The sequence below is a fragment of the Lactobacillus sp. JM1 genome (assembly GCF_009834385.1).
GTDB lineage: Bacteria > Bacillota > Bacilli > Lactobacillales > Lactobacillaceae > Lactobacillus > Lactobacillus paragasseri.
The window spans coordinates 920,787-977,745 of sequence record NZ_CP044412.1; the positions used below are offsets into that span (position 1 = coordinate 920,787).

57 protein-coding genes and 6 pseudogenes (2 of these 63 only partly in view) are annotated in these 56,959 nt (G+C 33.8%); 45 read left to right on the forward strand and 18 right to left on the reverse strand.

The features are described 5' to 3' along the window. Positions 1-287, forward strand: partial view of a sugar-phosphatase gene (gene yidA / locus F3I00_RS04735; RefSeq protein ID WP_020807301.1) — the 3' end only. It extends 535 nt beyond the left edge of the window; the window shows 287 of its 822 coding nt (coding positions 536-822); the start codon falls outside the window, past its left edge; its stop codon occupies positions 285-287. A 41-nt stretch (positions 288-328) separates the two neighbouring features. Here the strand turns inward: yidA and F3I00_RS04740 are convergent, their stop codons facing one another. From F3I00_RS04740 to pyrF, 3 genes are all read right to left on the reverse strand, one after another. Then, positions 329-1,924 (reverse strand): Mbeg1-like protein, encoded by a 1,596-nt coding sequence (locus tag F3I00_RS04740; RefSeq protein WP_020807300.1) that lies wholly within the window; start codon positions 1,922-1,924, stop codon positions 329-331. Positions 1,925-2,173: 249 nt separating this feature from the next. Continuing rightward, positions 2,174-2,812 carry an orotate phosphoribosyltransferase gene (gene pyrE, locus F3I00_RS04745; RefSeq protein WP_003647205.1) on the reverse strand — a complete coding sequence of 213 codons (639 nt, stop codon included), beginning with the start codon at positions 2,810-2,812 and terminating at the stop codon, positions 2,174-2,176. A 1-nt stretch (position 2,813) separates the two neighbouring features. Continuing rightward, positions 2,814-3,521, reverse strand: a complete 708-nt coding sequence (gene pyrF / locus F3I00_RS04750) for an orotidine-5'-phosphate decarboxylase (protein WP_020807299.1) — start codon at positions 3,519-3,521, stop codon at positions 2,814-2,816. A gap of 251 nt (positions 3,522-3,772) precedes the next feature. Between pyrF and F3I00_RS04755 the strand changes: the two genes are divergently transcribed. From F3I00_RS04755 to pyrR (F3I00_RS04785), 7 genes are all read left to right on the forward strand, one after another. Continuing rightward, complete coding sequence (locus F3I00_RS04755; RefSeq protein WP_003648953.1) at positions 3,773-4,696, forward strand: dihydroorotate dehydrogenase; 924 nt, start codon at positions 3,773-3,775, stop codon at positions 4,694-4,696. Between the two features lie 169 nt (positions 4,697-4,865). Further along, entirely contained in the window at positions 4,866-5,408 is a 543-nt protein-coding gene (gene pyrR, locus F3I00_RS04760; RefSeq protein ID WP_003648952.1) for a bifunctional pyr operon transcriptional regulator/uracil phosphoribosyltransferase PyrR, read from the forward strand. 146 nt (positions 5,409-5,554) lie between these two features. Further along, entirely contained in the window at positions 5,555-6,511 is a 957-nt protein-coding gene (locus F3I00_RS04765) for an aspartate carbamoyltransferase catalytic subunit (protein WP_020807298.1), read from the forward strand. Further along, positions 6,511-7,788 (forward strand): dihydroorotase, encoded by a 1,278-nt coding sequence (locus F3I00_RS04770; RefSeq protein ID WP_020807297.1) that lies wholly within the window; start codon positions 6,511-6,513, stop codon positions 7,786-7,788. Before F3I00_RS04765 ends, F3I00_RS04770 begins: the two co-directional genes overlap by 1 nt. Continuing rightward, entirely contained in the window at positions 7,785-8,873 is a 1,089-nt protein-coding gene (locus F3I00_RS04775) for a carbamoyl phosphate synthase small subunit (protein WP_020807296.1), read from the forward strand. Before F3I00_RS04770 ends, F3I00_RS04775 begins: the two co-directional genes overlap by 4 nt. Further along, entirely contained in the window at positions 8,866-12,054 is a 3,189-nt protein-coding gene (gene carB / locus F3I00_RS04780) for a carbamoyl-phosphate synthase large subunit (RefSeq protein WP_020807295.1), read from the forward strand. Before F3I00_RS04775 ends, carB begins: the two co-directional genes overlap by 8 nt. 27 nt (positions 12,055-12,081) lie before the next feature. After that, entirely contained in the window at positions 12,082-12,618 is a 537-nt protein-coding gene (pyrR, locus tag F3I00_RS04785; RefSeq protein ID WP_003648947.1) for a bifunctional pyr operon transcriptional regulator/uracil phosphoribosyltransferase PyrR, read from the forward strand. Positions 12,619-12,731: 113 nt separating this feature from the next. Here the strand turns inward: pyrR (F3I00_RS04785) and F3I00_RS04790 are convergent, their stop codons facing one another. From F3I00_RS04790 to F3I00_RS04800, 3 genes are all read right to left on the reverse strand, one after another. Then, on the reverse strand, positions 12,732-13,277 hold the full coding sequence (locus tag F3I00_RS04790; protein ID WP_020807294.1) for an isochorismatase family cysteine hydrolase: 546 nt from the start codon (positions 13,275-13,277) through the stop codon (positions 12,732-12,734). 30 nt (positions 13,278-13,307) lie between these two features. Beyond that, complete coding sequence (ppc, locus tag F3I00_RS04795; RefSeq protein WP_113779165.1) at positions 13,308-16,046, reverse strand: phosphoenolpyruvate carboxylase; 2,739 nt, start codon at positions 16,044-16,046, stop codon at positions 13,308-13,310. Between the two features lie 66 nt (positions 16,047-16,112). Continuing rightward, positions 16,113-17,237: a glycosyltransferase gene (locus F3I00_RS04800; RefSeq protein WP_020807292.1), complete on the reverse strand. Its 1,125-nt coding sequence runs from the start codon at positions 17,235-17,237 to the stop codon at positions 16,113-16,115. A 61-nt stretch (positions 17,238-17,298) separates the two neighbouring features. Here F3I00_RS04800 and F3I00_RS04805 point away from each other — a divergent pair, with 61 nt between their 5' ends. From F3I00_RS04805 to F3I00_RS04830, 7 genes and pseudogenes are all read left to right on the forward strand, one after another. Beyond that, a complete protein-coding gene (locus F3I00_RS04805; RefSeq protein ID WP_035425606.1) occupies positions 17,299-17,931 on the forward strand; it encodes a DNA alkylation repair protein in 633 nt (210 codons plus the stop codon). A gap of 291 nt (positions 17,932-18,222) precedes the next feature. After that, complete coding sequence (locus F3I00_RS04810; RefSeq protein WP_020807289.1) at positions 18,223-18,924, forward strand: ABC transporter ATP-binding protein; 702 nt, start codon at positions 18,223-18,225, stop codon at positions 18,922-18,924. 9 nt (positions 18,925-18,933) lie between these two features. After that, the gene (locus F3I00_RS04815) at positions 18,934-21,504 is read left to right on the forward strand and encodes an ABC transporter permease (RefSeq protein WP_020807288.1); all 2,571 of its coding nucleotides are present in this window, start codon (positions 18,934-18,936) and stop codon (positions 21,502-21,504) included. A 233-nt stretch (positions 21,505-21,737) separates the two neighbouring features. After that, entirely contained in the window at positions 21,738-21,869 is a 132-nt protein-coding gene (locus tag F3I00_RS10905) for a hypothetical protein (protein WP_020807287.1), read from the forward strand. Positions 21,870-21,926: 57 nt separating this feature from the next. After that, positions 21,927-23,045: pseudogene (locus F3I00_RS04820) on the forward strand (M13 family metallopeptidase N-terminal domain-containing protein); the annotation flags it as partial. Positions 23,046-23,151: 106 nt separating this feature from the next. After that, the gene (locus tag F3I00_RS04825; protein ID WP_087261310.1) at positions 23,152-24,201 is read left to right on the forward strand and encodes an IS30-like element ISLga1 family transposase; all 1,050 of its coding nucleotides are present in this window, start codon (positions 23,152-23,154) and stop codon (positions 24,199-24,201) included. 18 nt (positions 24,202-24,219) lie between these two features. Continuing rightward, positions 24,220-25,071, forward strand: a pseudogene (locus F3I00_RS04830) (M13-type metalloendopeptidase); the annotation flags it as partial. A 57-nt stretch (positions 25,072-25,128) separates the two neighbouring features. On the opposite strand, the gene F3I00_RS04835 reads toward F3I00_RS04830, so the two are convergent. Further along, on the reverse strand, positions 25,129-26,484 hold the full coding sequence (locus tag F3I00_RS04835; RefSeq protein WP_020807894.1) for an aspartate kinase: 1,356 nt from the start codon (positions 26,482-26,484) through the stop codon (positions 25,129-25,131). 88 nt (positions 26,485-26,572) lie between these two features. Between F3I00_RS04835 and F3I00_RS04840 the strand changes: the two genes are divergently transcribed. Then, positions 26,573-27,631: an aspartate-semialdehyde dehydrogenase gene (locus tag F3I00_RS04840; RefSeq protein ID WP_020807893.1), complete on the forward strand. Its 1,059-nt coding sequence runs from the start codon at positions 26,573-26,575 to the stop codon at positions 27,629-27,631. 31 nt (positions 27,632-27,662) lie between these two features. On the opposite strand, the gene thrC is transcribed toward F3I00_RS04840, so the two are convergent. Then, positions 27,663-29,150: a threonine synthase gene (thrC, locus tag F3I00_RS04845; protein ID WP_020807892.1), complete on the reverse strand. Its 1,488-nt coding sequence runs from the start codon at positions 29,148-29,150 to the stop codon at positions 27,663-27,665. Positions 29,151-29,250: 100 nt separating this feature from the next. Here thrC and F3I00_RS04850 point away from each other — a divergent pair, with 100 nt between their 5' ends. The 5 genes from F3I00_RS04850 (at position 29,251) to F3I00_RS04870 (ending at position 33,702) form a co-directional block, all read left to right on the forward strand. Then, entirely contained in the window at positions 29,251-30,477 is a 1,227-nt protein-coding gene (locus F3I00_RS04850; RefSeq protein WP_020807891.1) for a homoserine dehydrogenase, read from the forward strand. A gap of 9 nt (positions 30,478-30,486) precedes the next feature. After that, complete coding sequence (gene thrB, locus F3I00_RS04855) at positions 30,487-31,350, forward strand: homoserine kinase (RefSeq protein ID WP_020807890.1); 864 nt, start codon at positions 30,487-30,489, stop codon at positions 31,348-31,350. Positions 31,351-31,509: 159 nt separating this feature from the next. Next, positions 31,510-32,154: a nitroreductase family protein gene (locus F3I00_RS04860; protein ID WP_020807889.1), complete on the forward strand. Its 645-nt coding sequence runs from the start codon at positions 31,510-31,512 to the stop codon at positions 32,152-32,154. Between the two features lie 124 nt (positions 32,155-32,278). Continuing rightward, positions 32,279-33,430, forward strand: coding sequence for a hypothetical protein (locus F3I00_RS04865; protein ID WP_020807888.1), 1,152 nt, complete (start codon positions 32,279-32,281; stop codon positions 33,428-33,430). A 71-nt stretch (positions 33,431-33,501) separates the two neighbouring features. Then, positions 33,502-33,702 (forward strand): SPJ_0845 family protein, encoded by a 201-nt coding sequence (locus tag F3I00_RS04870; RefSeq protein ID WP_020807887.1) that lies wholly within the window; start codon positions 33,502-33,504, stop codon positions 33,700-33,702. A 54-nt stretch (positions 33,703-33,756) separates the two neighbouring features. Here F3I00_RS04870 and F3I00_RS04875 read toward each other — a convergent pair whose 3' ends face one another. The 3 genes from F3I00_RS04875 to F3I00_RS04885 all read right to left on the reverse strand — a co-directional run bounded on the left by F3I00_RS04875 (position 33,757) and on the right by F3I00_RS04885 (position 35,717). Then, complete coding sequence (locus F3I00_RS04875) at positions 33,757-34,401, reverse strand: RpiB/LacA/LacB family sugar-phosphate isomerase (protein ID WP_020807886.1); 645 nt, start codon at positions 34,399-34,401, stop codon at positions 33,757-33,759. 70 nt (positions 34,402-34,471) lie between these two features. Beyond that, positions 34,472-35,188 (reverse strand): GNAT family acetyltransferase, encoded by a 717-nt coding sequence (locus tag F3I00_RS04880; RefSeq protein ID WP_231110803.1) that lies wholly within the window; start codon positions 35,186-35,188, stop codon positions 34,472-34,474. After that, positions 35,172-35,717: a GNAT family N-acetyltransferase gene (locus F3I00_RS04885; RefSeq protein WP_020807884.1), complete on the reverse strand. Its 546-nt coding sequence runs from the start codon at positions 35,715-35,717 to the stop codon at positions 35,172-35,174. Before F3I00_RS04885 ends, F3I00_RS04880 begins: the two co-directional genes overlap by 17 nt. Positions 35,718-35,800: 83 nt before the next feature. Here F3I00_RS04885 and F3I00_RS04890 point away from each other — a divergent pair, with 83 nt between their 5' ends. Next, a complete protein-coding gene (locus F3I00_RS04890) occupies positions 35,801-36,376 on the forward strand; it encodes a hypothetical protein (RefSeq protein ID WP_020807883.1) in 576 nt (191 codons plus the stop codon). Positions 36,377-36,434: 58 nt separating this feature from the next. Here the strand turns inward: F3I00_RS04890 and F3I00_RS04895 are convergent, their stop codons facing one another. Both F3I00_RS04895 and F3I00_RS04900 read right to left on the reverse strand, forming a co-directional pair. Next, on the reverse strand, positions 36,435-37,247 hold the full coding sequence (locus tag F3I00_RS04895; RefSeq protein ID WP_020807882.1) for a DUF975 family protein: 813 nt from the start codon (positions 37,245-37,247) through the stop codon (positions 36,435-36,437). A gap of 66 nt (positions 37,248-37,313) precedes the next feature. Continuing rightward, positions 37,314-38,183: an SPFH domain-containing protein gene (locus F3I00_RS04900; RefSeq protein WP_370519041.1), complete on the reverse strand. Its 870-nt coding sequence runs from the start codon at positions 38,181-38,183 to the stop codon at positions 37,314-37,316. Between the two features lie 159 nt (positions 38,184-38,342). On the opposite strand from F3I00_RS04900, the gene F3I00_RS04905 reads away from it, so the two are divergent. The 3 genes and pseudogenes from F3I00_RS04905 (at position 38,343) to F3I00_RS04915 (ending at position 41,381) form a co-directional block, all read left to right on the forward strand. Then, positions 38,343-39,161, forward strand: coding sequence for a helix-turn-helix domain-containing protein (locus tag F3I00_RS04905; protein WP_020807880.1), 819 nt, complete (start codon positions 38,343-38,345; stop codon positions 39,159-39,161). 71 nt (positions 39,162-39,232) lie between these two features. Next, positions 39,233-40,831 carry an ABC transporter ATP-binding protein gene (locus F3I00_RS04910; RefSeq protein ID WP_159311018.1) on the forward strand — a complete coding sequence of 533 codons (1,599 nt, stop codon included), beginning with the start codon at positions 39,233-39,235 and terminating at the stop codon, positions 40,829-40,831. An 81-nt stretch (positions 40,832-40,912) separates the two neighbouring features. Continuing rightward, positions 40,913-41,381, forward strand: a pseudogene (locus F3I00_RS04915) (nitroreductase family protein). A 46-nt stretch (positions 41,382-41,427) separates the two neighbouring features. Here the strand turns inward: F3I00_RS04915 and F3I00_RS04920 are convergent. Further along, a pseudogene (locus tag F3I00_RS04920) lies at positions 41,428-41,664 on the reverse strand (ATP-binding cassette domain-containing protein); the annotation flags it as partial. A gap of 126 nt (positions 41,665-41,790) precedes the next feature. Here F3I00_RS04920 and F3I00_RS04925 point away from each other — a divergent pair. After that, entirely contained in the window at positions 41,791-42,126 is a 336-nt protein-coding gene (locus F3I00_RS04925; protein WP_020807877.1) for a hypothetical protein, read from the forward strand. Continuing rightward, positions 42,126-42,572, forward strand: a complete 447-nt coding sequence (locus tag F3I00_RS04930; RefSeq protein WP_020807876.1) for an N-acetyltransferase — start codon at positions 42,126-42,128, stop codon at positions 42,570-42,572. The genes F3I00_RS04925 and F3I00_RS04930 overlap by 1 nt, the downstream gene beginning before the upstream one ends. A 95-nt stretch (positions 42,573-42,667) precedes the next feature. On the opposite strand, the gene F3I00_RS04935 is transcribed toward F3I00_RS04930, so the two are convergent. Then, a complete protein-coding gene (locus F3I00_RS04935; protein WP_159311019.1) occupies positions 42,668-43,717 on the reverse strand; it encodes an IS30-like element ISLga1 family transposase in 1,050 nt (349 codons plus the stop codon). Between the two features lie 142 nt (positions 43,718-43,859). Here F3I00_RS04935 and F3I00_RS04940 point away from each other — a divergent pair, with 142 nt between their 5' ends. From F3I00_RS04940 to F3I00_RS04995, 10 genes and pseudogenes are all read left to right on the forward strand, one after another. Continuing rightward, a complete protein-coding gene (locus F3I00_RS04940; RefSeq protein ID WP_024273056.1) occupies positions 43,860-44,249 on the forward strand; it encodes an HIT family protein in 390 nt (129 codons plus the stop codon). 4 nt (positions 44,250-44,253) lie between these two features. Next, positions 44,254-44,556 (forward strand): MazG-like family protein, encoded by a 303-nt coding sequence (locus F3I00_RS04945; RefSeq protein WP_020807400.1) that lies wholly within the window; start codon positions 44,254-44,256, stop codon positions 44,554-44,556. Then, entirely contained in the window at positions 44,549-44,908 is a 360-nt protein-coding gene (locus tag F3I00_RS04950; protein WP_020807399.1) for a DUF6176 family protein, read from the forward strand. Before F3I00_RS04945 ends, F3I00_RS04950 begins: the two co-directional genes overlap by 8 nt. A gap of 6 nt (positions 44,909-44,914) precedes the next feature. Then, positions 44,915-45,634, forward strand: coding sequence for a hypothetical protein (locus F3I00_RS04955; protein ID WP_020807398.1), 720 nt, complete (start codon positions 44,915-44,917; stop codon positions 45,632-45,634). 115 nt (positions 45,635-45,749) lie between these two features. Continuing rightward, positions 45,750-46,022 (forward strand): hypothetical protein, encoded by a 273-nt coding sequence (locus F3I00_RS04965; protein ID WP_020807397.1) that lies wholly within the window; start codon positions 45,750-45,752, stop codon positions 46,020-46,022. A gap of 74 nt (positions 46,023-46,096) precedes the next feature. Continuing rightward, entirely contained in the window at positions 46,097-46,261 is a 165-nt protein-coding gene (locus F3I00_RS04970) for a hypothetical protein (protein WP_003648893.1), read from the forward strand. A gap of 198 nt (positions 46,262-46,459) precedes the next feature. After that, the gene (locus F3I00_RS04975; protein ID WP_020807396.1) at positions 46,460-46,993 is read left to right on the forward strand and encodes a GNAT family N-acetyltransferase; all 534 of its coding nucleotides are present in this window, start codon (positions 46,460-46,462) and stop codon (positions 46,991-46,993) included. A gap of 2 nt (positions 46,994-46,995) precedes the next feature. Further along, entirely contained in the window at positions 46,996-47,478 is a 483-nt protein-coding gene (locus F3I00_RS04980) for a GNAT family N-acetyltransferase (RefSeq protein ID WP_020807395.1), read from the forward strand. 267 nt (positions 47,479-47,745) lie between these two features. Beyond that, a pseudogene (locus F3I00_RS04990) lies at positions 47,746-48,351 on the forward strand (NUDIX hydrolase N-terminal domain-containing protein). A 12-nt stretch (positions 48,352-48,363) separates the two neighbouring features. Next, positions 48,364-49,146 (forward strand): alpha/beta fold hydrolase, encoded by a 783-nt coding sequence (locus F3I00_RS04995; protein ID WP_020807393.1) that lies wholly within the window; start codon positions 48,364-48,366, stop codon positions 49,144-49,146. Here the strand turns inward: F3I00_RS04995 and F3I00_RS05000 are convergent. Further along, positions 49,133-49,318, reverse strand: a complete 186-nt coding sequence (locus F3I00_RS05000) for a hypothetical protein (RefSeq protein WP_003648888.1) — start codon at positions 49,316-49,318, stop codon at positions 49,133-49,135. The genes F3I00_RS04995 and F3I00_RS05000 overlap by 14 nt on opposite strands. 77 nt (positions 49,319-49,395) lie before the next feature. Between F3I00_RS05000 and F3I00_RS05005 the strand changes: the two genes are divergently transcribed. The 7 genes and pseudogenes from F3I00_RS05005 to F3I00_RS05035 all read left to right on the forward strand — a co-directional run bounded on the left by F3I00_RS05005 (position 49,396) and on the right by F3I00_RS05035 (position 53,532). Next, complete coding sequence (locus F3I00_RS05005) at positions 49,396-49,896, forward strand: kinase (RefSeq protein ID WP_020807392.1); 501 nt, start codon at positions 49,396-49,398, stop codon at positions 49,894-49,896. A 2-nt stretch (positions 49,897-49,898) separates the two neighbouring features. Next, positions 49,899-50,363, forward strand: a complete 465-nt coding sequence (locus F3I00_RS05010) for an NUDIX hydrolase (RefSeq protein ID WP_020807391.1) — start codon at positions 49,899-49,901, stop codon at positions 50,361-50,363. Between the two features lie 14 nt (positions 50,364-50,377). Then, a complete protein-coding gene (locus F3I00_RS05015) occupies positions 50,378-51,142 on the forward strand; it encodes a nucleoside phosphorylase (RefSeq protein ID WP_020807390.1) in 765 nt (254 codons plus the stop codon). A gap of 2 nt (positions 51,143-51,144) precedes the next feature. Further along, the gene (locus tag F3I00_RS05020; protein ID WP_020807389.1) at positions 51,145-51,594 is read left to right on the forward strand and encodes an ASCH domain-containing protein; all 450 of its coding nucleotides are present in this window, start codon (positions 51,145-51,147) and stop codon (positions 51,592-51,594) included. A gap of 110 nt (positions 51,595-51,704) precedes the next feature. Further along, a pseudogene (gene rbsD, locus F3I00_RS05025) lies at positions 51,705-52,099 on the forward strand (D-ribose pyranase). A gap of 26 nt (positions 52,100-52,125) precedes the next feature. Beyond that, positions 52,126-53,016, forward strand: a complete 891-nt coding sequence (gene rbsU / locus F3I00_RS05030) for a ribose/proton symporter RbsU (protein WP_003648882.1) — start codon at positions 52,126-52,128, stop codon at positions 53,014-53,016. A 174-nt stretch (positions 53,017-53,190) separates the two neighbouring features. Beyond that, entirely contained in the window at positions 53,191-53,532 is a 342-nt protein-coding gene (locus F3I00_RS05035) for a helix-turn-helix domain-containing protein (protein ID WP_231110815.1), read from the forward strand. Positions 53,533-53,575: 43 nt separating this feature from the next. On the opposite strand, the gene F3I00_RS05040 is transcribed toward F3I00_RS05035, so the two are convergent. Together F3I00_RS05040 and F3I00_RS05045 are read right to left on the reverse strand one after the other, a co-directional pair. Continuing rightward, positions 53,576-54,385: an aminoglycoside N(3)-acetyltransferase gene (locus F3I00_RS05040; RefSeq protein WP_020807387.1), complete on the reverse strand. Its 810-nt coding sequence runs from the start codon at positions 54,383-54,385 to the stop codon at positions 53,576-53,578. 119 nt (positions 54,386-54,504) lie between these two features. Continuing rightward, on the reverse strand, positions 54,505-55,728 hold the full coding sequence (locus tag F3I00_RS05045) for an MFS transporter (RefSeq protein ID WP_020807386.1): 1,224 nt from the start codon (positions 55,726-55,728) through the stop codon (positions 54,505-54,507). Positions 55,729-56,074: 346 nt separating this feature from the next. On the opposite strand from F3I00_RS05045, the gene F3I00_RS05050 reads away from it, so the two are divergent. Continuing rightward, a protein-coding gene (locus F3I00_RS05050; protein ID WP_020807385.1) for an ABC transporter ATP-binding protein crosses the window boundary here: on the forward strand, positions 56,075-56,959 show its 5' portion. The gene runs 696 nt beyond the window's last position; 885 of the gene's 1,581 nt are visible here — the first part of the coding sequence; the start codon lies at positions 56,075-56,077; its stop codon lies beyond the right edge, outside the window.

A 56,959-nucleotide genomic window follows, 5' to 3' on the forward strand; every position in this document is an offset into this window, starting at 1 on the left:
AAATTACATTTACAAAAACTGCCCCATTTTACTATGAAGCTAACCCCAAGGGTGTTTCAAAAGGAAATGCATTGAAAATTCTGTGTCAAAAATTGAATTTAACTAATGAAAATATAATGGCTATTGGGGATGAAGAGAACGATTTAAGTATGATTAAATATGCTGGAATTGGTGTAGCTATGGGAAACGCGGTAACGTCTGTAAAAGATAATGCTCAAATGGTTACAAAAGATTGTGATCATGATGGGGTTGCTGCAGCGATTGAAAAAGTTTTGCAAGAAAAATAAAAAGCTTTCGGAATAGATTTTCCGAAAGCTTTTTTGTGACTTTAGCGATGTTTAGATGGCATACGTAGTTTTCTTTGCTTGAATAATTCCATTACTAGTTGGAAAAAACCATAAATAATTAATAAAATTCCTAAGCTAATTACTGCCTGCCGACTAAAGTAATTTGGATTTATAATCACAATAATTCCTGCAGCAAAAGCGATCAAACTTTCTAGGACATCAATAATATTTCTAAAGATTCCATTTTTCTTATTTTTAACAATTACGCTACGTAATCTTACGTATGCAAAACCAATTAAGAAGATACCTAAAACGTAATGAGCTAAGAAGTTAAGCAAGCGATTATTTGAAATAATTGCAATTGCAAGGCCAAAAACTATTAGGTAGGAAATAATGAAGAATCTTTTGGGTTTAGGCAAAAGATGAGAATTTGCGGTCTCAACAATGTGATAACCACTCCAACCTACGCAAAAGAGGGCAACTAAGCCACCAAACGCGCGATAAGCGTAATCAGGAATTGTGAGATCAACAATACCAAGAAGAATTAAAACCCAACCGATAATTGAATTAGTATTAATAAAAAGTTTTTCGAGATGCGTTGCTTTAATACTACGCCAAATGGTTTCCCATAAACTACCTAACACGAATCTAGTTCTTCTTGAAGAATCAGTAAGTGAAAAAAGTATTGCGCCAAAACCGCCAAAACCATTTTTATTAAGCTCAGTAATTTTGGTTGCGCCACTTGCAGCAAACGCGCTGAATAAATAATTAGTTAAGGCTTCTCGCTCCTGTAGATTTGCTTCGCCAATCCATTGATTGATAATTTGATTATATATTTTAGAAGTAGGGTTTCTATGGTTTCTAGTAATAAAATGAGAGCCTGAAACTTCCCAACTCATTGGATCATGCTGAGCAAGTTTGGACCGATCACTGACTAAAATGGTTGGGGTAATATTTTCTGGCTCAAACAATCGTCCAATAATACTGAATTCTGGAACATAGCGTTTTAATTTGTCGGTTACGCCATCAACTTGTGTACTAAGTCCGGGACTATCAAAAGTATAAATAGTGTCAATATTTTCTTTTAGATCATCTGGTAAGTTAACTGCCGCATATTCAGCTAGATTTCCACCTTTAGAATGTCCTGCGAGACTATATACTTGATTGGTAGTTTTAAGAATATTTGTGAGGTATTTCAATGCATATTTTTGAGCTCCAGTAGTTCTAAAACTAATTTCAAAATCTTCTTTCCAGCCAACTAATGTATCGTCAGTACCACGAAAAGAAATAAAATTAGTATCATTATCTAAACTAATTTTTATCGCAGAAAATTGAATGCGGTCAGTTAGAACATCAGCAAAATAAGATAATTTGGCATCCCCAAACCGAACTGAGTTAGCCATTAATTTAAGTAAATCTTGATACTTGTAGTGATCTAAGTTTTGATTTGATGAATTAAAATATTTTTTGGCAACGTCTTTAATTGAAACTTCTTTATTAGAGTCGGGGACGATACCATCGAGATGAATATAAGAAAATGTGGCAATTACTAATGCATCTACTTCGTCAAATGGTCGTGCAGAAAGGGAAATATCGCCACGCCATTTTATGTAAGACAAAATATTATTTGTATCCATATTTCATCCATCCTTTCTGCTAGTTACAATTATTATAAATAAAAATGTTGTATTTTTTATTAACAAAATGCTAATAAAAAAGAAAATGACTTACTCTTCTTAAGTCTAACACAAGCAAAATAAAGCGATTAATTAACTTTGTTTTTATAAAAATCTCAAAAGAAAAAAGAAACGCGCAATAAACAAAAAAAGCAGAGATGATTGCAACATAATCGTTGGCTATCATCTCTGCTTTTTCAAATATTTGTATTAATTATTGAACTTTTTACCCCAAGCCCATGGATCTTCATGCCAAGTCTTCAAAATATCATATTGTTCACTAGTAATATGACCAGACTCGTTTTCTTTCTTCAGCAATTCAGGGTAGGAAAGAAGTGGTGCATATTTTACATTTGCCTTTTTAAAGTTTTCTTTGGCATCTGGTAAGTAATATGTGAAAATTGAAGAAACACCAGCAACATGACCACCATCTTTTTCTGTGGCTTTAACTGCATTAAGGACTGAGCCACCAGTAGTAATTAAATCATCAATCAAAACGATCTTATCATTTTCTGAGAAGCGGCCTTCAATTTGACGACCTTTTCCATGATCTTTTGGCTTGGGTCTAACGTAAATCATTGGTAGGTGCAATTTTTCAGCAACTAAAGCAGCATGTGGAATTCCTGCTGTTGCAACACCTCCGACAATTGTTGCTTCAGGAAATTCTTTTGCAATTAAATTGGCCAAGTCGCTAGCGATCATGTCACGCAATTCGGGATAGGAAACAGTTAAGCGTAAATCGGTATAGATTGGTGAAAGCATCCCGCTTGCGTATGTAAATGGTTTATCAGGTGAAATAGTAATAATTTTTTCTTGGATTAATTGGCTGATAATTTGATCTTTATGCATTTTAGTTGAACTCCTTCTTAATTGCTTCATATGCTGCTTCTGGATTAGTTGCTAGGGTAATCGGACGTCCCACTACAATCGCGGTTGAACCCCATTCTTTTGCCTGGGCTGGCGTAGCTACTCTAGACTGATCATCTTTGGCATTTCCTGCTGGGCGAATGCCAGGAGTTACGTATAAAAAGTCGTCACCAACATTTTGACGCAAATTCTTAACTTCTAGCGGTGAACAAATTACTCCATCAGCGCCAGCCTTTTTAGCAGTTTCAGCTAGACTTAAAACCTGCTGATTCATTGATAAATTACAATTTTGTTCTTCGTGCAAAATATCATCAGAAATTGAAGTTAATTCTGTAACAGCTAATAACTTAGGGATATTTTTACCGACAGGTGTGCCAGCAATTAAACCTTCTTTTGCTGCTTTAATCATTTGACTGCCGCCAAGAGCATGAACTGTAGTATAAGTGATTCCTAATTGAGCTAGGGCTTTAGCCCCATTGTAAACAGTATTAGGTATATCACTCATTTTTAAATCTAAGAAAATTTGATAGCCTTGCTCAGATAAATTTCTAACAATTGCAGGACCTTCATTGAAAAAGAGTTCCATTCCAATTTTAATAAAAACATTTTCTGGTTTGCCTAACTTAGGTAAGAGTGCATTTAATTTCTTTTCATTGTCTAAATCTAAGGCAACGATAACTGGTCTTGTCATTTTTCCTCCATAAAAAAAGTCTACACCGAGCGCAGAGAGACACTAGGTATAGACTTTCCCAGATAATTTAAGCCAATAATTTTTAACTTGCGGTCTCTCTGTACCGTTTAAAGTTTAATCAAAATGAAGTTTAGCACCTTCGGTCAAGAATTACAAATAAAATTTTTAACTTTGAAAAAAACAAAAAAGCGTGTACAATCAGTTCTTGAAAAATAATCGAATGACCGTGAGCATTCATTTTGGAGGAAAATATGATTAATACGCATGTAAAATTACCAGGATTAGATTTAAAGAATCCAGTTATGCCAGCAAGTGGAACTTTTGGCTTTGGAGATGTTCCAGCAGCTAAGAAGTTTGATTTAAATGATTTAGGAGCAATGGTCATTAAGACTACTACTCCTCATGCAACAACAGGTAATCCTCAGCCACAAATAGCTGTTTTAGATACTGGAGTTTTAAATTCAGTTGGATTAACGAATCCTGGAGTTGATGCGGTAATTAAAGATAAGTTAGCGCCTTTACGTCAAAGTTATCCTGCTTTACCAATCATGGCTAGTGTTGGTGGGGAAGATGAAGCAGGTTATGTTGAAGTAGCCCAAAAATTATCTGATTCAGGTTTAGTTAATGCTTTAGAGATTAATGTTTCTTGTCCTAACGTAAACCAAGGCGGTATGAGTTTTGGTGTTCATCCAGATGTAGTTGAATCTTTAACAAAGAAAATTAAGGCAGTTACTAATGTTCCTATTTACGTGAAACTAACTCCAAATGTTACTGATATCATACAAATTGCTAAAGCTGCTGAAAAGGGCGGTGCAGATGGTTTGTCCCTAATTAATACTCTTTTAGGGATGGATATTGATATTAAAACAAGAAAACCTGTTTTAGGTCACAATGTTGGTGGTCTTTCTGGAGAAGCAGTTAAGCCAGTTGCGCTTAGAATGGTTCACCAAGTTCGTCAAAGTACAAGTTTGCCAATTATTGGAATGGGTGGAATTAGTTCAGCTCAAGACGTAATCAAGTTTATGCTTGCTGGTGCTAATGCTGTTGCGGTTGGAACAGCTCATTTTAAAGACAGTATTGCATCAAAACATATTGCTGATGAATTGCCTAATGAATTAGAAAAACTAGGTATTGAAAATATTAATGATCTTGTTAATCAAGTTGAATTTAATTAAATTGCTTGACAAAGAAGATAATTTACAGTAATTTTAAAGCAATGAATGTCCTTTAAAATTAGTCCCGTGAGGCTAGCAAGGCAGGCTTAAATAAGTATTGACTTTACTCTAAGCTCCTAGTCTCTGATACTAGGAGCTTTTTTCATGGGCAAGATCAGGAGGGTAAAAGATGGCAAAGGAAATTTGGGATGCATTAGCAATGAAGCGTGCACTAACTCGAATTACTTATGAAATTATTGAACAAAATAAAGGAACAGATAATCTGGTTTTGATCGGTATCAAAACGCGTGGTGTTTACTTAGCTAAGAGAATTCATGATCGTATTCAAAAGTTAGAAGACGTTGATGTGCCAGTTGATGAACTAGACATCACACTTTACCGTGATGATCGTCATGATGCGTCCTTGAAGCAAGATCCAGTAATTAATTCAAATAAAATAAGCGTTGATATTAACGATAAGAAGGTTATCTTAATTGATGACGTAATCTATACTGGTCGTACAATTCGAGCAGCAATGGACGCTTTAATGGATGATGGACGTCCTAGTTCAATTAAAGTTGCGGTTTTAGTAGATCGTGGCCACCGGGAATTGCCGATTCGCGCTGATTTTGTTGGCAAAAATATTCCAACAGCAACTGACGAACAAGTTGCTGTTAACATGGTAGAAAAAGACGGTAAGGATTCGGTTGAATTGAAGTCTTTACCAAAATAGTTTAGAAATATTAATTTAATAGTCAACCATTTAATTGACTCCAGAGAGGGCCAGAAGGGTTGCTATATTTTTCGTGTACCAGAATACGAAAAATAGGCCTGGAGCAATTAAATGCTTCAGGCCTTTTGTTTTAGAAAGAATAAAAAATGGAAAAATTAAATCTTGTCAGTTTACCACATTTTGTTAGTGTAGAAAATTTAAGTGTTGAAGAAGTTGAAGCTTTAATTAAGCGAGCAGAGTACTTTAAAAATGGTGGAGCAACACCGCGTTTAACTCAGCCAGTTTATATTTCAAATATGTTTTTTGAAGATTCAAGCAGGACGCATACTAGTTTTGAAATGGCTGAAAGAAAATTAGGCTTAACAGTAATTCCTTTTGATCCAGCACATTCTTCAGTTAATAAAGGTGAAACATTATATGATACCTCGTTGATTATGGACGCTGTTGGGGTAAATATTGAGGTAATTCGTCACTCACAAAATGAATACTATCAAGATCTCATTCATCCAAAGAAGAATCAATATTTAAATATTGGCGTAATTAATGCAGGTGATGGCAGTGGACAACATCCTAGTCAATGCTTATTAGATATGATGACAATTCATGAACACTTTGGTCATTTTAAAGGCTTGAAAGTGGCTATTGTTGGAGACATTACTAATTCACGCGTGGCCAAAAGCAATATGGAATTGTTGACAAGATTAGGTGCACAGGTTTACTTCTCAGGTCCTGAGTACTGGTATTCAAGTGAATATGATAAGTATGGAAAATATGAGAAATTAGACAAGCTAGTTCCTGAAATGGATGTCATGATGCTCTTGAGAGTTCAACATGAAAGACACAGCGGTGATCCGAATGAAAAGAGCTTTGATGCCAAAGCATATCATGAAGAATATGGAATTAATCATAAACGCTACCAAGAACTAAAGCCTGACACAATTATTATGCACCCAGGCCCGATTAATCACGACGTTGAATTAAGTGGAGACTTAGTTGAAAGCGATAAGTGTATGTTTACGCGTCAAATGCAAAATGGTGTGTTTATGAGAATGGCGATGATAGAAGCAGTTTTGCGCGGAAGAAGACTAGGAGGACTTAAGTAATGGCAACTGTAATAAAAAATGGAACAGTTTATCAAAATGGCCGCTTAATTAAAGCTGATGTCTTAATTGAAGGTAAAAAAATAAAGGCGATTGGAATAGATTTAGATGCAGAAAATGTCATTGATGCCCAAGGAATGCTTGTTAGTCCGGGATTAGTCGATGTTCATGTTCACTACCGTGATCCTGGTCAAACTTATAAAGAAGATATTAAAACTGGTAGTCAAGCTGCAGCACGTGGTGGTTTTACAACCGTCGGTGCAATGCCAAATGTTACTCCGGTTCCTAATACACCTGAATTAATGAAGAAGATGGTGGAGGAAAACAAGAGTAAAGGTGTAGTTCATATTTTTCAATATGGCCCAATAACTAACGATGAAACAACTGATATTATTCCTGATTATGCAGCATTGAAAAAAGCCGGTGCCTTTGCCTTGAGTAATGATGGCCACGGCGTACAAACTGCGCAAACCATGTATTTAGCAATGCAAAAAGCTAAAGAAAACAACTTAATCATTGCAACTCATGCCCAGGACGATTCGCTTTTTAACAAAGGAATTGTGAACGAAGGTATAACAGCAGAAAGACTTGATTTACCACCCGTTACTGAGCTTGCGGAAACTACTCAAATTGCGCGTGACCTACTTTTAGCACAAAAGACTGGAGTTCACTATCACATTTGCCATGTCTCAACTAAGACAAGCGTTGAACTGGTGCGCCTAGCTAAAGCACGTGGAATTAACGTAACTTGTGAAGTTGCTCCGCACCACATTTTATTGACTGATAACGATATTCCTAAAGACAATGGTTACTTCAAAATGAATCCGCCACTAAGAAATAAAGAAGATCAAGCAGCTCTTCTAGTTGGTTTGCTAGATGGAACAATTGACTTGATTGCTACTGATCATGCACCACATGCAAAAAAAGAAAAGCAGGGCGGCATGAAAGACGCTGCTTTTGGAATTACTGGAAGCGAAACGGCTTTTAGTACACTTTATACTAAATTTGTAAAAGAAGAAAAAGTTTTAAGGCTTGAACAATTATTTGCACTTCTCAGTGACAAACCAGCTAAAGTGTTTGGAATTAAGAATGCAGGTGTTCTTGAACCTGGTAAAAATGCAGATATTGCAATTTTTGATATTGAGCATAAAACCGAAATTAAGGAAGCAGATTTTAAATCAAAAGGTGTAAATACACCATTTACTGGTCAAAAAGTATATGGTGAAACAGTGATGACGCTTGTTGACGGTGAAGTTGTATATCAAAGGGGAACAAAATGAAGCGCTATTTAATTTTAGAAGATGGCAGTATTTATGAAGGAGAAGCCTTTGGGGCTGACTGCGAAAGCAGCGGTGAAGTTGTTTTTACAACGGGTATGACTGGTTATCAAGAGGCAATTACTGATCAAAGTTATGCTGACCAGATTTTGGTTTTTACTAATCCCTTAATTGGTAATTATGGGATTACCTTAGCAGACTATGAATCACTTGAACCGCAAATTAAGGGTGTAGTATGTCATCAAGTTGCTCGTCATCCAGATAATTGGAGAATGCAAACAACTTTGCCAAAATTTTTAGAAAGATTAAATATTCCTGGCTTACAAGGAATTGATACGCGTGAATTGGTTAAGAAACTTCGAATTCACGGTACCTTAAAAGGAAAGATTACTGATTCTAAAGAAGACGCCACTAAGATTGCTCAAGAATTAAAAGAGCAAAACATTACTCAAGGTGTAATTAGCCGTGTTTCAACTAAGAACTCTTATCCAGTTCCAGGCTCTAAACGTAACATTGTTGTAGTTGATTTTGGAATTAAGCATAGTATTTTACGAGAGTTAGCTGAAAGAGATTGTAATTGCATTGTTTTACCTTACACTGCAAGCGCTGATGAAATTTTAAGTCTTAATCCAGATGGCGTGCTCCTATCTAATGGACCTGGAGATCCAGAAGAAATGGTTGAAGCTACAAAGATGGTTCAAGAAGTTGAAAAACATGTTCCTTTGTTTGGAATTTGTATGGGGCACCAAGTTTTTGCACTTGCTAATGGTGCTAAAACCTACAAGATGAAATTTGGACACCGTGGTTTTAACCATCCAGTACGAGAAATTGCAACTGGAAATATTGGTTTTACTTCGCAAAATCATGGTTATGCAGTTGATCCTGCTTCAATTGATAAAGAAAATCTGATGATTACGCATGTTGAAGTAAATGACGGGACTGTTGAAGGTTTACGCCATAAAAAGTATCCAGCATTTTCAGTGCAATTCCACCCTGATGCAACACCAGGACCTCATGATGAAGATTCATTATTTGATGATTTCATGTCAATGATTGACCAAAGAAAGGAAGAAGAGCGTCATGCCTAAAAGAACAGATATTCATAAAATTATGGTGATTGGTTCTGGTCCAATTATTATTGGTCAAGCTGCTGAGTTTGATTATTCAGGTACTCAAGCTTGCTTAGCTCTTCGTGAAGAAGGTTATGAAGTGGTTTTGGTCAACTCAAATCCAGCGACAATTATGACTGATACAACCATTGCTGATAAGGTTTACATTGAACCACTAACAGTAGAATCAATTTCTAGAATAATTAGACAGGAATATCCTGATGCAATTCTGCCAACTCTTGGCGGCCAAGTTGGGTTAAATATGGCGCTAGCTTTGGCTAAAACTGGAATTTTAGACGAATTAAGTATTGAATTACTAGGAACAAAGCTTTCTTCGATTGAAGAAGCAGAAGATAGAGAAAAATTCAAAGAATTATGTAAAAAATTAGGCGAACCTGTTCCTCCTTCAAAAACTGTTAATACAGTAGAAGATGCTCTTGCATTTGGTGATGAAATTGGATATCCAATCATTGTTAGACCAGCATTTACGATGGGTGGAACTGGTGGCGGAATCTGCCATAGTCATGAAGAATTAGCTGAAATTGCTAAGAATGGTTTAGAGCTTTCTCCAGTGACTGAATGTTTAATTGAAAAATCCATCGCTGGCTATAAAGAAATTGAGTTTGAGGTAATGCGTGACCATGACGATAATGCAATGATCGTTTGCTGCATGGAAAATTTTGATCCAGTTGGTATTCATACAGGAGATTCAATTGTCTTTTCACCTAGTCAAACTTTAAGCGATAAAGAATACCAAATGCTTAGAGATTGCTCTTTACGTTTAATTCGTGCTCTTAAAATTGAAGGTGGTTGTAATGTGCAGCTAGCTTTAGACCCAAATAGTTTTGATTATGACGTGATTGAAGTTAATCCAAGAGTGTCAAGGTCAAGTGCTCTTGCTTCAAAAGCAACTGGTTATCCAATTGCTAAGATGGCAGCCAAAATTGCAATCGGAATGACTTTAGATGAAATTAAGAATCCTGTAACCGGAACAACTTATGCGGAATTTGAACCAGCATTAGACTATGTTGTCTGCAAAATTCCACGCTGGCCATTTGATAAATTCTCTAAAGCTGATCGTACTTTGGGTACACAAATGAAAGCAACCGGTGAAGTAATGGCAATTGGTCGAACTGCTGAAGAAGCAATGCAGAAAGCAGTAAGGTCACTTGAAATTGATGAAAAAGATTTATATTCAGAAAAAGCTCATCGGGCAAGTGATGAAGAAATTGAACAAAAGCTAGTTAGAGCACAAGATGATCGTCTCTTTTACTTAGCTGAGGCATTTAGAAGAGGGTACAGTCTTGAAGATGTACACGAATTAACGAAGATTAACTTTTATTTCTTAGATATTGTGAGTCATATGGTTGAAATGGAGAAGACCATTAAAGAAAATAAGGATGATCTTGAGACTTTACGTTTAGCTAAAAAATATGGCTTTAGCGATCCAACTATAGCTGCTTTATGGGATGAAAAGGCTGATCAAGTTAGAGACTTACGTAAAAAGCAAAATATCATTCCAGTTTATAAGATGGTTGACACCTGTGCAGCTGAATTTGAATCCAAAACACCTTATTTCTATTCAACTTATGATGGTGAAAATGAATCACATAAGTCTGGAAAGAAATCAGTTATTGTTATTGGTTCTGGCCCAATTAGAATTGGACAGGGAGTTGAGTTTGATTATGCCACAGTTCACTGTGTTAAAGCACTACAAAAAATGGGTTATGAAGCAATTGTAATTAATTCAAACCCGGAAACTGTTTCAACTGACTTTTCAATTTCAGATAAACTGTATTTTGAACCTTTAACATTAGAAGATGTCTTGAATGTTTGCGACTTAGAAAAGCCAGAAGGTGTCATTGTTCAATTCGGCGGTCAAACTTCTATTAATTTAGCAGCTGGTTTAGAAAAACATGGAGTTAAGATCCTTGGAACGACAGTTAAAGATCTTAACCGTGCAGAAGATCGTGAACTATTTGACCAAATTATTAAAAAGCTTCAACTTAATCAACCGAAAGGCTTAACTGCTACAACGCATGATGGCGTAATTAAAGCAGCTGAAGAGTTAGGATACCCAGTCTTAGTTCGTCCAAGTTATGTGCTGGGTGGAAAAGCAATGGAAATTGTTTATAACAAGAGCGAACTAGAAGAATATTTACATGATCACGTAGATATTGCAGCAGATCATCCAATTTTGGTTGATGATTATTTAGATGGTCGTGAATGCGACGTTGATGCAATTTGCGATGGTAAAGATGTACTATTGCCTGGAATTATGGAACATATTGAACATGCAGGTGTTCACTCAGGTGACTCAATGGCAGTATATCCACCACAAACATTTACTGATGACGTCAAAGAGAAGATTATGGACGTTACTCGGAAATTAGCGCTTACTCTTAATTGTGTTGGAATTATGAATATTCAGTTTATTGTTAGAGATGGTGAAGTTTACGTAATCGAAGTAAACCCTCGGGCAAGTAGAACAGTGCCGTTTTTGAGCAAAATAACTGGAATTGAAATGGCGCAAGTTGCAACTAGAGTAATTATGGGTGAAAGCTTAGCAGAGCAAGGCTACAGCGATGGTCTTGCTCCAGAGCCAGAAATGATTAGCGTTAAGGCTCCTGTGTTTAGCTTTAGTAAGTTGGCAGATGTGGATTCATATCTTGGACCTGAAATGAAGTCCACTGGTGAAGTAATGGGAAGCGACCATACCTTTGCCAAAGCACTTTATAAGGCCTTTGCAGGAGCAAAGATGCAGCTACCTGAAAACGGAAATGTTTTATTGACAATTGAAGATAGAGATAAAGATAAGATTTTACCAATTGCTAAGCGTTTTGCTAGAATTGGTTATCGAATTTTTGCGACAAAAGGGACAGCTGACTTTTTAAAGAATAATGGCTTGCATGTTGATCTAGTAACCAAAGTTCATGAAAACGAAAATGCAGATGATAATATCTTGAATGAACTGAGGGATGGGAAGATCGACTTAGTGATTAATACTATGGGACATGATATTGAAAAGAACTCAGATGGATTTATTATTAGACAGATGGCTATTCAACAAAATGTTCCCTTGTTAACTGCTCTTGACACAGCTGACGCGCTTTTAACTTCTCTTGAAAATAGATCATTTGCGACAGACGCCTTAAAATAAGAAATCCTTGATTAGAGAAGAGATACAATGGCAAAAGAAATTTGGGATAAGCTTGCAATGAAGCGAGCTCTTGTCAGAATTACGTATGAAATTATTGAAAGAAATAAGGGAGTAGAAGATCTAGTTTTAGTCGGTATTAAGACGCGTGGAGTGTATTTGGCTCGCAGAATGCGTGATCGACTTAAAGAGGTCGAAAAAGTCGACGTTCCAGTAGGTGAATTGGATATTACACCTTATCGGGATGATCGGAAAAATGATTTTAGTCAGGAAAAAATACCTGATTTAGAGCCGATGGACTTAGATATTACTAACAAAAATGTTGTCTTAGTAGACGACGTTCTTTATACCGGTCGCACAATTAGGGCAGCGATGGATGCCTTGATAGCAAATGGACGACCCAAATCGATTTCTGTAGCTGTTTTAGTAGATCGAGGACATCGAGAATTACCGATCAAAGCTGATTTTGTTGGTAAAAATATTCCAACCTCTCTTAATGAACAAGTGTCCGTTAATGTCAGTGAAATTGACGGTGTTGATAGTATTGAATTAATCAATTTAAAATAGAAATTTTAATCAAAGAAAATAAGCTGTATTATCTTCTAGAACAGGTAATACAGCTTATTCTTTTTATTTAATTTTGTGACATTATCTCATAGTAATATTTTTCGTTCATAACATTATATTACTTTTGCACCAAGTGAATTCTTGAAGTGGTCTAATGCCCATTCTTGTCCATGCTCGGTAAATGTTGTAACGCCTTTAGTTGGAATGGTGATGCCATAATTTAAATTATAGGCACTCACTGCGGTATGAAGTACACAAATATCAGTACATACACCGGTTAGCCAAAGATCATCGATTTTACGTTCACGTAGGTAATTATCAAGATTGGTATTTTGGAAAGAAGAGTAGCGATTTTTATTAAACTTATAAATACGTTCGCTAGACTTATGACTTTCGTACCAATCTTTTAATTTGCCATAAAGTTCTTGTCCCGGGGTGCCGACAATATTATGTGGCGGGAAAAGCTTGTATTCAGGGCTAAATTTATCTCCGGTATGACCGTCAGTTGGGAAAATAACGTAATCACCGTTTTCATAAAATTTATCTGCAAGCTCAATTAAATAATCTTCCAAATCTTGGGCAGGTTTGCCGCAGGTAAGAGAACCATTATCTGCAATAAAATCATTAGTATAATCAATAATTAATAGTGCTTTTGTCATGTTGCTTTCCTCAAAATAAAATTCTTAAAACTATCCCGAATTACGTAAGCCAGAAGTTACACCATTGATAGTAATTGGTAAGATGCTTTCGTAAACACCAGCAATGTCATCAACACGATCCCGTTTAATCATCTCAATCTGAATGTAGTTAAGAATATTAAAGTATGGCATCCGGTAATTTAAACTCATTTGAAGGCTTGGATTATCAGCTAGTAGCTCCTTATTACCTTCAATTTGAAGAATAACTTCTTTGGTAAGTTTCCATTCTTGGTAGATAGTGTCAAAGACATTCTTAGTATCTTCATCTTCACATAAGTCCGCATATTGCTTGGCAATATCCATGTTAGATTTTGATAAAACCATATCTACGTTAGAAAGTAGGGAATGGAAGAATGGCCAGCCTTGATACATCTTTTGTAATGTTTCTAAGTTGTGAGAATCGGAATCAATAAAGTGCTTAAAGGCAGATCCAACCCCATACCAACCTGGAAACATAATTCTACTCTGTGACCAGGAGAATACCCATGGAATAGCTCTTAACCCAGAGAAGTCAGTGATTTTCTTTCTTGCAGCTGGGCGAGAGCCAATATTTAAGTTGGAAATTTGTTTAATTGGAGTAGCTTGTAAGAAGTAGTCAAGAAAGGCAGGCGTTTCGAAAACTAATTTACGGTAAACTTTATTACTATCAAGTACAATCTTATCCATTGAATCACGGAAGCCGCCAATATCATCTTCGCTTACGATTTGCTTAGAAACAATTCGGTCAATCGTTGCTGAAGCAAGCATTTCTAAGTTGTAGTAGGCAGTATCTTGATTACCATATTTATTTTGAATGATTTCACCTTGTTCAGTCATTCGAATCCGATCATTAATTGAACCAAAAGGTTGAGCAGTAATGGCTTCATATGAAGGACCACCGCCTCGTCCAACAGTTCCGCCACGTCCATGCATAAAGGTAATGTTAACGCCTAATTTTTTGCCCATTGCAGTTAAATCTTTTTGAGCCTTATAGAGATTCCAGCAAGAAGCTAAGTAGCCACCGTCTTTGTTTGAATCAGAATAGCCGAGCATAATTTCTTGGTAATTGTTTTGAGAAGCAAGCCATTTTTTAACAATATCTAAGTTCAAAAACTCTTTCATGATTTCGCGGGAGTTTTCTAAATCTTCAACTGTTTCAAATAATGGAACTACTTGGATGCGGGCACCTTGATTGTCTAAAAGATCGTATTCTTTGAGCATAATTGCTTGCTCTAATAGGTCAGAAACGCTTTCCGTATGAGAAATAATATGCTGCTTAATTACGTCTTCGCCGATGCGATCTTTAAGTTGACGTGCAGTCTTGTAAATTTTTAATTCTTTTTGAAGTAGGTCAGACTTAGGCTTGTTATTAGCATGTAGATTACGTGGATCGTCATTTAGTTCTTTAAGTAGGACTTGAACTTTTTCTTTTTCTGGTAAATCACTGTAATTATCACAAATTCCAGCACTCTTGAGTAACTCAGCCACACATGCTTCGTTTACGCTAGAATCTTGCCGCATATCAATTGTTGCCAAGTGAAAGCCGAAAATATCAATTGCTTCTAAAAGCTCAGTAAAGAAACTTTTAATGACTGCCTGGTCATGATCTTGTTCAAGTGATTCTTTGATTGTAATTAAATCCGCTTTGAAATCTTGAGGATTCTTATAAACAGGAATCTTATCTAAGTTTTCTAAGTCACGCTTTTTAACAAAACTATTTTTATCAGCTGTACCCAAAAGTTGGTATTCAGTATGAAGCAAGCGACTCTCAATATAGTAAAAGGCACGGCGATAAGGTTCATTGGTTCTAAATGGTGAGTCGTCGTTTGAGAGCTCTGAAAGTTTTTCAACAGCTGAGGAAGTTTTCATATAAGACGTAGACATTGAAATAGTGCGGTAAAGTTTATTTAGTTTTTTGATGTAATATTCAAAAATAACTTGGCTTTGTAAACCTGCATTTAGCTTTAATGTATCAGCTGTTACATAAGGGTTACCGTCCCGGTCGCCGCCAATCCACATTCCCATCGTAATTGGAGTTGCGCCTTTAAGATCTAAATTATGTTTTTTAGCTAATTCTTGATAGCGAGCCGTAAACTTGGTAATTGCTGGAATTAACGCCTTAGGATAGTAAGCTAAAACATTAGTAATTTCGTTAGATACTTGCAACTTGTGACTACGAATAATATCTGTTTGCATTAAAATTTCAATATAGGCACGAAGCTTTTCAGTCCATTCAGCCTGATTGATAGTTCCATTCTTAACTTCACGATAGCTACGTAATAAGCCGTGAATCTGATCGGTTAATTCAAGAACGGTTTTTCTTTGAACTTGAGTAGGATGAGCCGTTAAAACTGGTACAACATTAACATGCTTTAAGATTTCACGAGCGTTCTCTTTTTGTGCAACTAAATCAATTGTATCTTCAAGTTTGCCAAGATAATCTTGATCAGTATTATTGAGCAAGTTAACTTCACTTGCTAATTCCACATCTTCAGAAATATTAACTAATAAGGGTAGGGTTGCAAAGTAGCGAGCAACCACCATCATCTCTTGATTAGTTAAACTAGCAATTTGCTTTTCAAGAGCATCGTAGTCTTTTTGAGCAGAAATCTTGATCAAGTCTTGGATCTTATTAAAAACAACGTCGCCGCTCAATTGACGCGTACTTTCATTAAGCAAGTTGGTTAAAATTTTAACCTCTTCGGCAACCATTGCGTGGTCACTACTGTTTTCTAACTTCTTGATGGACATTAAAAAGTTTCCTCCTTTTTGTGAAAGATTTAACATAAGGATATCACAGATTTGTATGTTTGAATATTAGTTTGAAACATAATTTTTTTGAGCTTTTTCAAACATTGCTAAAACCTTGGTAGCCGAGTTTTCAATCGAAAGTGATTTAGCATAATTTTGATAATTTGAACTCATTATTTTTAAGTCTTGAGGGTGAGTAATCCAGTAATCAATTTTCAGCGCTAAAATTTGCTTATTGCCAGCTGGAAAACGATTTTGAGGACTTAAAGCATAGGCGCTAGTCGAAGAAAGTGGACTTTCTGCAATTACTGGAACACAGCCAGTTGCAAAGGCTTCCATACAAGCCATTCCTTCTACTTCGACATTAGCGCAATGAACAACAATATTTGATTGTTTCATTACCTGTTTTAGTTCATCTCTGCTATAAAAAGCAAGCTGGGCATTAATTTTTAATTTGCGGCAAAGTTCAATATATTCAGACTTTAATGGCCCTTTACCTGCTAAGATGAGACAGATTTTGTTTTTATGTTTGCTGAGTGAAATAGCTTTAATAAGGGTCTTTTGATCTTTTTCATTAGAAAAGCGTCTAATCGAAAGAATCGTGAAGGAGTCATTTTTAAGTTCTCGCTGATTATCTTGTAAGTAATAATCGCTAATGCCGTTTGAAATAGTTATTAATTTAGATTTGAAATGATATTTTTGTAATCTTTGTTTGACTTTAGCTGTTGGACACTGCAAGTAATTGCAATAATTAAAGGTAGTATCACGAAAAAGCTTCATAAAAGTGGAGTTGATGCTAGGATGATCTAAGATAGGAACAGAAGCAGTTAAATTTTCAGGATAAAGGTGAAAAGTACCAGTAATTGGCTTCTTGAATCGTTTAGCAATTTTACCTGCACAAGCGCAAACTGGGAAGGGGTCTTCCAAGTGTACTAGATCGGCCCATTTAACAGCTTTTTCAATGGTTTTCTTTTCAGGTTTAGCAAAATGAAAGCCTTCTTTAGCAATTATATTTTTAAAAATTGGAATCGTCATTATTGGAAGTGGATAGTCAGGCTCTCCACCAGCGATCGAAGCTAGGACACGCACTTCGTGCCCCATTTTTTGAAATTGTTTAACAAAGCGTTGTGTAGAAATTGACATGCCATTGCTTTTATTGAAATAATCATCGATGACAATTAAAATTTTCATGATTATCATCCTCTCTAATATTAGATTTATTTTAACAAGTAAGGAAACTGAAGGGAAAGAAATGAGTAAGTATCAACAATTAAGACAAAGGTTAATCGAAAATAGCAATCCAGAAATAGCTAGTCAAATGGAAAGCTATTTGAAAAATAAGTTCAAGTTTTTTGGTTTGAAGTCACCAGAACGTAGAGAGAGTTATCATGACCTTATTAAGTTAAAAAAAGCAAATAAAAAAATTGATTGGGATTTTTTAGATCAAGCATGGGCAGATGAACATCGTGAAGCTCAATATTTTGTTTGCGATTATCTAATTGCATTAGAAAAATATCTCACTTTTGAAGACATTGACCATATTTTTAATTATGTAAAGTCTAAACAATGGTGGGATACAATTGATAGTTTAATTAAACCAATTGGAAAAATAGGTTTAAGAGATGAGCGAGTAAATGAGTTGATGCTAGCTTGGTCAAAAAATGACGACTTTTGGGTTAGAAGAGTAGCAATTGAGCATCAGCTTTTGCGTAAAGATAAGATGAATGTTAAATTACTGAACGCAATTTTAGAAAATAATTTAAGCAGTTCCGAATTTTTTATTAATAAGGCAATTGGCTGGGCACTACGTGATTATTCAAAAACTAATCCAGACTGGGTAAAGAATTTTATTAGCAAGCATCATAATGAGCTGGCAACTCTTTAGATTAAAGAGGGAAGTAAGTATTTATCATGAAGTCTAGAGGTAATTTAAGCAAGCTTATTACTTTTTTTGTTTTGTGTGGCTTTTTAATTTTAGCTGTTAAGCAGGGTAATATAATAGAAAGTTTGATTTTTAGTGTTTTGATACTTATTTTTATTGCAGTAAAGTTTATTTTTAATAAGAATTAGTTGAACTACTAAAAAGTCTTTTCATATCAGTGCTTTTTACTCATATAATTAGTCAATTTTTCATACAATATAGTTATAGGAAGACTAGAAATAGGGGATGAATAAATTGGCTTTTATTGAATTAAGAAACTGTTCAAAGAAGTATGGCACGGGAGCAACTACCGTTTGGGCAAATAAAGATCTTAGCTTTGATATTGAGCAGGGTGAATTGGTAATTATTTTAGGATCATCTGGTGCTGGCAAGTCTACTTTATTGAATATTTTAGGCGGCATGGAGAATGTTACTAGGGGGGAAGTTATTGTTAATGGAAATAACATTGCGAATTACTCTGCTAAAGAATTAACCAAATATCGGAGGAACGAAATTGGTTTTGTTTTTCAGTTTTATAACTTGATACCTAACTTAACTGCTAAAGAAAATGTAGAACTGGCAAATGAGTTAGTGGCTAATCCGCTTGATGCAGAAGTTGCCTTAAAAGAAGTGGGACTTGAAAAAAGGATCAATAACTTTCCATCCCAGCTCTCTGGCGGAGAGCAGCAACGAGTTGCGATTGCGCGTGCCATTGCTAAGAACCCAGCTTTATTGTTATGTGATGAACCAACTGGAGCTTTAGACTATCAGACTGGTAAAAAAGTACTTAAGATTCTACAAGATCGTAGTTTAAAGAAAAAGTCAACAGTTATTATTGTGACGCATAATACGGCTTTAGCTCCAATAGCTGACAAGGTCATTAGGATTCAAGATGGAAAAATAAAGCAAGTTGAAAATAACGCTCATCCCCAGCATATTGAAAAAATTGAATGGTAGGTGAGTGACATGAGTAAAAAAGTTTTATGGAAAGATGCTTTAAATTCACTCACTAATTCTTGGGGACGCTTTATTGGGATTATGTTACTAATGGCAGTTAGTGCTTTTGCCTTTATTAGCTTAAAGATGGCCGGTCCTGATATGAGATATACCGCCCAAAGGTATTATCGAAATATAAATTTAGCAGATTTAACAGTCAGTTCAAATTATGGTCTTGATAACAGAGATCTTCAGACGCTTAGGAATCACGCTAAAAATGCAACATTAGATTTAGGATATTTGCAGGATACAACCGTTAGTAATTCTAAGATCAGCCTGCGTGTTTTATCAGAAACTAAAAGTGTTTCCACTAATCAAATAGTTAGTGGAAAGTTGCCAAACGAGAATAAACAAATTGCGATTAGTTATTTACTTAAAGATAAATATCGTTTAGGGGAATGGATTAAGTTAGATAATCATAATAATTTGAAAACTAATCGTTTTAAGATTGTTGGTTTTATTCGACCAAGCGAATATATGGATAAAAGCAATATTGGGCAAACTACTGTTGGAACTGGTCAGCTTTCAGGAATTGCAGTAGTGAAAAAGAGTGCTTTTAATTCTTCAAATTATAGTATTGCTCGAATTCGCTTTTATCAGGCAAAAAATTTAGACCCATATTCTAGTGCTTATCAAAGGATCATTGATGATAAAAAGAAAAAGCTCACTAAAGCCTTAAGTAAAAATGGTAAAACAAAGAAAACAGAACTTGATAAGAATTTAGTATTAGCTCAAAAGCAGCTTAATCAAGCTAAGCAGCAAGTCCAATTAGCTGAAAGTAATGGCTTAAACGTAGCTGAGCAAAAAGCTCAATTAGAAAAACAGGAAAGCAAGTTAAGTAAGCAAAAATGGCAAATCAAGCAATTGGGTAATGTTTCTTATTATGTTAATGATCGTAAAAATGATCCTGGCTATGATACTTACCAGTCAAATTCAGAAAAAATAGACTTAATTACTAATATTTTCCCAGTTTTTCTATTTGCAGTTGCTGCCTTAGTTAGTTTTTCAACTATGACAAGGTTTATCGACGAAGAAAGACAAAATATTGGTGTTTTAAGGGCTTTGGGATATAGCAAGTTAAACACTAGTCTAAAATTTATTGTTTATAGCTTAACCGCCGCTTTAACGGGCGTTTTGATTGGGGCAATTGGAGGCTATTGGTTATTACCGCGAATAATATTCAATTCTTATACTGCTAATCTAACACTGACGAGTTTTCAGACTTTATTTTCATGGAAGTATCTATTCTTAACTATCTTCATTGCAGTTTTATGTACGACAGGAGCTGCTTTAATTCAACTATTTTTTGTTTTAAGAGCAAAAACAAGTGAATTATTGTTACCCAAACCGCCGAAGAATGGTTCGCGAATTTTCTTAGAAAGAATCAAACCACTTTGGCGACGTTTAGGCTTTAACTATAAAGTTACGTTAAGGAATATTTTTCGTTATAAAGTAAAAATGATCATGACAATTTTAGGTATTGCGGGATGTACCGGTTTATTGATGATGGGATTTGGCATTCGTGATTCTTTAGCTGGTATTGGTCAAAAGCAATATGGTGAGCTGATTAAATATGATCTAATTGCGGTCGATAAAAAGGATTTGTCTGGAAATCAGAGCAGAAAATTAGAACAAAAACTTGATTCAAAACAAGTAAATAAGTATTTGCCAGTACATTTTGAAAATATTACTAAAAAGATTGATGGAACAAAACAAGATATTTCAATAATCGTGCCAAAGAAAGATCAAAATATTAACGACTACATTAATCTAAGAAATAGACAGTCAGGTCAAAAAATTAACTTGAATAACCATGGCGTGGTTATTTCTGAAAAGTTGGCTAATCTCTTGAACTTAAAGTCTGGCGATGAGTTAACTTTAAATACTAATAATGGTAAAAAAGTTAAATTGCCAATTAGTCGGATTTGTGAAATGTATATGGGACATTATGTTTTGATGAATTCGGATGTCTATGAGAAGTATTTTGATCAGAAAGTGAATGCTAATGCCCAGTTAATTGAATTAAAGTCAGGCGTTAAAACTGATGATTTTGCTAATTCATTGATGAAAACTGAAGCGGTTAATGCAATTAATTTAAATACTAGCAATAAGCAAATAATTGATAGTCTAATTCAAAGTATGGATAAGGTAATGTTCTTATTAATTGGCTTAGCAGCACTTTTAGCAATTGTTGTAATTTTTACCTTAACTACGACAAATCTAGAAGAGCGAATGAGAGAAATTTCTACTTTGAAAGTTTTAGGTTTCTATAATAAAGAAGCTAGTCTATATATTTATCGTGAGACGATTATTCTTTCAATTTTTGGTATTCTATTTGGCTTTTTAATTGGAAATTGGCTTCATAGTTTTATTATTGACAATTTGGCTCCGATGAATGCGATGTTTAGACCTGGAATTTTGATGAGTAACTATCTTTTTTCAGCAATAATTCCAATGTTGATCACAGCGATTATGGCAATTTTTGTAAATCGTGATATTAAGGAAGTTAATATGCTTGAAGCTTTGAAGTCAGTAGATTAAAAAAGAACCGTGTGCATGTTGAAGATGCATACGGTTCTTTTGTGGTTTAGAATTAGAAAATGAATAATATCGATAACAACTTGAAGGTGTTAAATATGGAGAATCTAGATAACGAAAGATCACTTTATATTGAAGCTATTACTCAAGAAGTCAGCAAGATTTTGGCAAAAGAAGAATAAATCCCATTAGAAAATGCAGAACACAATTTTATCCATTCAAGAACATTCAATTATTTGGCATATTCTAATGATCCTTTTATCGAAGATGGACCAGAAGATTTTGTTGATTTATATCATAACGAACAAAAATATCATCGTTTAGTTTCTACTACTCAATTATTGGTGGAACAAGAAAATAAAAATTAGCTTAATATCTTTAATAATGATATCATTTACCTAATTAAAGAAATGAGGTAAGGAATTATGAGAAGATACTTCAGCGTTCGTGGGGGCGCAGGTGACTTAACTAAGCCTGATGTTAATACTAGACCGCAAGATAATTTATACTTAGCAGTTAACTCTGAATGGCTTTCAAAAGCAAAAATTCCAGCCGACAGAACTTCAACTGGAATTAATTTGATTTTAGACATGCGAATTGAAGACAAGCTTATGAAGGATTTTGAAGATTTTGCCAATGGTAAGAAGCCGCTTCCTGATGTAGCAAACTTTGAAAAGGCAATTAACTACTACAAGTTGGCAGCTGATTTTGATAAGAGAAATAAGGATCAAGCAGAACCAATTAAGAAAGACTTAAGCAGACTAACTTCTTTGGAAAATTTTGAAGAATTTAATCAAGAAGCGGCTCAATTAATATCAAGTGGCTATGAACTACCGTTTGATATCTATGTATCTGAGGATATGAAGGATACAGATCATAATGCCTTATATGCAACTGGACCACAGCTTTTCTTGCCAGATACTACCGCTTATCAAGTTCCGGATGCTAAAAAGTTACTTTCTGTCTTAGAGAAGCAAACTGTAAAATTGCTTACTATGGCTGGAATAAGTGAAGAACAAGCTAGAACTTGGGCTAAGAGTGGAATTGAATTTGATAAAAAACTTTCTAAGATTTTGAAGTCAACAGAAGAATGGGCTGATGAAGTGGCAATGTATAATCCAGCTAGTTTGTCTGACTTTGAAGCAAAATTTGATCAGTTCGATATCAATTCATTCTTAAAGCAGCTTTTGCCTGAAATGCCTGAAAGGGTAATTGTAGCAGAACCACGTTACTTTAAACATATTAATGATTTCTTGAGTGAGAGCGAATTCGATGAATTTAAGAGCTGGATGATTATTAAATTTATCAATAAAAGTGCAACTTACTTATCTCAAGATTTTAGAGAAGCAGCTTTTCCATTCAGACAAGCAGTTTATGGTGTTCCAGAGTTACCATCTCAAGATAAGCATGCATATCGCCTAGCTAATGAGGCTTTTGATGAAGTGATTGGCATTTACTATGGTAAGACCTATCTCGGAGACGAAGCCAAGGCTGACGTAATTAGTATGATTAAAAAGATGCTTAAGGTTTATGAACAAAGAATTCCGTTGATTGTAAAATCAAATTGAACACTTTAGAAAAATAAAAAGTCCATTCGGACCTGTTTGATAGAATGTTAATAACCACAAAAACTTTCTATTGAAGGTCAAAATGGACTCTTTACATTCTACCATGAACCAGCACGTTAAAGGAAAGCATTTATCATTTGAAGAGCGAGTTATTATTCAATTGCGTTTGAAAGATGGCTGCTCTTTGCGTGCAATTGCTCGTGAACTCAACTGTTCTCCTTCTACTATCAGTTATGAGATTAAACGTGGCACTGTAAAACTGTATCATGGTAAAGTCAAAAGATACAAGGCTACTCAAGGACATGATGTATATCAAGCTCATCGTAAAAATTGTGGGCGCAAATCAGACTTTCTCAAAAAAACTCAATTTATTCACTATGTCCACAAACATTTCTTTAAAGACGGTTGGTCGCTTGATGTTTGCAGTAATCGTGCCACTGCTGCTGGCGAATTCTCTAGCAGCGATGTTGTCTGCACCAAAACTCTTTATAATTACGTTGATAAGGGCTTATTAGGCATTTATAATTACGACTTGCCTGAGAAGCTTAAACGCAATACCAAGCTTCATCGTGTTCGCAAAAACAAGAAAAAGCTTGGCAGAAGTATTGAAGAACGTCCAAAAGAAATTAGTGAACGTAATGAATTCGGTCATTGGGAATGCGATTTGGTTCTTGGACATAAGACTAAAGATGATGAAGTGCTGTTAACCTTATCTGAGCGCATGAGTCGTGAATTCTTAATTATTCGTATTCCCGACAAGACTTCTATCAGTGTCATGCAAGCCTTTAAAGAACTCCAAAGACAATACAGTGAACACTGGAATGATATTTTTAAAACTATTACCACTGATAATGGTTCAGAATTTGCGGATCTGTACAACCTAGAAGAAGCCTCCAATACACTGGTTTACTATGCCCATCCTTACACTTCTTGTGATAAGGGAACAGTTGAAAGACACAATGGTCTTATTCGCAGATTCATTCCTAAAGGAGAAGCAATAGCTAACTATTCTTTACAAAATATCATTGATATTGAAACCTGGTGCAACTCATTGCCAAGAAAGATCTTAGCTTATCATACACCAGATGAAATCTTTGAAAGAGAATTAGATCGAATCTATCAAGCAGCTTAACCAAAAGTGTTCAATTTATTATTGCAATTTACGGAACAAAGAATTCAAGAAAATACCTGGCTTTCAGAGCCTACTAAAAAACAAGCTATTATCAAATTAAAGGCTTTAAAGTTAAAGGTTGGCTATCCTGAAAAGAATAGAGCTCTTTTTGATAATTTAGTTGTAGATCCAAACAAGACTTTATACGAAAACCATGTTTTGATTAATCAAGAAAGAATTAAAGATATTCTTCAAAGATTAAATAAAAAGCCTGATAAAAGTATTTGGGAAATGCCGGGTAACTTGAACAACGCTTGCTACGATCCTTATAAGAATGACTTAACCTTCCCAGCAGGAATCTTGCAGGCTCCATTTTATGATGCAAAACAATCTCGTGCTGCTAACTATGGCGGAATTGGTGCAACAATTGGTCATGAAGTTTCTCATGCTTTTGACAATAACGGTGCCCAATTTGATGAAAAGGGCAACATGAAAAATTGGTGGACTAAGGAAGACTTTGCAGAATTTAACAAGCGTACCAAGGCAGTTGCTGATATTTTCGATGGCTTACAATATGGTCCAGTTAAGTTAAATGGTAAGCAAGTAGTTTCTGAAAATATTGCTGACTTAAGTGGACTTTCTTGTGCAATTGCAGCTAATAAGACAGAGGGCGGAGAGATGAAAGATCTCTTTGAAACTTATGCTAAGAGCTGGATGCAAAAACAACGTCCGGAATCAATTAAGGCTGAAGTACAATCTGATGTACATGCACCGCAGCCAACCAGAGTTAATATTCCAGCCCAAAACCAAGAAGAATTCTATGAGGCATACAATGTAACTCCAGAAGATGGTATGTGGCTTGATCCAGAAAATAGAATAACTATTTGGTAATGAGAAACCTAATGAAAAGAGCGATGAATTGATTCACCGCTCTTTTTGATATTATTTTTAATTAAAAAATGTTTGATAAATAGTTCGAATAACTTCTTCGGCATCGCCTCTTCTAGTTCCAATCATGATTGAAATCTGTGATGCGCCTTGATTAATCATTTGAATTGAAATGTTCTTTTGACCTAAGGGATAGAGAATACTTGCACACAGGCTTAGCTTGTCGCGCATTCCTTCACCAACAACCATAGTAATTGCGTAATCATCGATCCACTGCATTTGATCTGGATTAAGCGAAACTTGAATTTCATTACAAATTTGATCAATTAGTTCCGCATTAAGATCTTCTTTTTTGAAAATAATTGTAATATCGTCAATTCCAGAAGGCATATGTTCATAAGCAACTTTATGTTGATCAAGAATTTGTAAGATCTTTAATGTAAAACCAGCCCCCTTATTTAACAAGTACTTGTGTAAATAGAGGGCAGCAAAGTTTTTACCGCCCGCAATACCAGTGATTGTATGTTGAGCTTTAAAGTTGGTCTCTGGCACGATCATTGTTCCTGGTCTTTCGGGATGCTGGGTATTTTTTACATTAACTGGAATCTGTGCTTGAATAGCAGGAATTAAAGCTTCATCATGAAAGACAGAAAACCCAGCATAAGAAAGTTCCCGCATTTCACGGTAGGTCATTTTGCTAATTGGCTCGGGATGAGAAACAATAGCAGGATTAGCTGAAAAAATGGCATCTACATCAGTAAAATTCTCATATAATTCTGCATTAAAACCGCGTGCTAAAATAGCGCCGGTAATGTCTGAGCCACCACGTGAAAAAGTGGCAATATTTCCAGAAGGTGAAATTCCATAGAATCCAGGAAAGATAATTTTTTCAGTGGGGTCGAGTTCAAGATTGCGGAGATTAACATAAGTTTCAGGGTTGACAGAAGCATCATTTGGACTGCCGGTTACAACTAAACCAGCTTGTCTTGGTGTTAGAAGTCGCACCTTAAATCCTTGTTTTTTCATAATCATTGTTAAGAGTTTAGCATTTAAAAATTCGCCGTGAGCTTTAAATGCTGCCATCAAATAATCACGATTAGGAAAAGTATGAGTAGGAAGATCATTAATTAAAGCTTTGATCTCGTTAAGTCCCTGCATACTCAAGTCAAAATATTCTCCAATTTCAGCATAACGAGCATAAATTTGGGCTTGAATTTTTTCACAGTTTTGTTTACGAAGGGTAAGATTTGCATACTTAATCAAAAGATCAGTAACCTTGGTATCTGTCTTATTTCTTTTTCCCGGAGCGGAAATAACTACGACTTGGCGTTTATTGTCGTTATTTAAAATGTTAATTACTTGAGCAATTTTTGCACCTGAAGCAACGGAGCTGCCACCGAATTTAGCTATTTTCATACGGATTAGTTATCCTTCCTTGAAAAATTCTAGTTGACTTATATTATGCATCATTATAACCTACAAATAAAAGAAATGAGGACATATTATGAAAAAAGAATTTACGGTTGCTATCTTAGGTGCAACTGGCTTAGTGGGACAGCGAATGATCAAACAACTTGAGCAATCCACTATTCCAGTTAAAAAAGTTAAATTTTTAGCTTCTAAAAGATCTGCTGGCAAGAAGCTAAAATTTCGTGATCAAGAAGTAGAAGTTGAAGAAACTAAACCAGAATCATTTTCCGGTGTTGACATAGTTTTATCTTCTGCTGGTGGTGCAGTTTCTAAAAAGTTTTTGCCTGAGGCTGTTAAGAGAGGCAGTGTCTGCATTGATAATACTAGTGCATTTAGAATGGATCCTGATGTTCCATTAGTTGTTCCTGAAGTTAATGGTGAAGAAATTAAAAATCATCATGGTATTATTGCTAATCCAAATTGCTCTACCATTCAAATGGTAATGGCCTTAAAACCAATGATGGATAAATTTGGTTTGAAGCGAGTAATTGTATCAACTTATCAAGCAGCTTCTGGTGCTGGTCATGCAGCTTTAGAAGAGTTATTCAAAGAAGCTAAAGATTATATGGCAGGTAAAAATATTAGAGATGAAGCTGAAGTTTTGCCAACTGCAGGAGATAAAAAGCATTATCCTTTAGCATTTAACTTATTGCCACAAATTGATGTTTTTGAAGATGATGGCTATAGTCATGAAGAATGGAAGATGATTCACGAAACTAAGAAGATTCTCTTAAACGATATGAATGCAGCTGATATTAAAGTGACAGCTACTTGTGTTCGTGTTCCAGTTGAAATTGCGCATGGCGAAAGTGTTTATTTTGAATTGGCAGATAAAAATGCTACTGTATCTGATCTAGAGAAGGTTTTAAAAGACTTCCCAGGAGTTCAAGTACAGAATGATTTTAGAAAACAAGAATATCCTCAACCATTAAATGCAGTTGGATCTAACGATACTTTTGTTGGTCGAATTAGGCCAGATTTAGAAACACCCGGAGCCTTTAATATGTGGGTTGTAGCTGATAATTTATTAAAAGGCGCAGCTGGAAATACTGTTCAAATTGCTGAAAAACTAGTTGCTAATGATTGGTTATAAAAAAGGAATGAGTTTTTAACTCATTCCTTTTTTAGATATCCAAAATATTAAGTAAAGTATTTTCCATTTCACTGGCTTTAATTATTTGCTCTTGATAATTACCAGTTTGAATTAGATTATTTACATTCCCGCTTAAGTCTTCTTGTAGAAAACTATTCAGTTCTTTAATGGCTGGAACGCCTTTTTCTTTTACTTCTTTTCCTGTCAGAGCATGAAAGACTGTTTCAGGGAATTTATATGGGCTAGCAGTTGAAACAATCACCGTTGGCGTTTGATCAAGGCTGTTTTCTTGATATTTCTTGGTTACAAAAGAAGCGACAGCTGTATGAGGATCAAGCGTATACTGGTCTGCTATAAAAATACGGTTAATTTCATCTTCAACTTCGTTTTCTGTAGCAAAACCAGCAGCAAATAATTGATTTAATTTTTCCTTAACAATAGGGCTAACCGTGTATTTTCCTTTAGTATTTAGTTCATTCATTAATTGTGCTAACTCATTAGAATCTTCATTATAAAGGTCAAATAAAAGTCGTTCTAAATTACTTGAAACTAAGATATCCATGGCAGGTGAGTTAGTTAAGTAAAACTTACGTTGACGATCATAAGTACCAGTTTTAAAGAAATCAGTCAAAACATTGTTTTGATCAGAAGCACAAATAAGTTTATGAATTGGTAAGCCCAACTTTTTAGCATAGTAGCCGGCAAGAATATCGCCAAAGTTCCCAGTTGGCACCGAAAAGTTAATTTTTTGTCCGGTTGTTATTTCACCATTTTTAACTAGTTGAACATAACTATAAAAATAATAGACAATTTGTGGAACTAAACGGCCAATATTCATTGAATTAGCGGAAGAAAATTGTAATTTGTTTAGTTTTAATTTTTTAACTAAAGCTTGATTATTAAAGATCTTCTTCACATTAGTCTGCGCATCGTCAAAGTTTCCTTTAATGGCAATTGCAGTTAAGTTATCGCCTTTAAGTCCCAGCATTTGTCTTAGTTGTACAGGACTTACACCGCCGTAAGGGTAGAAGACAATAACATGAGTATGTTCTTGACCTTTAAAGCCACTCATGGCTGCACCACCAGTATCTCCTGAAGTAGCAGTTAGAATAATGATATCAGAATCATTTTGCTTAATTTTGATTGCTGTATGCATTAAGCGTGGAAGTATTTGTAAGGCGATATCTTTAAAGGCAAGCGTTGGACCATGAAAGAGTTCCAGATAATAATTGTTTGCATGTTTAGCAATTTTGACAATTTCTTTGTCATCCCATTGATTACCATAAGCTTCATCTACAATTTGAGAAAGTTGGTCATCTGAAAAATCATCAAAAAAGGTTGCTAAAACTTTTTTAGCCATTTCTTGATAGGACATATTTTTAAATTGTTCTAAGTCAAAAATTGGCTTAGGAAAAGTAGTTGGAACAAAAAGTCCACCTTCTGGTGATAATCCTTGGATAATAGCTGCGGGAGCATCTAATTGATAATTTAAGTTAGCGCGTGTACTACGATATTGCATAAATTACTCCTTCTTAAAACATGTTTGTTCTTATCATTGTAACCTGTTTAGTGACTATGATACAATCAAAAATAAAAAAATTATTAAAGAGGCCTTTAGAATGAAAACCATTGAAGTTGCAATGCTCGGATTAGGTACGGTTGGCTCCGGTGTAATTGATATTTTAAAACATAGTAAAGAAAAGATAAGACAAATTACTAATACAGAATTTACAACGTCTAAAGTATTAGTAAGAAATATTTCAAAGTATCGTAGTTCATACTCAGATTTAAATCTAACTACAGATTTTGAGCAAATTAGTCAAGATCAGGATATTAAAGTAGTCATTGAAGTTATGGGCGGTCTTAACCCAGCTAAAGAGTATGTATCAGAACTTTTAAAGCAGGGGCGTACTGTAATTACAGCTAATAAAGATTTAGTCGCAAGTTTTGGACCTGAATTAATGGCAATTGCTAACGAACATCAAGGTCGCTTGTTCTATGAAGCAAGTGTTGCTGGTGGAATTCCCATTTTAAGGGTTCTGAATCAGAACTATGTTGGAGATCAAATTAAACAAATTTCTGGTATTGTTAATGGTACTAGCAATTACATCCTGACTCAGATGGCAGATAATAATTGGTCATATGAGCAGGCTTTGAGTGAGGCACAAAAACTAGGCTTTGCAGAAGCTGATCCAACTAATGATGTTAGTGGAAAAGATGCGGCATATAAGCTAATTATTCTAGGACGACTTGCTTTTGGCATTAATTTAAAGCTTGATCAAATTAAAATGATGGGTATTACAGAAATAGATAAAAAAGAACTAGCAGTAATTAAAAAGTTTGGCTATACACTGAAGCTTATTGCCAAACTTGAAACTCAAAATAGTACTTATTATCCAGTTGTAATGCCCATGCTAGTTTCTGAGAATAGTATGCTGGGCCAGACCAAGAATGAATTTAATGGTATCGAAATAGAAAGCTATGCGATTGGAAAGTCATTTTATTATGGTCCAGGTGCTGGAAAACTTCCTACTGCTAATAGTGTTATCAATGATTTAGTAGCTGTAGCTAAAAAAGAAGCTCCTTTTAAAACTGATTGGAATTCTGTTTCTGTGAGTGTTAAGGATATTTTTACTAGACAATATTGGTTTAAGGTTGATAGTTCTCAAAACAAAGTAGTAGCTAATTTAATGGATAGATATCAAATTGAAGAGGCTGATTTTTTGAATGATGAACAATATGACTACTATTTAACAGATAATGTTACAGTTGATCAAAAGGCAAAACTATTTAGCTCTTTGAAGGAAAAAAATATTAAAGTTTATAGTATGTATGAAGTTTATTAAGGATAGAAAATGAAAATTTTTGTACCTGCAACGTCAGCAAATATGGGGCCTGGATTTGATTGTCTGGGAACTGCCGTCTCGATGTTTTTAGAGCTTGATGTACTGGAAGCAAGTGATAAATGGTTTGTTGAACACGATATGAATGAAATAAGTCATGATGAAAATAATTTAATTGTTAAAACCGCTTTAGAACTTGCTCCTAGATTAACGCCGCATCATCTATCAGTTAAGAGTCAAATTCCCTTAAGCCGTGGTTTAGGAAGTAGTTCAACTGCGATTGTAGCTGGAATTGAGCTAGCAAATCAACTAGCTAATCTTAATTTAAGCGAGCAAGATAAGTGTAGAATTGCTGCTAAGATTGAAGGACATCCAGATAATGTAATGCCTGCTATCTTAGGCGGAATGGTAGTTGCAAGTAAGATAGAGGATCAATATTATTTTCAAGAGTTACCGTTGATTCCATTTGACTTTGTTGCTTATATTCCTAGCTATGAATTAGATACGAAAGCTTCAAGAAATGCTTTACCTGAAAAGCTAGCTTTTAAGAATGCGACACATGCAAGTAGCATTTTAGGGACTTTAACAGCTAGCTTAGCTTTGCAAGATTATGAAACAGCTAAGAAAATGATTGAAGCAGATGAATTTCACGAACCATATCGACAAAAATTAGTTCCTGAATTAGTGAAAATCAGAGAAATTGCTCATCAGCATGAAGCTTTTGCTACTTATTTGAGTGGTGCTGGTTCTACTGTGATGACAATTATTGAACATAGTAGGACTGAAAAATTTATTGAAAGTCTAAGAGAGGTTGGCTTAGATGATAGAATTGAGCAACTAAAGGCCAGTTCTCAAGGCGTATTTGTAGAAGAATAAGATCAATCAAAAAAGACTAGAACTAACGCAATTGTGTTAGTTCAGTATCAAACTATGTAGATCGGATATGGTTTTAAATCATGTCCGTTTTTATGTGCGCTGAGGTAGTTTTAGTCTATAATTATATATGTAAGCGCTAATATATGGGAGGTAAATTTGATGACACAATTTGAAAATAATAATTTTAGGGATGTATTACTTAATCGTCATTCAGTTCGTCACTTTGATAAGACTGTAAAAATTCCTCGTGAAGAACTTAGAGAAATGATCAAGGAAACAATTACTGCACCATCAGCATGTAACTTGCAAGCTTGGCAGTTTATCGTAGTAGACACTGACGAAGGTAAGAAGAAATTGCATGAATTTTACATGCCATTTAATAATCCGCAAATTGATACTTCAAGTGCAATTATTCAAATTTTTGGCAATACTTTAGCATTTAAGAAGTATCGTGCCTTATGGGATCATATGTATGAAGAAAAGAGAATTTCTAAGGAAGAATTAGATAAGGTTTACAACACTTTCTTACCATTGTATGAGCATGCAGATAAGACAATGCTTACAGCTGATGCGATGGTTGATTCTTCACTTGCTGCCATGCAATTGATGTTAGTTGCTCGTGCACATGGTTATGAAACAAATGCAATGGCTGGTTACGATGCTAAAAAAGCTGCTAGTGTGATGGGACTTGATCCAGAACAATATGTTCCAGTGATGGGTATTGCGATTGGTAAACCAGATACAAGCGTACAAGAATTGAAGTCAGTTAGATATCCAGTTGATGATATTTTGAAATTTGAATAGAAGAGAGAAGCGGTATTAAAAATACCGCTTTTTTTAAATACTTACTTTACGTAAGAAAGGACCAGTACTACAATATAATTATCAACTAACAAAAAGTAAGATAATTATAGAAAGTGTCATTGTTATGAAAAAATTATCAGATAAAGTAACTTTTAAACATGGTGCAGTTATTAATAATCGTATGGTTCAACCACCAATGTTGACTAATAGTGGTTTAAACGGTGCAGTTACTGATGATACGCTTGCTTACTGGAAGGCACGTGCAAATTCAGCAGGTCTAGTTATTTCAGAATATAATTATGTTAGTCCAGCAGGCGGTCCAGCAATTACTTGGGCAGATGATCGAACTCAACTAGCAGCTTATGATGATAAATTTTTACCTGGATTAACCAAGATGGCAAAGACAATGAAGTCAGGTGGCAATAAAGCACTTCTTCAAATTGCTCATACTGGACGAGAAGCGAATTATCGTGCTCACTTGGGCTTACCAGTATATGCTCCTGATACGGCAAACTATCCATTTTTACCTTATGGAGTCCAAGCCTTCACGACTGAACAAGTCGATCAAGTGGTAAAAGATTTCGGGGCTGCAACTAAGCGGGCAATTGACGCTGGCTTTGATGGTGTTGAAATTCATGGAGCCAATCACTACTTAATTCAGCAATTCTTTTCACGATTCTCTAATCACCGTGATGATAAGTGGGGAGATTATGAAGCATTTCCTCTAGCAGTTGCTAAAGAAGTATTTGAAGTAGTTAAAAAGTATGCACCTAAGAACTTTATTATTGGCTATCGTATTAGTCCTGAAGAGATTAATCCAGATAATGTTGGTTACACTTGGCATGAGTCAACTGAATTGATTAATAAGTTAACTAATAAGTTTGACTTTGACTATATTCACTTATCACTACCTGACTATCAGGCTAAGCCAAAAGATTCTGCTAAGACTTTTGCGGAACTATTTAGACCAGTGATTGGTGAGGATACAAAGTTAATTATTGTTGGGGATATAATGAGTCAGGCAGATGCAGAAGATGCTTTGAATTATACCGATTTAGTAGCAGCTGGTCGTGCACAGCTAATTGATGCTAACTTTGCAGCTAAGGTAGTTGCTGGTAAAGGAAATGAAGTAATCACTGAAATGTCAGAAGCAGAAGAAAAGGAGCAAGCCTTAACACCTGGCTTACATAAAGTGATGGATATGGAAACTAAGCGTCCTGATTTTGCTAAGGTTTTAAGAGAAGTTGACTACAGCAAGGCTCTTAAGGTTAAGTAAATTTATCTCTAAACATTTGTCAGTTTGTTAATTCCGTTTTATAATCATAGAAAAAGAAAAGGATGATAACAATGGGACTAACTTTTAACAATCCTAACAACTTACAACAAATGCTTGATAAATTTGCGACTGTTCCAGATCCCAAAAAGACGCCGAAAAGACCGGGTGAAGGTCTTGATAAGCCTAAAAAGAATGGTGGTCAAACTCCAAATGTCATTAATGAGGAGAAGGAACCTGAAGTAAAGAGTAAAAAGAAGAAAGATAAGAAGTAGTGCAAAATCCACTAAAGCAGGACTATATCATTTAGACGTGGTCTTTATTTATGTCTAATTGAAATAGTCCTGCTTTAGTTTTTGAATCAAATCAACTAGTTCATGATTTGTATCATTTTTAATAATAAAATCATAAACTGGTTCGTACTTTAAGACAGGAATCAGGAGATCTGGATCAACAGAAGGAAGAATAGAAATCATCGATTTTTTATTGAGCTGGTTAAGTTCTTTTACTTCTGTAGTGTTTTTAACTTTTCGTGTTGCTTGAGAGGGAGGATAGCCGGTGCCCCAAGGCTGTTTAAATAGAGCTTTCATAGTTTCTGAAAAATTAATTTCTCCGCTCCATCCCCAATTTAGTCCCAGAGGAAAAGAAACTACATTTCCATTATTAATATGGCTGAATAGAAAAGCATCTTGTGGAGTAGGAAGATAGCCACATTGAATATTGGGAAAAGTGTTGCAAGCCAGCATCATTCCTTGGCCAGATGAGCATCCAGTAACAATGAAATTTAAAGATTTACTATTAATCAATAATGCAATTGCTAGGGAAATTTGAACGTAGGATAGTTGAATTTTACTGTCTGGATAAATGCCGAAGTTGATTAATTTATCGTTTGGATTAATTGCTTCATTTAAATAATGTTCTAAAGTTTTGTTCTTTTCTTTTTGAGAACTCGCTTGAATAAGACCAATTTTCATATTTAATTCTTTCCAAAAATTTCTGAGTTACATTATTTTTATTATAAGTCTAAAACTCTAGTATAGTGAGTTATTCATAAATATAAGTATTAAAACTATTTTCTTTATCGACATTAAAGCAATCAAGTAACTTAGTTGCAGCCCAATCTGTGTCGTCTGCTTCAAAGAAAATAGAGGAATACTTATTGAACATTTTGCTTAAAACTGCCTGAATAAATAGATCACATGACTTTTCATTAAATGAACAAATATACGCAATTTCATTATTTTCAGTAAAAACGCAATTTTCAATTGTATTTTCGTTATTCATACTATAGTAGCCACTTTGGGTCGGAACTTCTTTAACAAAAGTATCTTCGGAAACAGTTAAGGGAGATACAACCTGATGCACTTCTTGATAGTATTTATACAGCAAATGACATAGCGCAGAGTAATTTTTACTATTTGTATTGAAGGGATGGATAGAATAATTAGAATTAAGCTGTATTTTCAAATCTTTCTTTGTTACTTCTGGAGTGTAACAATGACGTTTACATTTAAATCCATTTTGAAGCAATAAATGAATTAAATTAGTATTGGGTGAAGAGGTCATTACTTGAAGCGATTGACCTTTGATTTGCTTGATTTTGCTAAATGGAAAGTAAGTAGGATATTTAGTCAAGTTAAATTTTAGATAAAGATACTTATTATGGAATTCGTTATGGTAAGTAGTAATAGTGCCTATGTCTTTTTCATCGCACCAAACAATATATTGACTATCTTTGATCTTTTTAATTTTTACCGACATTTTTCCATTCATCCCTTAATATTCCATATTTCATGGAATCGTAATATTTACCATTGTAATATCGTACTTTTCTAATTTGAGCTTCTTTTTGAAATCCGAGTTTCTCAGCAACGTGCATCATCGAAGGATTACCAGACCAAGTTGTTAACCCAATGTGCTCCAGCTTGTCAATATTTTGAAAAATATGATTAATCCAAATTTGTAGCGCAGTTGTGCCGTAACCACCGCTCCATTTGTTTGAATCATAGATTACGATTCCGATTTCAAGCCAGCGAGTTTGTTTATCAATCCAATCTTTTGAAACCATACCGATTGGTTGATTATTTACTATAATGCAGCGACAATCTTCACTTAATAAATATTTAGCAATGGTGCTTTCTTTGAATGATTCAAAATTAGTAAATTTCTGATAATCATTGAAGTATGGCGCATTAAATTTGGTCCATTCAGGATGATCGCTTGAAAATCCTTGTTTCCAAATTTCTTTTAATGATGTTTCTGTAAATTGGGTTAAACTAACTTTTTTCATAATGATCTCCTTGATTATTTATTATATTAGCATTTTTTGAAAGCGCTTTATAATATAGACAATGACAGAAGAAGGCGATTGAGATGAAAAATGCAAATGAAATAGTTATTGGTAAACCGGTAAAAATTAGCCATGTTTTAATCGGAGCAGCTGCAATTGTTATACTTTCATTATTTGTTACTGGCTTTGGCTATTTACCATGGTGGGTATTTCTGATTGTTTTAATTCTAGGAATTTTTATTACTTTGCCGACATGCTTTAATTCCTATTGGAGAATTAATAAGGAAGAAGTAAAGACTACTTCTTATAGCAATAATGATGCTATTAAGTTGATGCAACTGTTGGGTTTGCATAAAAAAGATGAGCAAGTGATAAAACTAGCTAATATTGAAAATACGGAAATTATCTATAAGAAAAATATCAGAATCAGTCCTGTTGATTTTAATCCAGACTATCTTAACTTATATTTGAAGACAAAAGATGGTAATAGTTGCACATTACCTTTAAGAAATATTGACTATCAAAAGCTTGATACAATTATACAGTTTTTAAAGGAAAATCAAATAGAATTAATAGATAAGCAGGGAATTGTGCAACTTTTAAGAGAAAATAAGAATTTGTTTACTCATTTTCACAATAAAAAATGGACAGCTGTTTGATTACTATAAAAGAAATACGGTCTAGGACATTGAGTCTTAGATCGTATTTTTTGCTAGTCTATTTAATTATTTCCTTTTTTAGATACTTATCGCCTGCTAAACTGCGGTAAAAGTTGGCAACGGTTTGGCGATAATATGGTTGAAGGTAAAGGGAGAGTAAAAAGTTGATGATAGCGATTAGAATAATTGCAATTAAATATGCAATCAATGCTTGGAAAATGAGATCAGCTAACGGTTTATTAAATGGTTTCAGGTAAAGAAAAGCAATAACTATTCCAATTAAAGTAATAATAAAGTACCAAATATTGAAAGTTAACCAAATGATGAATAAAGTAGTTTTATTGCCTTTCATGATCTTGCGTGATTCACTGATTGCTTCTGTTGCTGTCATTTCGTGCTTTGAATCAATCATATCCTTCATAATGTAAGGCGTCATTGCGTAGGAAAAACTTTTAATGATCCCTGGAACTATTAATAAAAGTCCCCAGAAAAAAGTAAATAGAGTAGTTAGTAAGCTAGTAAGAAATGTTTTGGAAAAATAGCCATTAGTAAAACTAGAAAACATTGCTTTAAAAATATTTGGCTTTTCCCCTGTATCTCTAAAAGCTAATGTTGTATACTGGACTCCCCAAGCAATCATCGTAGCAATTAAACCGGTAATGATCGTAAATATGCTCCAGCCTAAGCCTTGCCACCATGAAACAAGAGAAAGATTATTAGTATTAAAACTACCGGTCCAGACATAATTAGTTATATATTCGAGAAATAAATTAATAATTCCAGGAATGATTAACAATCCAATTACCCACAGCCAGTTACCTTTAAGCTGTTTACGACCAGTTTGTCTTAATTCCTTGCGGTTGATCTCCATTATTTGATCCTTTCTTAGTGAAAATAAAAGGCTTCTAGCTCAAAAAGGTTAGAAGTCTTTGCTTTTTTAGTCTTCATTTTTGCTTTGGTCCCAGATTTTTTTAGCAGCTGGAATTTTTCCTAAATTGCTAATTTCGTCTTTATCAACAACGATTAAATTGTTAGGACCCTGAGCAAGTTGGTTGAAGCTATCAAGACTTTGATTTCTAAAGTAGCCTTCGCCAGCCTGATCAAGTGATTCTTGCAATTTCTTAATTCGGTAAGCATCCGCATCTGCTTGCGTTTTAATAGCTTCTGCATTTGCTTTAGCAGTTGCAACTAGAGCATCATTTTTAGCCTTAGTGGTTAATTCAATATTTCTTGCTTCACCTTCAGCACGTGCAATTGCCGCTGTTTTTTCACGGTCAGCTGTTAATTGCTTATCCATTGCCTTTTGAATTTCTGGACTAGGAAGCAATTCGTCAACATTGACCCGAACAACGCGAATGCCGTAAATATCAGTCAAATCGCCAATTGCATCCGCAAGTTGTGCGTTAATCTGACTAGTTGAACCCAAAGCTTCATTCAATTCCATTCGACCAATAATATCACGAAGGTGACCACGAATTAATTGCACCATCGATTCAACAGAATCAGTGTTGTTGTAGAAGTACTTGTAAGAATCAGTGACAAGATAGTTTAAAGTTAGGCTAGTAGTAATTTCAGCATTATCTTTAGTAATAATTCGGTATTTAGAAATTTCTAAAGGCTGAAGAGCTAGCGATACTTTTCTAATTCTTTGAACTCCAGGAAAAATCATCACAAAGCCTGCTTTTACAGTGCGTGAATACTTACCTAATGTTTCAACTAAGCCTTCATAGTTTTGCGGAACAATATGAAAGCTTAAAGCTAGTAAAACTAAAAGTAAGATCACCAAAACAATTAGTAAAATTCGCATTAACATAATACTTTGACTCCTTTTCTTAATTTTGACTTATATTATCCCAATATTTTTAGAAAAATGAAATAGTTTTTAAAATATTTTTCAGATAAAAATTATTTAGGCGCATAAAAATCGATTATAATTGTAGAAAGTAGAAGATGAGGTGGACATATAATGACTATTGGTAAATTGCTAAAACAAACAAGACGATCTCTCGGCTTAACTCAAACAGAGATGGCAGCCGGCATTGTTTCAACTTCTTATTATTCAAAAGTAGAACGAAATATTCATCAAATTAGTGCTGATGAATTAATTGCTATTCTCAATAGACATCATATTGACAATGCAGCTTTCTTTGCTCATCTTTCTAGTTCTAATTCTCAGAAAAAAAGAGATTTTATAAAAGAAATAGGGGATGCTTATGAGAAAAAAGATAAGCAAACGCTTTTGGCAATAAAAAAAGATATTGATCAATTGCCAGATTCGAAGCAAAAAAAGTATTATCAGCTGCAAATTGAATTGGTTTTGAATGTTTATTTAACAAAAGCAGATGATATTCCAGATGAATTAAAGAACGATTTGAAGAAATTTGTTTTTCAAGATAATAATTGGAATGAAAATTCGCTGCAGTTATTTAGAGAAACGATTCGTGTTTACGATATAGATGAGCTAACTTTTCTAGTAAATGCAATTTTAGTTAAGTATCAACAGCCAGCCGAGTTGCCTATAAAGACGCAGGAGATCTTAGGAGGAATTTGCATTAACTTTTTAGATAAGTGTTATGAACACAACACACCTGAATTGATAAAGCAACCACTACAATATATCTCAAAACTTTCAAATGCTTCGGAATTACTTTTAGTTAAAATACTTAAGAATTATTATCAAGCTGTTTTCAATAAAAATATAGATGAAGTAAAGACTATTGGTGGTGTTCTTGAAAAAGCAGGCTGGAAAGATTTCGTTTCTGTTTTGCCTCATCTAAGCAACTAAATGTGCGTATACGACAATGCAGTCTTTTCTTATTTACCTTGTTCAATAATTAATGCAGCGAGGTGAACAAAATGAATTACTTATTTCATTATTTAAGAAAAAGACCGGGAGCAGTAGGAATTGTAATTGTTTTAACTATTATTACTTCTGCTCTAAGAGTGACACATGCCTTAATTAATGTGAATATTTTTAATGCCTTAATTAAGTTAGAATTTCATGGCTTCTTTTATTGGGTGATAATTGATATCGCAGTGTTTGCGATCTTCTTAGTATTGATGCAAATCCAGATGGCTGAGACAGTGCAGCTTTTGAGTCTAGACTTAAGAAAAGATATTATTCGTCAATTATCAGGAAAATCAATTGAGGAATTTAATAAGCAAGACACGGGAGTTTATGCGTCTTGGTTAACTAATGACGTGACTACGATCGAAAATGATGGCTTTTACAATATTTTGCAGAGCGTACAAATCATTACAGATCCTTTGTTTTCAATGATTGCCTTAGCTAAGTTCTCATGGACTTTTATCCCAATTATTGCTTTAGTTTCTTTTTTAACAGTATTTTTGCCGCAACTTATTCATAAAAGGCTTGCTAGCGCTAGTCTTTCGACGACTAAGGCTAATGAAAAATTATTGAATGTTATTAATGATAGCTTACGGGGATTTAATACCTTTTCAATTTTTGGAGTTGAAAAGCAATTAGAGGCTAGAGTTACTGAAACAGCATTATTTTTATTAGATAAAAAGGTTAAGCAAGCGAAGTACCAATCAATTGCTAATAATATCGCAGGTTTCTCAAATATTTTAGGTCAAGTTGGAATTCAAGCGTGGACCGGCTATTTAGCGCTTGAAAAGATAATTTCAATTGGTGTAATAGGTTCGTCTGGAAATTTAGCTTATAACGTTTTTAATTCTTTAGCTGTAATTGCACCGATATGGACTGAAATGACAGCGTTAAAACCAATTTTTGATAAGTATCATTTAACTGAGAAAAAGAATTATAAAGAAGAGGGACAAGATTGTACTGAAAATAAGTTTGATTCCTTGGAAGTAATTAATTTACAGAAGAAGTATCAAGATAGAGAGGTTTTTGCTCATCCAATAAATCTATGTATTTTAAAAAATCAAAAAGTTGGGATTTATGGCAAATCGGGTAGTGGTAAGACTACTTTTATGAAAATTATTTCTGGACAAATAAGAAGTTATACCGGTGAGATTCAGCTGAATAAAGTAGAACTAAATCGATTAAAGTATAGTGCGCTACAGAAAATTTTACTTTATGTGGAACAAACTCCATACTTATTCAATGATACTGTTCGTTATAACTTAACCTTAAGAGAAGATTTTACAGATAATGAAATAATCGACGCGCTAAAAAAGGCTAATCTATGGAAAACAATAAGTAACTTACCTGATGGACTAAATACAGAAATAAATGAAAATGGTAACAACTTTTCTGGCGGACAAAAGCAGAGGCTTGCTTTGGCTAGAGGTTTATTGAGAAAGAGAAAACTATTTTTACTTGATGAAAGTACTAGTAATTTAGATAAGAAAACTGCGCTTAAAGTGGAGAATACTTTTTTAGGGCTAGATGATGCAACTGTAATCTTTGTTAGTCATCAACTTCATAATGAAAATAAGTCTGCTTTTGACCAAATAATTGAAATTTAAAGAATTGCTTATTAAATATTAGTGTAATAGAATAAATTTGTGAAAGCAATTTATTAAAAATATTCATTTAAGGAGTAGAAAATGAACGCAATTTTTGAAAGAAGAGCAGTTAGAGAATATACTAATGAAAAAATTGATGAAGAAAAGATTCAAAAATTAATTGACGCTTTTCAAGCTGCACCAAACTGAGGTTATGGAACTGAGTGTAATTACGGATCCAGAACTTCTTAAGAAAATTGAAGATAATACTAACAATTCTTGTTATAATGCACCGCTTGTTTTTATGATCAATACTAAAAAAGATAGTCAATTTGGTGAAAGAGATGCTTCGGTAGCAGCAGAAAATGTAATGGTTGAAGCTGTTGATTTGGGCCTAGCTTCTGTTTATGTAATGGGTGGAGTAATTGCACTAAATAAATTCCCTGAGGTTCAAAAAGAGTTGGGAATGGATGAGGGTTACGAAACTTCAGTACTTTTGCCAATTGGCTATCCTGCTGATAATGGAAAGCCTGAAGATAGATCAAATCGTTATAAGATTGTGAGAAAATAATTGGAGATAGTAAAAAACATTGATCCAAAGCCTGGACCAATGTTTTTTATTTACTCAAGTCAATAATTCTATCAAACATTTCTTTTTCTTGGTGTGAGATCTTATGAGCAACTTCAATTACTGCAAAATTCGAATTTTTGAGTAAAACTTGATGTATTTGCAATGATAGTTCATTGTCTAAAGCGCTCGTTGCCTAATCGGCTAGCAAAATAGAACGTTTAGCCAAAATAGATCTGGCAATTTCAATTCTTTGAATTTGACCACCAGAAAGATTATTACCGTTCTAGACCCCATCAAAGTGACTTCATTTAAGTCGTTTCTTCTTTGATGAAAATAATATAGCATATTTTGTTGAAAATTAAAGTAGTATTAGATATTATTTTAATAAAAGAATTTGGAGTGACTTTTTATGCTAGAAAATGTAATGCAGCTTTTCAATACATTGCCATTATTTATTGGCATTGCAGCCTCTTTTGCCTTCTCTTTTAATGAAGATACCTCAATAAAAGTACCGATTCTTATTGTTATTACTTCCACAGTAATTAGTTTTCTTTTACCTATTTTTTATTTAAAGTCTTGGGTTACTTATCCAGTAATTATCTCTGAAAGTGCAATGTTTGTTTTAATTGCAATATTGTTGAGTAAAAAGATAAAAATGTGGTTAGCGTGGATTTTAGGATGGATTGTAGGATTTGTTTGGGCAATTGTACTGCTTATTTTGCTAGGAGTGACTTTTAATATCTAATGCTTATTAGAAAGTATGAAAATTTTGATTTCGACCAATTGTGTCATGTGATGGATAGGGCACGAATGCAAGAGTTACTGACAGCTAATATGGAGCAAGTGTTTATCCAATTGAGAAATGCACCGTATTTAGGATATTTGTTAAAGAGCAAAATTTATGTCGCAATTAAGAAAGGAAAAATGGATGGATTTGTTGGATTACGACCACATGAATTATCATTTTTATATGTAGATCCAAACTTTCAAAATCTTGGAGTCGGGAAGAAATTAATAGAGTTTGCTTTGAAGCAATTAGAAAGACCGATAAAGCTAGAAGTTTTTACTGACAATTTGGCAGCCAAAGCATTGTATGAAAAATATGGTTTTAAAGTAGTAAAAACTGTAGTTGAAAAGTGGTCTGATGAGTATCCAATAGAATTTTCTCAAGATACGATGGAATTATGGTGAAAATTATGTGTCTGATTTGTAAACGAATCGAAATGATTAAAAGTTATCAAAACAAATATTTCCGTAAATTGCAATAATAAATTGAACACTTTTGGTTAAGCTGCTTGATAGATTCGATCTAATTCTCTTTCAAAGATTTCATCTGGTGTATGATAAGCTAAGATCTTTCTTGGCAATGAGTTGCACCAGGTTTCAATATCAATGATATTTTGTAAAGAATAGTTAGCTATTGCTTCTCCTTTAGGAATGAATCTGCGAATAAGACCATTGTGTCTTTCAACTGTTCCCTTATCACAAGAAGTGTAAGGATGGGCATAGTAAACCAGTGTATTGGATGCTTCTTCTAGGTTGGACAGATCCGCAAATTCTGAACCATTATCAGTGGTAATAGTTTTAAAAATATCATTCCAGTGTTCACTGTATTGTCTTTGGAGTTCTTTAAAGGCTTGCATGACACTGATAGAAGTCTTGTCGGGAATACGAATAATTAAGAATTCACGACTCATGCGCTCAGATAAGGTTAACAGCACTTCATCATCTTTAGTCTTATGTCCAAGAACCAAATCGCATTCCCAATGACCGAATTCATTACGTTCACTAATTTCTTTTGGACGTTCTTCAATACTTCTGCCAAGCTTTTTCTTGTTTTTGCGAACACGATGAAGCTTGGTATTGCGTTTAAGCTTCTCAGGCAAGTCGTAATTATAAATGCCTAATAAGCCCTTATCAACGTAATTATAAAGAGTTTTGGTGCAGACAACATCGCCGCTAGAGAATTCGCCAGCAGCAGTGGCACGATTACTGCAAACATCAAGCGACCAACCGTCTTTAAAGAAATGTTTGTGGACATAGTGAATAAATTGAGTTTTTTTGAGAAAGTCTGATTTGCGCCCACAATTTTTACGATGAGCTTGATATACATCATGTCCTTGAGTAGCCTTGTATCTTTTGACTTTACCATGATACAGTTTTACAGTGCCACGTTTAATCTCATAACTGATAGTAGAAGGAGAACAGTTGAGTTCACGAGCAATTGCACGCAAAGAGCAGCCATCTTTCAAACGCAATTGAATAATAACTCGCTCTTCAAATGATAAATGCTTTCCTTTAACGTGCTGGTTCATGGTAGAATGTAAAGAGTCCATTTTGACCTCCAATAGAAAGTTTTTGTGGTTATTAACATTCTATCAAACAGGTCCGAATGGACTTTTTATTTTTCTAAAGTGTTCAATTTGATTTTACAATCAACGAAACAAATATTTCGTAAAAGAGCTTAAAACTGGATATGTGGTTTTAGGAGATAATCAACATTTTAAAGGCTATACTCTGTTTCTTTATAAAAATCATCAACATGAATTATATGAATTGGAATTTGAAGAGCAAATGAAGTTTTTAGCAGAAATGTCAGTGGTGGGTGAAGCTGTTGCAAAGGCTTTTAAATGTGAAAAGATGAACTATGAATTGTTGGGAAATGGAGATGCACATTTACACTGGCATTTATTTCCACGTGTATCTGGTGATTTAGAAAACTATGGTTATCATGGCAAAGGCCCAGTATGGTGGTATCCACGAGAGAAGATGTATAGTAAGGGAAATGAAGTAGATGATGATGAATTGGAGATAATGAAACAAAAATTAAAAGTTGAGTTAGAAAAAATAATATTAAAGATAGAATAAAATTTTGATTATAGATACGAAAAAATTACAAAAAGCAGTTATTGAGAACAAGAAAAAACATAATTTTAATACTACTGATGTTAAGTTTGAACTTCTTTTGCTGTACGGTGAAGTGAATGAACTGTTTCAAGCTTGGTTAAAAGAAGACCAAGAAAATATCAATGAAGAGCTGTCTGATGTAGCAATATTTTTACTAGGAATATCCGAAATGCTTGGTAGTGATCTTGGTGAAGATATTGTTAAGAAAATGAAAATTAATGCAAAACGAAAATATGTGCACGGAAAGAAGATAATTAGTGATGACTAAAGTAGAACTTACTCGTTTTAGAATTAAAAAAGGGAAAGAAGCTAAAGCGCAAGAATGGATGGACTTTCTAAATGAACATCACGCTGATACTGTCGCAACAATGGCTGGTGAAAAGATGTACGTGGAGAGCGTCTTTAAAGAGAAAAATCCAGATGGATATACCTATTTTTACTGGTATTCAGTTCAAGGAGAAGGCGGAAATGCCGTTGAAGAATCAAAAAGTTACATTGATAAGAAACATATTGAGTATTGGGATGAATGTATCGATATGGAGTATAAGCCAGTTGATATGAAATTGGAAGAAAGTTTGATTGCGCCGGCTGTTGAGAAGGTAATTGAAAAAGATGTGTAATATTAAATGAAAAAAATTTTATTATCAACAGTTCACCATCCTGATGTGTCTTTAAAAAATTTAGAGTATGTTTGTGACCAATTACAAACAGTTTTTGATGAGGTTTACTTAACAATAAGTAATGTAACATCATCAAAAATTAAAAGTAGTCTTAGTGAGAAGTCTTTTCACTGTCTTATAATTTCTCCAAATGGTGCAGCAGATGCTAGAAGAAAAGTCTTAAAATTCGCATTAAAAAATGCTAGTGAAAAAACTAATTATTTTTATTGTGATTTTGATAAAGTAGTGGTTGCACTTTTAAATCGAAATCTTGAGTTTAAGAATTATATTTCTAACTTAAATTTAAAGAATGAGTATCGAATTATAGGAAGAAATAGTAAAGATTTTGAATCGTATCCAGATACATGGAGTGAAACGGAAAGAATTACTAATAAAGTTGCTGCAAAAATTTTCAAAATTGATAATGTTGATTTATTAGCTGGTTGTTGTGCGTTTAATAGTAATGTTGGAGAAGTAATTGCTAAAAATTCTACGGAATTATTAACGGATACAGAATGGCCATTAATTTGTCAAGACAGTCATATAATGGTTAATTATGATGAAGTTTCATTTCTGCCATTTAATTTTCAATATAATAAAGGTAGAAATGATTATGATTGGTTAGGTTACATTCCACGACTAAAGTTGGCTTTGCAGGCTTTTGAATCTTTTAAAAGACATATGTAGACTATATGAGTTTTTTAGGAGAAGATTTTTATTAAAGGTAGCTGTATATGTAATTATTAATATATTTCTTTGCGTTAGAAAAGTTGACGAAGCTAGCGTAGTATAGACGCCAGAAATGAGAAATATTACTTTAATTATCTGGAGAGTATTTGGTTTAATCATTTTAATCGGTTATTTAATTTGGCTAACAGTTTTTAAGATTAGTCGAAATGCTTATATGGAAGCTTTAAAACAAGCACAAATTAAGGATAATTATGAGTCATTTATTGAATTAGTGGCTGATTATGAGCAAGATGAATTAGATAAGCGACTAGATTTATTAACTAGGATTGAAAAAGAAAGAAAATTCGCACAAAGTCAAACTAGATTGGATAAGTTTGATGAGTAATTAGTAAGACTAAAGCAGATTCTTGTATGAACCTGCTTTTTTATTTATTGCAAAGTATAAAATGAGTATAAAATATGCATTTAAATCTAAGTGATGCAAAGTATCAAACTTCATTAGTTTACGGAGTTAGAAGAAGTGGAAAGGCAGTTTTTCTGTTAAACGTTCAAAGAAATTATGAAAAAGAGAAAAATCATTATTTTATTCGGTTAAACTTGGGTCGAGAAAATCATTTAATTTAAATAGCACTAAGTAAGCTAAGAAGAAATTCTTTCATGTTGATTTAAACATTAGTTAAATAAGTCATAAGCAGAGATTGTAAAAGATCTCTGCTTATTTTTGTAGTTAAAAATTTTATAAGTAATCTATTGAAATATTAATTATATTTAAGTAATATTTAATTTAATTAGAAAGTAAAAGATAAAAATGGGGTGGGACGATTGCATAATTATCCGTTTGTTTTACATAAATTTGTAACTGGTAAACATGATGTTGAGTTAGTTTTACCTGAAACTTGGCAAGCGAAAGATTTGTTTGATCAACTTCAAAAAAATCTTTTCGAATTCTCTAAATGGTTAGTTTGGGCTAACAAAATTGATTCTGTTCAAAAAGAAGTAGATTCAATTAAGCAATTTCAACAGAAAATGGTCGATAGTACAGCATTTAATTTGGTGATTTTAGTTGATGAAATTCCAGCTGGCATGATTGACTTACATTACTTAAATTCAGAGTCAGGCGAAGTTGGATATTGGCTGTCGAATGATTTTCAACATTTAGGAATTATGACTGAATCCGTCGAATTTCTTAAAAAGTATGCATTTGAACAATTAGGACTCAAATATTTAATTTTAAGAACTCATCCTCAGAATTTTGCAAGTCGGAATGTAGCTAAGCGAAGTGGATTTGAGTATCAAGGAATTGATGATAATGGGCATAAAAAATTTGTCTTAAGAAATAATGTTGGTAGGCGATAACTATGGAATTAAAAAAGGTAACTAATCAAAATCTTTGGGATGTTGTAAATCTTAAAGTTAAATCAGATCAAAAAGAATATGTTGCAGATAATGCGACTAGTTTGCTAGAAGCATATGCAACTCAAAATGAAGGTAAAAAGGTTGAAACCTTTGCTATCTATGAAAAAGATAATTTAGTTGGCTTTGCAATGATTAACTTTAATGTATACCACTGGGAAGGTGCACCAAAAGTTGCTCGTAATAATTATTGCTTGTGGCGTTTTATGATTGATCAAAAATATCAAGATCAGGGATTAGGGGTAGATGCGTTAGCTGTGCTTATTAAATATATAAAAACAATGCCTTTAGGAAATGGAAATAAACTGTATCTTTCTTATGTTCCTTCAAATGTTGGCGCTGAACAGCTATACAAGGCTGCTGGTTTTGTACCTAATGGTGAAAAAATTGAAGAAGAAATTGTTTTAGTTTTAGATTTGGAGAAATAAATTTATGAAAAGCTTATTTAAATTAATGATTAAAGGAGTGGGAATATGGTTTATCCTATTAATGCTCTATTTTGTGACTAATTTATTCATCAATTTTAATGTTCTTCAAATCTCTAATCTTTTTGGCGTACGATTAATAATTGACGTATCAAAAGGAAGAGCAGTAACGATGAGCGGTATTGCACCTAATTTTTATATTAGTTTATTACTTTTTACTCTTTTTTATGGAGGAATAGCGTTTTGGATAAACAAGAGAAGAAGCAAAATATGAAGCAAGATCGACTTATTGATTGGGCAAAGCGACTTCAAAGTTTGGCGCAAGCTGGCTTAACGTATGGAAAAGATAATTTTGACTTAGAGTGATATCAAGAAATTCGTGATATTTCGGCTGAAATGATGGCGGAAAAATCTGCTTTGCCAATTGAAAAGGTGAAAGAGCTTTTCTGCAACGAAGTTGGTTATCAAACACCTAAGCTTGGAACTCGGGCAGCTATTTTCAAAGATGAGAAAATTCTGCTCGTTCAGGAAAATGATGGTACTTGGTCAATTCCAGGCGGTTGGTGTAAAGTAGATCTTTCTGTTAAGGAAAATGTGATCAAAGAAATAAAGGAAGAAGCCGGTATTGACATTACTGTTGAGAGATTAATTGCGATTTATGATAGTAATAAACATTATAAGGGAATGTATCCTTATGGAATTACAACGGTATTTTTCTTATGTAAACCAACCGGTGGCAGTTTTACAGAAAATGATGAAACAATTGCTAGTGGATATTTTGCATTGGATAATTTGCCTGAATTAAGTGAAGACAAGGGATCAAAAGAGCAAGTAGAGACATATCATAATCCTAACTGGCAAGCGGAATTTGAATAGGAAAGGAACATTATGCAGAGAAGAGAGATTGAAACTGAATTAGGAAAAATTAATTATGCATATCGAAAAGGAGACCCATTAGTTGTTTTCTTGAATGGCTTTGGTAGCTTTGATACAGGGCAATCTTTTTCAAAAGTAATTGAATCTTTGCCAAATGAGTATGGCTATTTTGCACCAGATTATTTAAATAGCGGTTTTAGTGGTAAATCCTTAAAGGATTACACGGTAGCAGATGAAGCTACTGAATTAGCAAAAATTATTAATGATTTTAAAGCAGAAAAAATTATTATTTTGGTTCATAGCATTGGCGGTGTGTATGCTATGCAAATGAAAGATAAGATCAATAATTTAAAGGCTTTTGTAGGAATTGAGCCAACTACGAGAGAAATTATGTTAAATCCTCCAAAGGAACCGGCTTATATTGAGAAAAATAAAAACATGGCAAAACTTCAAGAAAAAATTGAAGCTGATCTTAGAGAAATTTTTGCTCCAGAAGAAAATAAAAAGTTTTGGACAACTACAGAGCAAAATGCGAAGAAATTTGATGAAAAAGATAATTTGAATGCACAAGCTGCTTATGAAAATGATTCGTTTTGGAAAGATACTACTAGGATAAGTGATAAAACACCAAGTGTTCTTATTACAGAGAAGTATCGAGAAAATGAATATAAGCGGTCGGAGTATGTTTCAAATAATTCAAAATCTGAAGTAGTAACATTGGGTGATTCGCATTATATTCATTTTGAATATCCAAAGAAAATTGCAGAAATAGTTAAAGAGGTTATAGATTTTTAATCCATTCATCTAAATCGTCTAAAGAACCAATTTTTTTAATATTACCGTTTTCTACTTCTTTCTTTCCCTGTAATGCTTCGGGTGTATTTAAAAAGCTAGTCGACTTTCCAACAATTGTTTTAACTTTAGTTGAATCATAAAGATTTATATAGCATTTAATATCTTTTTTCATAATTAATTACCATTTTCTATAAAACTTTTTTGCTATTGTATCTTATTTTCAGTATTAAGAGAAAGTGAATAAAAATAATGACATCAAAATTAATTATAATTCGTGGAAACTCTGGCAGTGGCAAAACTACATTGTCTAAAGAAGTTCACCGTCGATTGCCACGCAATACATTATTGATCCCGCAAGATACAGTTAGAAGAGAAATGCTGAATGTTAAAGACGGAGAAAAGACTTTAGCTTTGCCGTTATTAGAAAACTTGCTTGAATATGGTTATCATCACTGTTCTTATACTATTTTAGAAGGTATCTTGAATGCAAAATGGTATGCTGACTTATTTAAAAAATCTCAGCAGCTTTTCGGCAATCAAATTTATGCCTATTATTTTGATATTCCATTTGAAGAGACAATAAAACGACATAAAGCTCGTCATGAATATTCTTTTGGTGAAGAAAAAATGCGCTCTTGGTGGAATGAAAAAGATTATATTGGTTTTATTCCCGAATATGCCTTTACTAGTCAGATGCATCTAGATGATGAAATCTCAATTATAATGAATGATATTCAAGTAGAGGAATAGCAATGACTCAAGACTACATTAAAACTTTACGTCAAAAAGTTGGTCATGAACCAATTATTCTAAATTTTGCAGGCGGAATTTTGGCTAATGATCAGAATGAAATCTTACTTCAAAAAAGATCTGATTTTAATGCATGGGGTTTGCCTGGTGGTGCTTTAGAATTTGGAGAATCAGCACAAGAAGCATGTGTTCGAGAGTTCTTAGAAGAAACTGGCTTAAAAGTAAGAACTAAGTTATTGTTAGGTGTCTCAACTAATTTTATTCAGCACTATCCTAATCAAGATGTGGCACAGGCGGTAACTATTGAATTTATTGTTGAATTACTAGAAAAAACTTCAAAAGAAATCAGTGCTGAGACTCTTGACTTGAAATATTTTCCTAAAGACAAATTACCGGAGATTTTTAACAAGCAACATCAACTTTTTATTGATCATTACTTTAATGGTGACTATCCATTTATTGATTAAGGGAGAGGGTATACATGAATGAAGGACCATTTATTTTAGACTTTGATAAAAATCCTCACGCGGTTTTTGAACCTAATCATGATCAAGAACCGTTTTATTTTCATCCAAGATTGCTTTATGCGTTTGTGCCAGAAAAAGAAATCAATGCATTTTTAGATCAACACCTGCACCGCATTTTAGGCGAATTTGAATCATGCTCTTTTAACCCCAAAATCTATGAAGTTCAAATTGACAATGAATTTTTCACTTTGTGTCAAGCACCCTTGGGAGCACCTGCTGCTGTTCAATTACTTGAGTGGTTAATTGCTTATGGTGTAGAAAAAGTGTTAACTATTGGCACCGCTGGGGCTTTAGTAGATTTACCTGAAAATACAATGCTTCTTCCGACACGTGCTATTCGGGATGAAGGTACGTCTTTTCACTACATGCAACCTGGACAATTTGTTGAATTAGATTCTTCATTTTTAAAGGAAGTAGAAAAAGCTTTAACTGAATTAAATGTGGACTATGATGAGATAACAACTTGGACAACTGATGGATTCTTTAGAGAAACGCCTAAAAAGGTGGCCCAATTTCGCCAATTAGGCGCATCAACCGTAGAAATGGAGTGTGCAGCTTTAGCTGCTTGTGCCCAGTTTAGAAAGATTGATTTTGCTCAGCTTTTATTTACGGCAGATACATTAGCTGATATGGATAATTATGATGAACGTGAGTGGGGCAGTGAATCACATCGTACTGGCTTAAGCATTGGTGCCCAAATTTTAACAAGGATCAAATAGATATGGATGAGAATATACAAACATTTTGGCATCAGTTTTGTAAAAAGCATAATTTAAATGAAAATACACCTGTTGAAGCATGGGCCTTTGGTGCAAATCAAAAAGATTCTAATGAGTTAGCTTCTTTGGTTGATAAAGAAATTAAGACAGCTACTACTTCAGCTTATGAATTGTATGGTAAAGATGAGAAATTACCTAAAGTAGGTGAGTGGAGCATTATTTTAGATGGTAATGCTAAACCAGTCTGCGTAATAAAAGATGTATGCGTTGAGATTATTCCATATAATTTAATTTCTCAAGAACATGCTTATCATGAAGGAGAAGGTGATTGTAGCTATGCTTATTGGCGCACGGTTCATGATGAATTTTTTACACGGAAATATAAAGAGCGTGGAAAAATTTTTTATTCTCAAGCACCGATGGTCTGTGAAGTTTTTGAAAAAGTAAAATAAGCGACAAAAATTAGCGCTTGTATAAAAATAGCTAGAAATAGTAGGTACATGGTAAAATTAATTCCATATGCTAAATTTAAGAACGTATTTTAGTAAGGAGTTAACTAAACATGAAAAAGACGGGCGTAATGAACTCAAATATTTCTAGAGTGATTGCAGATATGGGACATATGGATTGGTTAGGTGTGGGGGATGCAGGAACTCCTGTGCCAGCTGGGACTGAAAAGATTGATTTATCTGTTAGACCAGGATTGCCATCATTTATTGATGTTTTAAAGGAAGTTCTACAGAATTAGAAGTTCAAAAAATGTATATTGCTGAAGAAATTAAAACTGAAAATCCTAAGCAATTAGAAGCAATTAAAAAGACTCTTCCTAACGTTGAGATTAAATTTATTCCTCATTCAGAATTAAAGAAAGACTTAAAGTCCTCAAAGGCATTTATTAGAACTGGAGAGGAAACTCCATATTCTAATGTGATTTTAGAAAGTGGCGTAACTTTTTAATTAATTAGAAATGGAGGAATTATTCTATGCAAGGAATTGCACTTTTAGTTGGATTAGGACCATTGATAGGATGGGGCTTATTTCCAACAATAGCTTCAAAGATTGGTGGTAAACCGGTAAATCAAATTATTGGAGCAACTTTTGGAACTTTTATTTTTGCAGTAATTTATAATTTGATGCAAGGAATTGCACTCCCTACAGGTTCAGCCTTGATTTGGTCAATTATTTCAGGAATTGGTTGGGCTAGTGCGCAAATACTTACTTTCCATTCTTTTACTTTAATTGGTTCCTCAGGTACGATGCCGATCACGACGGCTTTTCAGTTGCTAGGAACTTCTTTATGGGGTGTGTTTGCACTAGGAGATTGGCCAAGCACAAGTGATAAGTTAGTTGGTTTCCTTGCCTTAGCCTTAATTGTTTTGGGAGCTTGGATGACAACTTGGACTGAAAAGAAGACTGATGAAAACAGTGCCAAGCTGAGAAAAGCAGTCATCGTTTTATTAATTGGTGAAATTGGTTACTGGGCTTATTCAGCTGCCCCACAAGCTGCAAAAATTGACGGCTCAAAGGCATTCTTACCACAAGCTATTGGAATGTGCTTAGTGGCAATTTTCTATGCAATTTATCTAAAGGTTAAGGATCCAAAGCAAACGATTGCATTAGCTCAGGGAATTTCTTATAAGCAAATTATTTCTGGCTTCTTTTTTGCTTTTGCTGCTTTGACATACTTGATTTCAGCACAGCCAGATATGAACGGCTTGGCAACAGGATTTATTTTGTCGCAAACTTCAGTAGTTTTGGCAACATTAACTGGTATTTGGTTCTTACATGAAAGTAAGACAAAGAAAGAAATGATAGTTACTCTAGTTGGATTAGCTATTATTATTGGCGCTGCAACAATGACAGTAATTGTTTAATTGAATATAGATATTGAACTACAACTTTTTATTTTAAAGGTATTTATTGAAGATTTTAAAAAGGTTAGTGTCAGAAGATAAATTCTTTTCATAAGGCTTTATATTAAGGGGTATTTTACAATAGATACATATATTAAAAACTATACTAATACGTTCGATATCAAAGGCAAAGAAATTACTGTTACTGCACCTGCACGATTTGAAAAGAATACTGATCGATTAATTAATGATAATGAACTTGATGATCAAGCTATAGAAATAGTACAAGAAAGGTATCGTCAGAAATATGGTTTTGTGGGTCCAGCAGACATTAAAAAATTAAGAAAGAAATGGAAACTCTCTCAACGACAATTGGCTTCAGTTTTAGGTTGGAGTTCTTCAACAATCGCATTATATGAAATAGGTGAGATTCCGACAGTTGGTAATAATAGACTGCTTAATGTATTAATTAAGAATCCTCAAGTAATGAAAGATTTTATTGAAGAAAAGAAAAATTCAGATAATTTAGAACTTTAAATTGAAAAAAGACAGGAGAAATAACTCCTGTCTTTTTGCTATGCTATAAGTTTTTATCTTTTTTCTTAAACCATATTCTAGCAAAGTCGATTAGTGGTTTTACTTTGATAACCTTAATAAAACTATTATTTAATTTAACTTGTTTAAACTCTTTAGGAAAGTTTCTTTCAAAGGCTAGTCCTAAGTCATTAAAATCATCATATGAATCCATATCTATATTTTGGTAATCAGTCCAGATAGTCTTTCCAGTTTTATCTATCCCGGTTGCTGCTGAACAGGTTTCCGTTTTTCTATCAATTGTTGATTCAGCGTAGTGCAACATTGTGCAAGTTTCATAATCAGTTCCTAGAAAAATAATTTTACCATCATTTTGATACAAATAGTCTAAGGGACTATGCAAGCCGTAAGGCATATCAAGTGGTTGTTTTCTAGCAATTTTAGCTTTATCTTTACCCCAAATTGCAATGGGTAGATAAGGATGGCAACTACGTACTACATCGGGTAAATTTCTAAAATATTCAGGTGTAATACCTAAACCTTCACTCAGAGAAGTATCAGGATTATATGGTGGCATATTGTCACGGACTATTTGAATCAAATCTTGTCTAACAGGAGGATATTCCCAGCTTGCGGGGTCACAATTCGTAGTGACTTCTGACGGCATCATGATTGTGCCTTGATTTATTGTTTCTTCTAAAGCATGAACCACACTTTCAGGTCCACCAGGAACATAATAAAACTTACTTAAAGCTGTATGAACCATAACCTTATCAGTAGCCTTGATCTGAGCATTATTGAAGGCATTTTTAAAATTATCTTTTGTAGTAATCGTAGTAATTATATCTTGAGTCATAATATTCTCTTTTCTTAAATTTAATTAATTATTGACTAGGACGATAGAATACTACTCTTGTTTTAATTTCTGCATTATTGATTTTGTTTTTTTTGTTACTCATTTATACTTCCTCGGTTTTAGTGTTTAATTTTTATAAAGATAATTAAATAAAAGAATGCTGTTATTACTTGAGCTATTCCTTCAAGCATAATTGCGGGAAGAACGCCAAGATTTTTAACGATAATTCCTCCTAAAAATGATCCAATTGGAATCATGCAATTAACAATACTGCTATTAATTGTGTTAATTCGTCCAAGCAGATTAGGGCGAAAACTTTCCTGGACGAGTACACGAAAGTTAATATTCATCATACTGATCCAAAAGGTACTAAATAGAGCGAATAATAAAATTAAGATAGGAAAAATTGGGGCAATAATTGTCTCTAAAATAATTGAAATACCTGAAAGAATTAAACAAATAACAATTAATAATCTTAACTTATTGTCTTTAACATAGAAATGTTGCACTGCGATACTACCAAGTAGTCCACCGACTGAAGAAGCAAGCTCCAAACCACCATAACTCATTGCACTCCTGTTTAAATATTGTGTAGCAAAGTAAGGTAACCCGATTGAAGAAATTCCATAGAACAAGTTGGTTATAGCAAAGGGAAGGATTAGGATCAAAATATCCTTTTCTTTTTGTAAAGCTTGCCATCCGTTAATTAGAGCTTTTAAGTAAGTACTATTTTCTTTATCTGAAGAAATTGATTGAACATTAAAGTTAAGTCGAGCATAGAATAAGAGCGCAAAAGCAAAAATTAAACCTGAAATTATAATTGTATTTTTGATGGACAAATAAGTAATTAAAATTGTTGCCCCGGCATCTAAAAATAAATCCAAAGTTTGATATGACATTTGAAAGATACCGTTTACCTTAGCTAAATTTTCTTTTTTTACAATGATTGGCAATATTTTGTCTTCAGCTGGATAAATTAATGTTGAACCAATTGTAGATAGAATATAAACAATAATTAAAAATATGATTGCGAAAAGATGTAAATTTGGATCGTTAAATAATGGAATAATTAACAAGCTAAGGATGGCTTGAATAATAGTTACTACTTGAAGTAATTTTTTAATATTTAACCGATCAATTATTGGACCTAAAGTAAATGAAAACATATCAATCGTTGAATCTGCTATAAAGATTAGCGATAGTAATATTGGTGAGTGAAAGTGGCTTTTAAAGTACCAGAGTATCGCCATATAAAACAGTGAATCAGCAATATTAGTTCCGATTCTTCCAATTAATAAGTTAACAACATTAGAATTATCTTTATTAGTTAAATTTTTTAGCATTTTCCCGTTCCTTATTAATACATATTTTTACAGTATTTTGAAAGTTCAGGGAAAAGTTATCTATATTTAGTTAACAAACCCCAAACTTTCATCAAATTTGGGGACATTTATTAAATATAGCTTAATAACTGAAAGAAAATAATTCAGTTTTAAGCTTAATCCTAAGTTATTTAGAATAAACACCTAGTTTTCACCTCGTTCTAACAAGATAAAAATAGTATAGCATAGCAGAAAGTATTGAATAAATACCGCTTAGTATAAAAATATAACCACTTAGAAAAATATGATTGAAAATTAAAAAAAGATTAGTAAAATTAATAATAAATAAAGTGAAGGAGGAGAAAGAATGACATTTAAAGAATTAATTAAAAGCAATATACCTCGTTCAATTTTAATTATTGGTTTATATATTCTTTATGCCATTGCTGGTGCTCTGGGAGAATATCTATTTAAAAATTCATTGAATAATATACTTAAGGGAAATTTGAATGGGTATATTTATTGGACTTTTATTCAAGCAGGGATGGAGATTGGAGCGGCGGTTTTATTGCCAATTGCTACAATTACTTTAACCAGACAGTCGCAGAATTACTTGCATCAGATTAGGTCAGATATCATGAAACATTACTATAATTCTAGTAATGATGAAAAGGTATCTAAAATGCAAAATGAACTAACCGGCAATCTAAAATTATTGACCACTAACTTTCTAACTCCTTGGGTTTCAATTTTAAGTGGAATTCTTGAAATATTTATTTCAGTCGGAATTCTATTAAAGATGAACTGGACTTTGGTTCTAGTTAGTGCAATATTATTGGGAATTAATTTTCTGCTTCCAAAGATTATGGAAAAGAAAACCGCACAAGCTACTAAGGAAGTTAATGCTAAGAATGAAAAGTTACTTAATGTAATTGAACATTGGCTTGGCGGTTTACAAGAATTAAGACGTTTCAGCGCTTATGGCAGATTAAGAAAACAACTTCATCAAGCAAGTGATGACTATACTAAGGCAAGTAAAAAGAGCTGCAAGTATAATACAATTTCTTATCTCTTCAATGGCTGGGGAAATGCCTTAGCACAAGTTGGATTGGATTTCTTTGCTGGTATTTTATTCTTAAATCGCTCAATTTCTTTTGGTGAATTTGCAGTTGCTGGCTCATTTGGATTTGCAGTTTTCTCAGCTATTTGGGAAATTACTAGTGCAATCACACAAATCAAGTCAACAAAAGAA

What these genes read in the sequence shown, in the direction of transcription:
- F3I00_RS04740 (WP_020807300.1), bottom strand. Translation starts at nt 1,924, where the DNA reads ATGGATACAAATAATATTTTGTCTTACATAAAATGGCGTGGCGATATT.
- pyrE (WP_003647205.1), bottom strand. Translation starts at nt 2,812, where the DNA reads ATGCATAAAGATCAAATTATCAGCCAATTAATCCAAGAAAAAATTATT.
- pyrF (WP_020807299.1), bottom strand. Translation starts at nt 3,521, where the DNA reads ATGACAAGACCAGTTATCGTTGCCTTAGATTTAGACAATGAAAAGAAA.
- F3I00_RS04755 (WP_003648953.1), top strand. Translation starts at nt 3,773, where the DNA reads ATGATTAATACGCATGTAAAATTACCAGGATTAGATTTAAAGAATCCA.
- pyrR (WP_003648952.1), top strand. Translation starts at nt 4,866, where the DNA reads ATGGCAAAGGAAATTTGGGATGCATTAGCAATGAAGCGTGCACTAACT.
- F3I00_RS04765 (WP_020807298.1), top strand. Translation starts at nt 5,555, where the DNA reads ATGGAAAAATTAAATCTTGTCAGTTTACCACATTTTGTTAGTGTAGAA.
- F3I00_RS04770 (WP_020807297.1), top strand. Translation starts at nt 6,511, where the DNA reads ATGGCAACTGTAATAAAAAATGGAACAGTTTATCAAAATGGCCGCTTA.
- F3I00_RS04775 (WP_020807296.1), top strand. Translation starts at nt 7,785, where the DNA reads ATGAAGCGCTATTTAATTTTAGAAGATGGCAGTATTTATGAAGGAGAA.
- carB (WP_020807295.1), top strand. Translation starts at nt 8,866, where the DNA reads ATGCCTAAAAGAACAGATATTCATAAAATTATGGTGATTGGTTCTGGT.
- pyrR (WP_003648947.1), top strand. Translation starts at nt 12,082, where the DNA reads ATGGCAAAAGAAATTTGGGATAAGCTTGCAATGAAGCGAGCTCTTGTC.
- F3I00_RS04790 (WP_020807294.1), bottom strand. Translation starts at nt 13,277, where the DNA reads ATGACAAAAGCACTATTAATTATTGATTATACTAATGATTTTATTGCA.
- ppc (WP_113779165.1), bottom strand. Translation starts at nt 16,046, where the DNA reads ATGTCCATCAAGAAGTTAGAAAACAGTAGTGACCACGCAATGGTTGCC.
- F3I00_RS04800 (WP_020807292.1), bottom strand. Translation starts at nt 17,237, where the DNA reads ATGAAAATTTTAATTGTCATCGATGATTATTTCAATAAAAGCAATGGC.
- F3I00_RS04805 (WP_035425606.1), top strand. Translation starts at nt 17,299, where the DNA reads ATGAGTAAGTATCAACAATTAAGACAAAGGTTAATCGAAAATAGCAAT.
- F3I00_RS04815 (WP_020807288.1), top strand. Translation starts at nt 18,934, where the DNA reads ATGAGTAAAAAAGTTTTATGGAAAGATGCTTTAAATTCACTCACTAAT.
- F3I00_RS04825 (WP_087261310.1), top strand. Translation starts at nt 23,152, where the DNA reads ATGGACTCTTTACATTCTACCATGAACCAGCACGTTAAAGGAAAGCAT.
- F3I00_RS04835 (WP_020807894.1), bottom strand. Translation starts at nt 26,484, where the DNA reads ATGAAAATAGCTAAATTCGGTGGCAGCTCCGTTGCTTCAGGTGCAAAA.
- F3I00_RS04840 (WP_020807893.1), top strand. Translation starts at nt 26,573, where the DNA reads ATGAAAAAAGAATTTACGGTTGCTATCTTAGGTGCAACTGGCTTAGTG.
- thrC (WP_020807892.1), bottom strand. Translation starts at nt 29,150, where the DNA reads ATGCAATATCGTAGTACACGCGCTAACTTAAATTATCAATTAGATGCT.
- F3I00_RS04850 (WP_020807891.1), top strand. Translation starts at nt 29,251, where the DNA reads ATGAAAACCATTGAAGTTGCAATGCTCGGATTAGGTACGGTTGGCTCC.
- thrB (WP_020807890.1), top strand. Translation starts at nt 30,487, where the DNA reads ATGAAAATTTTTGTACCTGCAACGTCAGCAAATATGGGGCCTGGATTT.
- F3I00_RS04860 (WP_020807889.1), top strand. Translation starts at nt 31,510, where the DNA reads ATGACACAATTTGAAAATAATAATTTTAGGGATGTATTACTTAATCGT.
- F3I00_RS04865 (WP_020807888.1), top strand. Translation starts at nt 32,279, where the DNA reads ATGAAAAAATTATCAGATAAAGTAACTTTTAAACATGGTGCAGTTATT.
- F3I00_RS04870 (WP_020807887.1), top strand. Translation starts at nt 33,502, where the DNA reads ATGGGACTAACTTTTAACAATCCTAACAACTTACAACAAATGCTTGAT.
- F3I00_RS04875 (WP_020807886.1), bottom strand. Translation starts at nt 34,401, where the DNA reads ATGAAAATTGGTCTTATTCAAGCGAGTTCTCAAAAAGAAAAGAACAAA.
- F3I00_RS04880 (WP_231110803.1), bottom strand. Translation starts at nt 35,188, where the DNA reads ATGTCGGTAAAAATTAAAAAGATCAAAGATAGTCAATATATTGTTTGG.
- F3I00_RS04885 (WP_020807884.1), bottom strand. Translation starts at nt 35,717, where the DNA reads ATGAAAAAAGTTAGTTTAACCCAATTTACAGAAACATCATTAAAAGAA.
- F3I00_RS04890 (WP_020807883.1), top strand. Translation starts at nt 35,801, where the DNA reads ATGAAAAATGCAAATGAAATAGTTATTGGTAAACCGGTAAAAATTAGC.
- F3I00_RS04895 (WP_020807882.1), bottom strand. Translation starts at nt 37,247, where the DNA reads ATGGAGATCAACCGCAAGGAATTAAGACAAACTGGTCGTAAACAGCTT.
- F3I00_RS04900 (WP_370519041.1), bottom strand. Translation starts at nt 38,183, where the DNA reads ATGCGAATTTTACTAATTGTTTTGGTGATCTTACTTTTAGTTTTACTA.
- F3I00_RS04905 (WP_020807880.1), top strand. Translation starts at nt 38,343, where the DNA reads ATGACTATTGGTAAATTGCTAAAACAAACAAGACGATCTCTCGGCTTA.
- F3I00_RS04910 (WP_159311018.1), top strand. Translation starts at nt 39,233, where the DNA reads ATGAATTACTTATTTCATTATTTAAGAAAAAGACCGGGAGCAGTAGGA.
- F3I00_RS04925 (WP_020807877.1), top strand. Translation starts at nt 41,791, where the DNA reads ATGCTAGAAAATGTAATGCAGCTTTTCAATACATTGCCATTATTTATT.
- F3I00_RS04930 (WP_020807876.1), top strand. Translation starts at nt 42,126, where the DNA reads ATGCTTATTAGAAAGTATGAAAATTTTGATTTCGACCAATTGTGTCAT.
- F3I00_RS04935 (WP_159311019.1), bottom strand. Translation starts at nt 43,717, where the DNA reads ATGGACTCTTTACATTCTACCATGAACCAGCACGTTAAAGGAAAGCAT.
- F3I00_RS04950 (WP_020807399.1), top strand. Translation starts at nt 44,549, where the DNA reads ATGACTAAAGTAGAACTTACTCGTTTTAGAATTAAAAAAGGGAAAGAA.
- F3I00_RS04955 (WP_020807398.1), top strand. Translation starts at nt 44,915, where the DNA reads ATGAAAAAAATTTTATTATCAACAGTTCACCATCCTGATGTGTCTTTA.
- F3I00_RS04965 (WP_020807397.1), top strand. Translation starts at nt 45,750, where the DNA reads ATGAGAAATATTACTTTAATTATCTGGAGAGTATTTGGTTTAATCATT.
- F3I00_RS04970 (WP_003648893.1), top strand. Translation starts at nt 46,097, where the DNA reads ATGCATTTAAATCTAAGTGATGCAAAGTATCAAACTTCATTAGTTTAC.
- F3I00_RS04980 (WP_020807395.1), top strand. Translation starts at nt 46,996, where the DNA reads ATGGAATTAAAAAAGGTAACTAATCAAAATCTTTGGGATGTTGTAAAT.
- F3I00_RS04995 (WP_020807393.1), top strand. Translation starts at nt 48,364, where the DNA reads ATGCAGAGAAGAGAGATTGAAACTGAATTAGGAAAAATTAATTATGCA.
- F3I00_RS05000 (WP_003648888.1), bottom strand. Translation starts at nt 49,318, where the DNA reads ATGAAAAAAGATATTAAATGCTATATAAATCTTTATGATTCAACTAAA.
- F3I00_RS05005 (WP_020807392.1), top strand. Translation starts at nt 49,396, where the DNA reads ATGACATCAAAATTAATTATAATTCGTGGAAACTCTGGCAGTGGCAAA.
- F3I00_RS05010 (WP_020807391.1), top strand. Translation starts at nt 49,899, where the DNA reads ATGACTCAAGACTACATTAAAACTTTACGTCAAAAAGTTGGTCATGAA.
- F3I00_RS05015 (WP_020807390.1), top strand. Translation starts at nt 50,378, where the DNA reads ATGAATGAAGGACCATTTATTTTAGACTTTGATAAAAATCCTCACGCG.
- F3I00_RS05020 (WP_020807389.1), top strand. Translation starts at nt 51,145, where the DNA reads ATGGATGAGAATATACAAACATTTTGGCATCAGTTTTGTAAAAAGCAT.
- rbsU (WP_003648882.1), top strand. Translation starts at nt 52,126, where the DNA reads ATGCAAGGAATTGCACTTTTAGTTGGATTAGGACCATTGATAGGATGG.
- F3I00_RS05040 (WP_020807387.1), bottom strand. Translation starts at nt 54,385, where the DNA reads ATGACTCAAGATATAATTACTACGATTACTACAAAAGATAATTTTAAA.
- F3I00_RS05045 (WP_020807386.1), bottom strand. Translation starts at nt 55,728, where the DNA reads ATGCTAAAAAATTTAACTAATAAAGATAATTCTAATGTTGTTAACTTA.